The 57,671-nt window shown below is 67.5% G+C and carries 45 protein-coding genes, 1 tRNA gene and 1 pseudogene (1 of these 47 running past the window's edge); 14 read left to right on the forward strand and 33 right to left on the reverse strand.

Annotation, left to right across the window (positions count from 1 at the left end):
• Together ABD089_RS09290 and ABD089_RS09295 are read right to left on the reverse strand one after the other, a co-directional pair.
• Positions 1–349 (reverse strand): annotated as a pseudogene (locus ABD089_RS09290) (ISL3 family transposase); the annotation flags it as partial.
• An 85-nt stretch (positions 350–434) separates the two neighbouring features.
• Positions 435–1,109, reverse strand: coding sequence for a hypothetical protein (locus ABD089_RS09295; protein WP_343886074.1), 675 nt, complete (start codon positions 1,107–1,109; stop codon positions 435–437).
• Positions 1,110–1,537: 428 nt separating this feature from the next.
• Here ABD089_RS09295 and ABD089_RS09300 point away from each other — a divergent pair, with 428 nt between their 5' ends.
• Both ABD089_RS09300 and ABD089_RS09305 read left to right on the forward strand, forming a co-directional pair.
• Positions 1,538–5,500 carry a helix-turn-helix domain-containing protein gene (locus ABD089_RS09300; RefSeq protein WP_343886075.1) on the forward strand — a complete coding sequence of 1,321 codons (3,963 nt, stop codon included), beginning with the start codon at positions 1,538–1,540 and terminating at the stop codon, positions 5,498–5,500.
• A gap of 277 nt (positions 5,501–5,777) precedes the next feature.
• The gene (locus ABD089_RS09305) at positions 5,778–9,938 is read left to right on the forward strand and encodes an NACHT domain-containing protein (RefSeq protein WP_343886076.1); all 4,161 of its coding nucleotides are present in this window, start codon (positions 5,778–5,780) and stop codon (positions 9,936–9,938) included.
• Between the two features lie 174 nt (positions 9,939–10,112).
• Here ABD089_RS09305 and ABD089_RS09310 read toward each other — a convergent pair whose 3' ends face one another.
• From ABD089_RS09310 to ABD089_RS09320, 3 genes are all read right to left on the reverse strand, one after another.
• Positions 10,113–11,771 carry a UvrD-helicase domain-containing protein gene (locus ABD089_RS09310; RefSeq protein ID WP_343886078.1) on the reverse strand — a complete coding sequence of 553 codons (1,659 nt, stop codon included), beginning with the start codon at positions 11,769–11,771 and terminating at the stop codon, positions 10,113–10,115.
• Positions 11,768–13,708 carry an ATP-dependent nuclease gene (locus tag ABD089_RS09315; protein WP_343886079.1) on the reverse strand — a complete coding sequence of 647 codons (1,941 nt, stop codon included), beginning with the start codon at positions 13,706–13,708 and terminating at the stop codon, positions 11,768–11,770. Before ABD089_RS09315 ends, ABD089_RS09310 begins: the two co-directional genes overlap by 4 nt.
• 477 nt (positions 13,709–14,185) lie before the next feature.
• Positions 14,186–15,802, reverse strand: coding sequence for a hypothetical protein (locus tag ABD089_RS09320; protein ID WP_343886080.1), 1,617 nt, complete (start codon positions 15,800–15,802; stop codon positions 14,186–14,188).
• Between the two features lie 237 nt (positions 15,803–16,039).
• On the opposite strand from ABD089_RS09320, the gene ABD089_RS09325 reads away from it, so the two are divergent.
• Together ABD089_RS09325 and ABD089_RS09330 are read left to right on the forward strand one after the other, a co-directional pair.
• Complete coding sequence (locus ABD089_RS09325; RefSeq protein WP_343886081.1) at positions 16,040–16,528, forward strand: hypothetical protein; 489 nt, start codon at positions 16,040–16,042, stop codon at positions 16,526–16,528.
• A 65-nt stretch (positions 16,529–16,593) separates the two neighbouring features.
• On the forward strand, positions 16,594–18,357 hold the full coding sequence (locus tag ABD089_RS09330; protein WP_343886082.1) for a TraM recognition domain-containing protein: 1,764 nt from the start codon (positions 16,594–16,596) through the stop codon (positions 18,355–18,357).
• 16 nt (positions 18,358–18,373) lie between these two features.
• Here the strand turns inward: ABD089_RS09330 and dprA are convergent, their stop codons facing one another.
• Positions 18,374–19,369, reverse strand: a complete 996-nt coding sequence (dprA, locus tag ABD089_RS09335) for a DNA-processing protein DprA (RefSeq protein WP_343886083.1) — start codon at positions 19,367–19,369, stop codon at positions 18,374–18,376.
• Positions 19,370–19,500: 131 nt separating this feature from the next.
• Between dprA and ABD089_RS09340 the strand changes: the two genes are divergently transcribed.
• From ABD089_RS09340 to ABD089_RS09355, 4 genes are all read left to right on the forward strand, one after another.
• Complete coding sequence (locus ABD089_RS09340; RefSeq protein ID WP_343886084.1) at positions 19,501–20,001, forward strand: hypothetical protein; 501 nt, start codon at positions 19,501–19,503, stop codon at positions 19,999–20,001.
• Between the two features lie 88 nt (positions 20,002–20,089).
• Positions 20,090–20,701: a hypothetical protein gene (locus ABD089_RS09345; protein WP_343886085.1), complete on the forward strand. Its 612-nt coding sequence runs from the start codon at positions 20,090–20,092 to the stop codon at positions 20,699–20,701.
• A complete protein-coding gene (locus tag ABD089_RS09350) occupies positions 20,698–20,907 on the forward strand; it encodes a helix-turn-helix transcriptional regulator (protein WP_343886087.1) in 210 nt (69 codons plus the stop codon). Before ABD089_RS09345 ends, ABD089_RS09350 begins: the two co-directional genes overlap by 4 nt.
• Complete coding sequence (locus ABD089_RS09355; RefSeq protein WP_343886089.1) at positions 20,894–22,117, forward strand: tyrosine-type recombinase/integrase; 1,224 nt, start codon at positions 20,894–20,896, stop codon at positions 22,115–22,117. Before ABD089_RS09350 ends, ABD089_RS09355 begins: the two co-directional genes overlap by 14 nt.
• A 181-nt stretch (positions 22,118–22,298) precedes the next feature.
• On the opposite strand, the gene ABD089_RS09360 is transcribed toward ABD089_RS09355, so the two are convergent.
• From ABD089_RS09360 to dop, 7 genes are all read right to left on the reverse strand, one after another.
• A tRNA-Pro gene (locus ABD089_RS09360) sits at positions 22,299–22,372 on the reverse strand.
• A 164-nt stretch (positions 22,373–22,536) separates the two neighbouring features.
• Positions 22,537–23,868 (reverse strand): ribosome biogenesis GTPase Der, encoded by a 1,332-nt coding sequence (der, locus tag ABD089_RS09365; protein ID WP_343886286.1) that lies wholly within the window; start codon positions 23,866–23,868, stop codon positions 22,537–22,539.
• A 61-nt stretch (positions 23,869–23,929) separates the two neighbouring features.
• The gene (locus ABD089_RS09370; protein ID WP_343886091.1) at positions 23,930–24,613 is read right to left on the reverse strand and encodes a lysophospholipid acyltransferase family protein; all 684 of its coding nucleotides are present in this window, start codon (positions 24,611–24,613) and stop codon (positions 23,930–23,932) included.
• The gene (gene cmk / locus ABD089_RS09375) at positions 24,610–25,272 is read right to left on the reverse strand and encodes a (d)CMP kinase (protein WP_343886092.1); all 663 of its coding nucleotides are present in this window, start codon (positions 25,270–25,272) and stop codon (positions 24,610–24,612) included. The genes ABD089_RS09370 and cmk overlap by 4 nt, the downstream gene beginning before the upstream one ends.
• Before the next feature lie 21 nt (positions 25,273–25,293).
• Positions 25,294–26,388 carry a prephenate dehydrogenase gene (locus ABD089_RS09380; protein WP_343886093.1) on the reverse strand — a complete coding sequence of 365 codons (1,095 nt, stop codon included), beginning with the start codon at positions 26,386–26,388 and terminating at the stop codon, positions 25,294–25,296.
• Positions 26,385–26,564, reverse strand: a complete 180-nt coding sequence (locus ABD089_RS09385) for a ubiquitin-like protein Pup (protein WP_343886094.1) — start codon at positions 26,562–26,564, stop codon at positions 26,385–26,387. Before ABD089_RS09385 ends, ABD089_RS09380 begins: the two co-directional genes overlap by 4 nt.
• Complete coding sequence (gene dop / locus ABD089_RS09390) at positions 26,561–28,051, reverse strand: depupylase/deamidase Dop (protein WP_343886096.1); 1,491 nt, start codon at positions 28,049–28,051, stop codon at positions 26,561–26,563. Before dop ends, ABD089_RS09385 begins: the two co-directional genes overlap by 4 nt.
• A 22-nt stretch (positions 28,052–28,073) precedes the next feature.
• Here dop and ABD089_RS09395 point away from each other — a divergent pair, with 22 nt between their 5' ends.
• Positions 28,074–28,421, forward strand: a complete 348-nt coding sequence (locus ABD089_RS09395) for a DUF3054 domain-containing protein (RefSeq protein WP_343886097.1) — start codon at positions 28,074–28,076, stop codon at positions 28,419–28,421.
• Positions 28,422–28,545: 124 nt separating this feature from the next.
• Here ABD089_RS09395 and ABD089_RS09400 read toward each other — a convergent pair whose 3' ends face one another.
• From ABD089_RS09400 to metH, 4 genes are all read right to left on the reverse strand, one after another.
• On the reverse strand, positions 28,546–29,514 hold the full coding sequence (locus ABD089_RS09400; RefSeq protein WP_343886098.1) for a type IV toxin-antitoxin system AbiEi family antitoxin domain-containing protein: 969 nt from the start codon (positions 29,512–29,514) through the stop codon (positions 28,546–28,548).
• A 110-nt stretch (positions 29,515–29,624) separates the two neighbouring features.
• Positions 29,625–31,184, reverse strand: coding sequence for a proteasome ATPase (gene arc, locus ABD089_RS09405; protein ID WP_343886099.1), 1,560 nt, complete (start codon positions 31,182–31,184; stop codon positions 29,625–29,627).
• Positions 31,181–32,833: an HAD-IA family hydrolase gene (locus ABD089_RS09410; RefSeq protein ID WP_343886100.1), complete on the reverse strand. Its 1,653-nt coding sequence runs from the start codon at positions 32,831–32,833 to the stop codon at positions 31,181–31,183. The genes arc and ABD089_RS09410 overlap by 4 nt, the downstream gene beginning before the upstream one ends.
• 54 nt (positions 32,834–32,887) lie before the next feature.
• Positions 32,888–36,394 (reverse strand): methionine synthase, encoded by a 3,507-nt coding sequence (gene metH, locus ABD089_RS09415; RefSeq protein ID WP_343886101.1) that lies wholly within the window; start codon positions 36,392–36,394, stop codon positions 32,888–32,890.
• A gap of 102 nt (positions 36,395–36,496) precedes the next feature.
• On the opposite strand from metH, the gene ABD089_RS09420 reads away from it, so the two are divergent.
• The 3 genes from ABD089_RS09420 (at position 36,497) to ABD089_RS09430 (ending at position 39,474) form a co-directional block, all read left to right on the forward strand.
• Positions 36,497–37,330, forward strand: a complete 834-nt coding sequence (locus tag ABD089_RS09420) for a PAC2 family protein (RefSeq protein ID WP_343886102.1) — start codon at positions 36,497–36,499, stop codon at positions 37,328–37,330.
• Positions 37,331–37,432: 102 nt separating this feature from the next.
• Positions 37,433–38,299, forward strand: coding sequence for an oxidoreductase (locus ABD089_RS09425; RefSeq protein ID WP_343886103.1), 867 nt, complete (start codon positions 37,433–37,435; stop codon positions 38,297–38,299).
• A 41-nt stretch (positions 38,300–38,340) separates the two neighbouring features.
• A complete protein-coding gene (locus ABD089_RS09430) occupies positions 38,341–39,474 on the forward strand; it encodes a 6-phosphofructokinase (protein WP_343886104.1) in 1,134 nt (377 codons plus the stop codon).
• Positions 39,475–39,498: 24 nt separating this feature from the next.
• Here the strand turns inward: ABD089_RS09430 and rpe are convergent, their stop codons facing one another.
• Positions 39,499–40,164, reverse strand: coding sequence for a ribulose-phosphate 3-epimerase (gene rpe, locus ABD089_RS09435; protein WP_343886105.1), 666 nt, complete (start codon positions 40,162–40,164; stop codon positions 39,499–39,501).
• Between the two features lie 50 nt (positions 40,165–40,214).
• On the opposite strand from rpe, the gene ABD089_RS09440 reads away from it, so the two are divergent.
• Positions 40,215–40,895 carry a uridine kinase family protein gene (locus tag ABD089_RS09440; RefSeq protein WP_343886106.1) on the forward strand — a complete coding sequence of 227 codons (681 nt, stop codon included), beginning with the start codon at positions 40,215–40,217 and terminating at the stop codon, positions 40,893–40,895.
• Between the two features lie 135 nt (positions 40,896–41,030).
• On the opposite strand, the gene ABD089_RS09445 is transcribed toward ABD089_RS09440, so the two are convergent.
• The 4 genes from ABD089_RS09445 to ABD089_RS09460 form a co-directional block, all read right to left on the reverse strand.
• On the reverse strand, positions 41,031–41,180 hold the full coding sequence (locus ABD089_RS09445; RefSeq protein WP_343886107.1) for a hypothetical protein: 150 nt from the start codon (positions 41,178–41,180) through the stop codon (positions 41,031–41,033).
• Positions 41,181–41,326: 146 nt separating this feature from the next.
• Positions 41,327–42,679 (reverse strand): RsmB/NOP family class I SAM-dependent RNA methyltransferase, encoded by a 1,353-nt coding sequence (locus ABD089_RS09450; RefSeq protein ID WP_343886108.1) that lies wholly within the window; start codon positions 42,677–42,679, stop codon positions 41,327–41,329.
• Positions 42,676–43,611, reverse strand: a complete 936-nt coding sequence (gene fmt, locus ABD089_RS09455) for a methionyl-tRNA formyltransferase (RefSeq protein ID WP_343886109.1) — start codon at positions 43,609–43,611, stop codon at positions 42,676–42,678. Before fmt ends, ABD089_RS09450 begins: the two co-directional genes overlap by 4 nt.
• A gap of 47 nt (positions 43,612–43,658) precedes the next feature.
• Positions 43,659–45,662 carry a primosomal protein N' gene (locus ABD089_RS09460; RefSeq protein ID WP_343886110.1) on the reverse strand — a complete coding sequence of 668 codons (2,004 nt, stop codon included), beginning with the start codon at positions 45,660–45,662 and terminating at the stop codon, positions 43,659–43,661.
• A gap of 121 nt (positions 45,663–45,783) precedes the next feature.
• On the opposite strand from ABD089_RS09460, the gene ABD089_RS09465 reads away from it, so the two are divergent.
• Positions 45,784–47,082, forward strand: a complete 1,299-nt coding sequence (locus ABD089_RS09465; RefSeq protein ID WP_343886111.1) for a threonine/serine exporter family protein — start codon at positions 45,784–45,786, stop codon at positions 47,080–47,082.
• Here the strand turns inward: ABD089_RS09465 and metK are convergent.
• The 11 genes from metK to carA all read right to left on the reverse strand — a co-directional run.
• Positions 46,994–48,178: a methionine adenosyltransferase gene (metK, locus tag ABD089_RS09470; protein ID WP_343886113.1), complete on the reverse strand. Its 1,185-nt coding sequence runs from the start codon at positions 48,176–48,178 to the stop codon at positions 46,994–46,996. The two genes, ABD089_RS09465 and metK, sit on opposite strands and share 89 nt — an antisense overlap.
• A 113-nt stretch (positions 48,179–48,291) precedes the next feature.
• Positions 48,292–49,572, reverse strand: a complete 1,281-nt coding sequence (coaBC, locus tag ABD089_RS09475) for a bifunctional phosphopantothenoylcysteine decarboxylase/phosphopantothenate--cysteine ligase CoaBC (RefSeq protein ID WP_386769658.1) — start codon at positions 49,570–49,572, stop codon at positions 48,292–48,294.
• Between the two features lie 17 nt (positions 49,573–49,589).
• Complete coding sequence (gene rpoZ, locus ABD089_RS09480) at positions 49,590–49,931, reverse strand: DNA-directed RNA polymerase subunit omega (RefSeq protein WP_343886114.1); 342 nt, start codon at positions 49,929–49,931, stop codon at positions 49,590–49,592.
• A gap of 78 nt (positions 49,932–50,009) precedes the next feature.
• Positions 50,010–50,588: a guanylate kinase gene (gmk, locus tag ABD089_RS09485; protein WP_343886115.1), complete on the reverse strand. Its 579-nt coding sequence runs from the start codon at positions 50,586–50,588 to the stop codon at positions 50,010–50,012.
• The gene (gene mihF / locus ABD089_RS09490) at positions 50,585–50,908 is read right to left on the reverse strand and encodes an integration host factor, actinobacterial type (protein WP_343886288.1); all 324 of its coding nucleotides are present in this window, start codon (positions 50,906–50,908) and stop codon (positions 50,585–50,587) included. The genes gmk and mihF overlap by 4 nt, the downstream gene beginning before the upstream one ends.
• A 105-nt stretch (positions 50,909–51,013) precedes the next feature.
• Entirely contained in the window at positions 51,014–51,820 is an 807-nt protein-coding gene (gene pyrF / locus ABD089_RS09495; RefSeq protein WP_343886116.1) for an orotidine-5'-phosphate decarboxylase, read from the reverse strand.
• A 79-nt stretch (positions 51,821–51,899) separates the two neighbouring features.
• Positions 51,900–52,166, reverse strand: coding sequence for a Txe/YoeB family addiction module toxin (locus ABD089_RS09500; protein WP_343886117.1), 267 nt, complete (start codon positions 52,164–52,166; stop codon positions 51,900–51,902).
• Positions 52,163–52,405: a type II toxin-antitoxin system Phd/YefM family antitoxin gene (locus ABD089_RS09505; protein WP_343886118.1), complete on the reverse strand. Its 243-nt coding sequence runs from the start codon at positions 52,403–52,405 to the stop codon at positions 52,163–52,165. Before ABD089_RS09505 ends, ABD089_RS09500 begins: the two co-directional genes overlap by 4 nt.
• A 51-nt stretch (positions 52,406–52,456) precedes the next feature.
• The gene (locus ABD089_RS09510; RefSeq protein ID WP_343886119.1) at positions 52,457–53,548 is read right to left on the reverse strand and encodes a quinone-dependent dihydroorotate dehydrogenase; all 1,092 of its coding nucleotides are present in this window, start codon (positions 53,546–53,548) and stop codon (positions 52,457–52,459) included.
• Entirely contained in the window at positions 53,548–56,907 is a 3,360-nt protein-coding gene (carB, locus tag ABD089_RS09515; protein ID WP_343886120.1) for a carbamoyl-phosphate synthase large subunit, read from the reverse strand. The genes ABD089_RS09510 and carB overlap by 1 nt, the downstream gene beginning before the upstream one ends.
• Before the next feature lie 4 nt (positions 56,908–56,911).
• Positions 56,912–57,671, reverse strand: partial view of a glutamine-hydrolyzing carbamoyl-phosphate synthase small subunit gene (carA, locus tag ABD089_RS09520; protein ID WP_343886121.1) — the 3' portion only. 530 nt of this gene lie beyond the right edge of the window; 760 of the gene's 1,290 nt are visible here — the last part of the coding sequence; its start codon lies off the right edge, out of view; its stop codon occupies positions 56,912–56,914.

Raw genomic sequence — 57,671 nt, forward strand, 5'->3', positions numbered from 1 at the left:
CCTCCAGAGCCCAGCGCAGCGCCCCACGCGACAAGCAGGACCGTGGCTGCGCCGCGCGGGACAGTTTCTGGCGCCACACGTGCCCGCAGTCACGGCACTGGTAGCGGCGCAACCGGACCTGCAGGGTGGTGGGACGCCAGCCGAACGGCACGTGGGCGAGTTCGCGGACCACGCTGTCGCGTGGTGATCCGTGGCAGCCGCAGCGGTGGCACCAGTCGTCGGGTTCGACCGGACGACACAACAGGACGGCCCGCTCGGGACTCAGGTGCTGGCCGGTCACGGTCAGGCCGAGGTCGTCTAGGCGGCAGAACGTGGTCAGATCGGCAGGGGTGTAGCTACATTGGGGCACGTCGAGGTCTTTGGTGAGGCAGTGTGAGAACTTCCATCATCAAGGACCTCGACCCGTCTCCCGGGGTCGGGGGTCTCCTACGGACCTACACCCTCATCTGTGAAGAGCCGGTAATCTGCACAACATCCTCACGGTGCAGCATCAGCCGAGGCTCAAGAGTGATCGACCTTTCTTTGTCACCGATTCGGATAGTGTGCTGCGTCGTGCGCAGGAACAACCGCACATAAGCATCGAGGTCTTCTTGTTCGCTCCAGAAGAGATCATCATCTATCTCTTTCTCCATGAGCGTGACCTTCTGTGCGTCCACGAGGATCTTCTCGACCTCGACACGCACAGTTTCGAGCGACGAGTTTTCCTCGCCCTCGTCCGGAACGTCGTTGCGCTTTACATTGAGCAATCGGAGTACTCGGAACGCAGTCACCGGATGCGAGACAACGCCCCTCACCAAGGACGGCAGCCCGTTCAGGTTGTCGGTCCATGTCTTGAGCTGTCGAAGGCGGGTCAGGTCTCGTTCAATCCTCTCCAAGGACGGAGGCAGTCGCGCTGACCTGTCCGATGGCCACGCTGCGCTCAATGCGAGTTCAGTATCAAGGAGTTGCTTCGCCGCCTTACCGAGATCAATGGGTTTCGAAGTCGGAACAGTATGGGCGAAGTAGACAACCGCCTCTCCAAGCACCGCTTGGTGGAGGTTCTTGGACCTTGCGGGTACGGGCACGGCGTCTGTTGGGAGGTTCAGCGCTCGTCGGATCCAGTTCAGCACTCGTGCTCCCCTCTGCTTGCTCGCGTTCGCGTCGAGTCCATTCTGCCGTGGGGCGCAGACAGAACTTCTTCTCGCTCGCCCACACGCGCGGCATCCCACGGAGAGGCCCGATTGCGAGGACACACCGCCCGCCGTCGCACCGCGCTACGGCATTGGGAAGTCAACGGTCCTGCGCCTACTGAAAGACACGAACGTGCCCATGCGCCGACAGCCGCTCACGCCCAACCAAACTGCCCAGGCAGTCGTCCTCTACAGGGCGGGCAAATCCTTGACGACTTTCGCGCGGGAGCTCGGCCTCGCCAAGCAGAGTGTGCGCCTTGCGCTTCTACGGGCCGAATTGGCGATGAGACCCAGTGGCCGACACACAGGTCAACGGCCCGGTAATGCAATCCAAGTACACAAAGTCCACAATCTGCTATACTGATGGTATGGAGAGTGAAGATGAACTGAAGCCATTCCTGAACGTTCGTGAGACCGCGAAGCTCCTTGGGGTGCACGAAAACACCGTCAGGAACTGGGTCACAGCAGGCACCCTCGTGTCAGCTCGTGTTCCTGGCTCGACGCAGCATCGTTTTGCTCGAGAAGAGGTCCTGCGCCTTCAGAAGGAACGCGGCTCAAGCGCTTCGTCTGTCGCACCCGCGCTCCGCACGGACGGGCCTGAGCTCATCACCGCCAACGAACTGAACACCTGGGCTGCCCGCGATGATGCGAAGACCGCCTTTCCCGAGCTGATGCGTCGTCTTCTCGCGGTGACTCCCGGGATCAGCAATCTGCAAGTCCGCGCCCACGAGGGTGTGGCTGCCTCTGGTTGGGACGGCACCGCCACGTCTGCAGGTAGTGCGTACCTTCCAGTCGGCGAGCTGCGCTTCGAGTTCGGCACGGACGCCAACCCGAAGGGAAAGGCTCAGAGCGACTACGACAAGCGGGTGCTCGCCCTCCCCGCTGACGCGAGTTCAGTCTTTGTCTTCGCCACGCCGAGGAACTGGGCTGGCGGTAGCGCGTGGGCTTCCGATCGCGCCGCCGAGACGAAATTCTCTGACGTGAAGGCCATCGATGCGCACACTCTGGAGAGTTGGCTCCAAGCATCGCCGTCCGTACATCGTTGGATTTCGGAGCGACTAGGCTACCGACCGCGAGACGCACAGACCATCGAACGGTGGTGGCAGGCTTTTCAGGGTCGCACGACGGTGGCGCTCCCGGCTGACTTCTTCGCGGCTGGACGCACCGCTGAGGCCGACGCGTTGCGTGCAACCCTTACTGCTGCAGGATCCGGCGACGCGATCTTGGCCATTCAAGCGCCGTGGCGCGATGAGGCCCTCGCCTTCACGTTCGCCGCCTTGGCTGCGCAGAACGACCTTCTGTACCGGGCCATTGTTGTCACCGACAGCGCCGCCTGGCAGCGGCTGACCGAATCGCGGTCTCCTCTAATTCTCGTTCCGTTGTTTTCCGATGCGCCCGACCTCGCGGCCGCCGTCGACAACGGACATCGGGTGATCTTGATCGCCGAGCCCGGCGACATCATTCGAAACGCCAAGAAGATTGAGCTCCGCAAGGTAGACCGCGCAACCGCTCGCGAGGCGCTTAAGGCCGTCGTGTCCGACTCGAACAAGGCCGAGGCGATGGTGGCCCTCGCGCGTCGCAGTGTGCCCGCGCTCGTTCGTTCGATCGCGCGCGAGCCACGCTTCCGAGCCCCAGAGTGGGTCACCAATACCGAACAAGCCGCTATCCTCGCACCGCTCGTTCTGGTTGGTTCGTGGACGAACGCTGAAGGCGACCTCGCAGTGATCGAAAGACTGACCGGACGATCACGCGACGATATCGATCGCCTTCTGAAAAGTCTCGCCGGCCGTGCGGATGCACCGTTCGTTCGTTCGGGCGGCACCTGGCGTGTCACCTCGCCGGCAGAGGCTGCTCTTCTCCTCCTACCGACGCTCACTGATGGTGAACTAGCGAGGTGGGCCGAGGTTGTCGCAGATGTCCTGTTGACACCGGACCCGTACCAGGGCATGGATGCCGTCGCTCGTCTGACCACGAGCGCCCAAGGCACCAACCCGACCCATTCGGAGACGCTCAGGAAAGACATGGCGGACGGACTAGCGCTCGCCGCCGCGAGCGACGTCGAGCTTCCCGCTGACCTAGCCATGCAGGGGCGGGTCAGCCGGCTCGTTCACGATCTACTTCAAGCTGCAAACGCCGACGACACAGGAACGACCTGGGCTCGACTGGCCAGTGTCCTGCCCAGCTTGGCGGAAGCCGCCCCGGAGGTATTTCAGGATGCGGTTGAACTCGACTTGGACCGCACCGACCCGATTCTTCGCACGATGTTCCAAGACAGCGGCGCGGACACTCTTTTCGGACCATCGTCGCCACACCCCAACTTGCTGTGGGCACTCGAGACGCTGTGCTGGTCGCCGACCTATTTCGGTCGGGCGGCAGCGCTTCTTGGAAGGTTGTCCGCACTGGATCCCGGTGGTCGGCTAAGCAATCGTCCGATCGAGAGCCTGCAGAATGTCGCCGCGGGCTGGTTGCCTCAGAGCGGCGCGAACGTCGACGACAAACTCGCCGTCATCGCGCGTCTCATGCAGCGCGAACCCGACGTCGGCTGGAAGCTTGCCCTCGGCGTCTGGCCTGAGAGTCACGCAGTTGCTTTCCAGCCGCACGCTCCGACGTATCGCGACTGGTCGCCCACCCGGCAATCGGTCACCTATGCGGACTGGGGGCATTTCGTTCATGAGCTCGTAATCCTCGTCACCGCCGCTGCTGGGACCGACGCAGCACGCTGGAAAGAGCTTGTTCCGCAGATCGATGAACTGCCGCCCCAGGAACGGGTCGCAGTCCTAGCCAAGCTCCGCGAGGTCATCGGCGCTCAAGACTGGTCGCCCGAAGACGTGTATGCGGTTTGGGAAACGCTGAGCAGCGAGGCAGAACGGCACGAGGAGTACTCCGACGCCGAGTGGGCTATGCCCGCTGAGGACGTGGTCACGTTCCGCGAACTTGCCGACGCCCTCGCGCCCACCCAGGACGGGCGACGGTTCTCCAGTCTCTTCGACTGGCGGGCTCACATACCCAATCTCAAGCTGGGCGACGAAGGATACGACATCGAACTCGCGCGACTTCAACGCGAGGCGCTCGACCACGTACTTGTACTCGGCTCAGACGCACTGCGCTCGCTCACCATCGATGTCAAGACACCCCATGTCGTGGGACGGCTGCTCGCAGGCAAGGCCAACGCACCAGATCAAGAGATTCTCGGGTGGCTGAGTTCATCGGAGCCCAACTTGAATCAAGCAGCGTTGAACTACGTGAGCGTGAAGATCCACGAAGGGGGGATGGAGTGGCTGAAGAACGCCTTCGCAAGCCCGGCGCTTCAGGAGGCCGAAGCTCGAGAGATTCTGATGGCAGCAGTGCCTCTCTCGCGCCAGTACTGGGCTGAGGTGTCCTCGCTGGGCGAAGGACTCGAAGAGGCCTATTGGAAGCGAGCTCAGCCCTTCGCTGCGGCTTCTGACGATCGGGCGGAGGGCGTCCGGCTGTTCGTTCAACATGGTCGCCCCTGGGAGGCGATGGCACTTCTGAGCATCATGCTGCACGAGCATCAGGAACCGGAGATCAGTCTCGTCAAGGAGGTGTTCGACGCACTACGTCGAGGAACGGAGCCTCCCCAGGACACCACGATGAGCGGCTACTACGTCGGCAAACTTCTGGAATACATGGAACAACGGGTGCCTGACGACGACGAACTCCCAGGCTACGAGTTCATGTTCTTTGAGCTTGTCCACGACCATGAGCCTTCGGGCGCCCTTTATCGAGAGCTGAGTAAGGATCCCACTGACTTCGTCAACATGGTGAGCGCCATCTTCCGCGCGGAAGGGGTGCCCAAGCGAACGCCCTCACCACAGGAGCAGGCCTTCGCGCACCTATCCTTCTCAGTGCTCCGCAAATGGCGCACGCTCCCCGGACTTGCGGACGACGGCAGTATCGACGCCGACCACCTCACGGAATGGGTACGCGCCGCCCGCCTTGCCCTCGCGGACAGTGGGCGAGCATCGATCGGCGACGAGCAGATCGGGCAGGTACTTGCCTCGAGCCCCGTTGGGTCAGACGGGGTCTGGCCAGCCGAAGCCGTTCGGGAAGTCATCGAAAACGTTGGCAATGCACGGATCGACACGGGCTTGCACATCGGCAAGACCAATCAACGTGGTGTGACTTCGCGTGGCGTGTTCGATGGCGGCGATCAGGAACGTGCGCTCGAACAGCAGTACCGGGATATGGCTAGCAAGATCGCCACGCGGTGGCCACGCACGGCTCGCATCCTGCGGGGCATCGCGGACAGCTATCAGCATGAAGCCCGCCGTAACGACGCAGAAGCGGAACGAATGGGCGACGACGGATGATGCTCTTCCCCTCAACGACGATGGATCGCCGGATGGCATCGGCGATCCACTCCCGTAGCACTCGATCCGCGCCGGGAGGATCTCGCATGCTGACTGGCTCCGCTGGTCGATGGTGTCGCACAACCGCTTCGAGATCGTCAAGCGTCTCGATGAACAGCCCCCGCTTCTCGGCCGTTTCAATGCGAGTACCAGTGCCGGGTGATTGCTGCATCTCGCAACTATCCTCCCCTCGGAGTTCTTCGCTCGAGAGACATGTCCAGCCCAGCGAGGAGGCCGAGTGAACATTCCTGATATCGACTTTGCCCGCGTGCGGTCGTTGGGCGCCGGAGGCCAGCGCGACGGATACGAGCAATTCATCTGCGAGCTGGTCGCGCAAGAGCCCCCGGACGCCGATGCGAAGTTCGTATCCCTTCACGGAGCCGGAGGCGATGGAGGCGTCGAGTGCTACTGGACCCTTCCCGGCGGCGCCGAGCACGGCTGGCAAGCGAAGTACTGGACCAGCCATGCCGCCGTTGACAAGTCGCAGCTGGATGCATCCGTCAAAACTGCCCTCACCAACCGCCCGGATCTCACCAAGTACATCATCGCCATCCCCGCCGATCCGACCGGCCGCACGGGTGGCAGAGGGAAATCGCTGCTGGAGAAGATAAACGACCACGGTGGCTGGCTCGACGGCTGGCAGACGATGGCGGCCGCCCGCGGCATGACCGTCACCTTCGAGTTCGAATGGGCGACGAACATCGCCACACGCCTAACCCACTTGGACGCCTCCGGCGCCCAGCGGCGGTACTGGTTCGACGCCGACGTTCTCTCCCAACAGTGGTGGATCGACCGACTGCAGGACGCGACCGACGCTGCTAGACCTCGGTACACCCCAGAGTTGAACGTGGACGTCCCTGCCGCTCGAAGCATCGCCGCGCTCTGCTCGGACGATGAGTGGTGGCAGGTCGTCCTCGGCCAGGTCGACGAGCTCACGGAAGCGACACGACGCCTGCAGCACGCCGGAAGCGATGCCGATCTGGATTCTGCCCGTAGCGCCGCCACGACCGTCATTGAGGCCCTCAAGACCTGGGAGCGCGCCCGGACGGACGCTGAGTTCCAGCGCCTCGGCCAAACGCTGAAGGCGGCCGCCACTGTGGTCAGGGAGCAGGAGGCCCTCGAGGTCGACCAGATGAACGCGACGCACGAGAACTGGGACACCGCGGGGTGGCGACAGTACCAGAGCGAATACATGGTCCAGTTCCCGGCCGAAGCCGTCGATGCTCTCCGCGACTTGGGCGACAAACTCGAAACCGCGATCGAGCTCCTCATCAGCCCCCTCGGGACGCTCGCCAGCGCTCAAGTTGCGTTGATGACCGGACCCGCCGGTATCGGCAAGACCTACCTTGCCCTGGATGCCGCCGCCCGGCGCCTTCAGAGAGGGCGGCCCAGCATCGTGATGCACGGTCGCTGGTTCAATAACCACGACCCGCTCACCCACCTTCGCGACGTTCTCCAGATGCCGGCCGACCTGACCAGCGAGGAGACCATCGCGCTGCTGGACCAAAGCGCGCGCGCCGCAGGAGCACCCACCTTGCTCGTCATCGACGCGCTCAACGACACCCGCCCACGGTCGGTGTGGCGGGACAATCTCGATCGCCTCATCTCCATCGTCACCCGGCACTCGCACGTTCGGCTGCTGCTGACCGCACGCACCCACTACGTCAATCAGGTCCTCCCGCCCGGCATGTCCATTCCCCGGTTCGAGCACACGGGGTTCGAGGGTGTCGAGTTCGAGGCGGTCAGCGAGTATGCCGCGTTCTACGGTCTCGAACCTCCGACGTCACCGCCGATCCACGGCGAGTTCGATAACCCGCTCTACCTCCGGTTGGTCTGCGAAGCGCTGCAATCCGATGGCCGCCTCTCGCTCGACCAGGCCAACATGGGGCTGGGTGAGCTCACCAAAATGGTCCTCGACCACGCGAACGAGGCCGTCAGTAATCTCGTCGACGCATCGGTGTCCGACCAGATCGTTCACCGCGCGATGCACGCTTTGGCCGGCGCTATCGCAGACCAGGGCGGAGCCCCGCTCACCCGCTTCACCGCGCATGCCGTGCTGAACCCGATCTGGTCCGACAACAGTGTCGAGAAGTCGCTGCTCGATGGACTCATCGCACAGGGTCTTGTCGAAGAAGACGTCGTCCCGGGCAGCAGCCCTTATGGCACCGACATCATCACCATCACCTTCGAGCGCATCGGCCACCACCTGATCGTCTCCGATGCGCTCGCTCATGTGAACGATGCGGATGGCGTCCGCGCCCAGCTGTCCGGTCGCCTCGGGGAGCTCATCGGACTCGACGCGACCATCGACGTCGGTCTCCTCGAAGCGACCTCGGTCGTCGTCGCCGAACGCTTCGGGCTCGAGCTGACCGCCTTCACCGCCGAGATCCCCGACACCGCTGCGCGCGACGCTGCCGTCATCGCCGGCACGGCATGGCGATCCGTGTACTCCATCACCCTCGACACGGGCAGCATTATCACCAACGCTTTGCATCGCCGTGAGACCTTCGACGCAGGCCTTACGATGCTGTTCAGGCTCGCAGCTCGCCCCGGCCATCCACTCAACGCCGACTTCCTCCATGAGTTCTTCAGTGAACTCACCATGTCGACCCGAGATCAGTTCCTCACCGGGTGGCTGCACACAAGTCACGGCACCAGCGGAGCAGTCGACCGTCTGATCCGCTGGGGAGGCGAGAAACCGCTCGACCTGGTCGGCACGGAAACCACCCGACTGTGGGTCGCCGCACTGCTCTGGACGACTAGCGCCACTGATCGCCGCGTTCGCGAGCCAGCCACAATCGCCGCAGCCCGCCTGCTTGCGCGTCACCCTCACCAGGCCGCCGCCCTGCTCGAACGATTCTGCATCGTCGACGACGAGTGGGTCGTCGAACGCGTCCTTCAGGTCTCCTACTCGGCGCTGCTGGCTAGCGGTAGCGACGCGGACTGGGGCGCTGCCGCCGAGGTCGTCTCGGCCGCCTTCTTCACACCCTCCGCAGACCTCACCCCCAACGCCGCGGTTCGCGACGCCGCCCGTTGCATTCTCGAAGCGGCACTCGATCGCGGAGCGCTGCCCGCAGAGGTGACGCCCGACCGTTTCAGGCCCCCTTACAGCAGCACCTGGCCGCTGACCTGGCCCACCGAAGACGACATCGGCCCCTACGACAATCGTGACTACCCGAAGCTCGTGCACTCCACCACGGTCGACGACTTCTTCACCTACCAGCTCAAGCACGAACTCCATGACCGGCCAGGTGTCGACGCGGCAGCCGGCGCGCGGTGGGTGGTCGCAGAGGTCATCCGCCTCGGATACAGACCCCGGCTGCACTCAAACTTCGACGGCTACGTGCTGGGAAAGTACGGGCCCGGACGCGGGAAGCCAAAGTGGATCGAACGGATCGGCAAGAAGTACCAGTGGATTGCACTCAACCGGCTCATCGGTCACCTATCCGATCACGCACCCAAGACCAGGAGCTCCTGGGAAGCCCCACCGCCGGCTGTGCCCGGACCCGAATCCTCCATCGTCCGGCAGGTCGACCCCACAGTGACCGAGTTCGAACCCGCGAGCGATGCGCCCCGTCCCTGGGTGCCGACCTACAACTGGGACGCGAAGACCGGGAGAACTGACGCCCAATGGGTGGCCGATGAATCCGATCTCCCCACTATCGATGTCACCTCCGCCGAACGAGACGGACGCCCCTTCATCGTCGTTTCGGGCTCATACAGTTGGGACCTCACCGGCGACACCACGAAGCGCACCCACCAGGTCTGGACCAACCTCTACACCCATGTGGTGAGCACCGACGATCTTCCCGTGGCCCTTGGCGAACTCGAAGGAAGGGACGTGATCAACGACCTTGGGATGTCCCGGCTCCCCATGAGCTACAGCGGGTATGTGGGCGAGTACCCGTTCGGGCACCACCACGGCGAGACGCTGAGTGTCTTGAAGCACGAATGGACGGACCCGCTCAGCGTTCCGACACGACCAGCAGTGTGGGAGCTACTTGGCGAAAACGAGTACGCGCCAGGCAACCTCGCAACGATCTCGTTCGACGCCCCCGCTCCTGAGTTCTTTGGTCCCGCACCGGGCACCCTCCACTGGAACGGCCGCAACGGATGGACCGACACGAGCGGCCGACTCATCGCCGTTCTGCGGCACTCCGTCAACGTGGGCCAGAACGAGCTCCTGGTCGATGCCGATTTCCTGCGGGACTGGCTGACCGCCGAGCGGAAGTCGCTGATCTGGGTCGAGAACACGGGAAAGGACGTCTACCGGGAGGTGGGTTGGAGCACGTCCCATCCGGGAGCGCTCGTTCGTTCCCAGGTCCGAGCGTGGACGCCTGGGCAGGACCTGCGCACCGTTTCACCGGGCTGGCAGCGCATACCCGCCCGGGAGGACTGATATCGCGATCGGCTCGACTTATTTCCAACGAGGAGCATCGCTGCTTCCTTCAGCAGCTCGAAGCCTTCACGAACGAAGGGCTCCTCGTCCGAGGCTCACTTAAGCTCCTCGAGATCAACGACGTGAAGCTTCCGGAGCAATCCCGGATCGAACGGGCTGGTGCGGGACAACAGCTCAGGGTTCATCGGCATACCCAAGCAACTCCTCATGTGGCGGCGAATCCTCGCGCCAGTAGGCGTTCGCGCCGTCCGGCTTTGTTCGATGGCGCGCTGTCGTCAGGACGAGCTCATCCTTCGCCCGCGAGATAGCCACGAAGAACTCAGCCTTTACGTCGGCGTCCTTTTTGCCCCAGAAGAACTGGGGCTCAACGCCGAAGACGATGACCTTCTCGAACTCCATGCCCTTGCACTTGTGCACCGTCAGGATCCGGACGGCATCTTCTTCCGACAGCCGGTCGAGCGCCGCGACCGGCTCACCGTCGACCGCCAGCTCGCGCTTGAAGGCGCCGGCGGCTTCCTTGATCACGTCATTGAGCCGCGAACCCTGCTGATACGAAGGCGACAGCGCATTGAGCGCCGGACGCGTTACGAACTTGAGGAACGAGTTGATGAGCGGCTTCCACAAGGCGTAGTCCGACGTAACAAACCCGGTAGCGCGCACGGTCAGCCGTGCTTCACGGAGGATCGTTCGGAGCTTACTGTCCAGCACGCCGTCAGCCTCTTCGATGCCGCCGCGCGTCACCACGCGCACCAATTCCGAGTACGCCTCGGGACGGCCGTCGTCCGCAACGACCCGGAGGAAGTTGAAGATCAGGGCGGCAGCGGGCTCCGCGGTCAGATCCTGGGACTGCTGCTCGTTGCGGTACGGAATGCCAGCAGCGGTGAGGTTTCCCCCCAAGACGCTCGTGATGAGGTGCGGCTGCTGCCGAGCCAGCACTGTGATCTCTCGTGGCGGTACTCCTTCGTCTAGCCACTCGCCGATCATCTCCGTGACCGCAGCTGCTTCTTCCTCGTCGGTGTCGAAGCGGAGCACTTCCAGGATGCCTTCTTCGCCTTCGAGGTCTTCGTCCGGGCTCGCCGCGGACGGGTCCATCTCCAAGATCATGCGGTTCTGCACCCGGCGCAGCCGAGGCTTGGATCGGAAGTTCTGATAGAGCTGAAGCTCAGTCGCACCGAAGTCGTCGGCGAAGGTCGCCATGACACCTTCGAGTGCATCCGCGAACCCCATGATGCGTTGCTTGGTGTCACCGACGCCGATGAGCTGCACGCCGGTGCCGGCGAAGGCCTCCTTCAAGAATGCGTACTGCGCCGTCGTTGCATCCTGAAACTCATCCATGAAGACGTGGCTGTACGTCTGCCGCAACGCGCCCCGAGCGTAGTCGTTCTTCTCGAGGATCTCTAACGCGAGTGGCACGAGGTCATCGAAGGTGATCTGCTGGTTCAGGATGCGCGTCCGGGCATCGATCCGGTAGTCCGGGTTCAGCGCGTTCTGGCCCGTGAGAGCCGGACGGTAGTTGTCGATGACGCGCTTGGCAAACGCGTGGAAGGTGAAGCTGTCGAAGCGGGCGGCGTACTGAGACCCCGAGCGTAGGCGAACGCGGGACTGTAGGTTGCGGGCGGCGTCGACCTTAAACGAGATCGCCAGGATGCGCTTCGGGTACGGGCTCGCTCCCGTGCGAAAGAGGAAGTCGGCGCGCTGGGCGAGCAACTCGGTTTTCCCTGCGCCTGGACCAGCGGTAACGACGACGTTCGCGCTGGTCTCGCGGACAGCCTTCAGAGCGTTCGGCTCGAGCCCCAGCCCGCCGACCGGAGTCCAGTCCTCTGACCTAATCACTCGGGAAGCGCCTCGAGTTTGGCCCGCACGTCCGCGACCAGGCGTTGCAAGACCTCGGGGAGATCCGCCAGGAGTTCCTCGTTAGTCAGCGCCGCCATCGCTTTGAGGTGCGACGCGGGCTTGCTCTTGAGATCGAACAAGCGGTGGTAGTCATCGAAGAGCTCGAAGGCATCCTCGGGCAGGTGGTCCTCGTTCGCGTGAGACTTGCCGAGCACGGCGGCGATTGTCTTCTCGTCGGGCGTTCCAACCGACTCCACCCCGTATGCGTCGGGGAAGGCCTCGAGCATCATCAGGTCGAGGTCTACCGGGTGGGAGAAGTAGACGCCCTTCTGCTCCAGCGCATAGATCGGGCCGTGACCGTCCTTAAGGCTCACTTCGTTGTAGACGGGGAAATCGACGACGTCGTCCCACTTGGCGAGCCAGTCAACCTGGGCGTCTGTGAAGGTACCTGGGTTGAGTTTGTTGTACTGCTTAAGCGCGTTGCTAACGCGACCCCACCCTCCCTGGTACCGACCGGAATCCAGATCAAGCAGGGTGACGTGCGGGATCTCCAGTTCGTTCAATAGGCGCCAGAAGTGATTGACGTGACGACCACCCAGCGGGACAACAGAGACTGACGCGTCATCCTCCGCAACGCCAGCCGCAGCGAGTACGCGCGGCAACACGATTTGCTCGCTATCGCCCTCACCGAGAACGACCAAGCGCGAGAAGTAGAGCTCAGGGAAGGCCAACACCGCCTCACGAACATACTTCGCCGTTTCGTCGTTCTTGGCCGGAAGGACGATCCGACGCACCTGAGACTGACGATCACCGTCAAGACGTAGGAAGCAGATGGCCTCAGGATTGACGCGGCGCAGCAGGGCAGGCGAGTGGGTTGCAATCAGCGCTTGCAAGTCTCCATGCTCGGCAGCCTTGCGGAGCTGCCGGATGATGCGACCGAGGTACTGCGGAGCAAGGCTGTTCTCCGGTTCTTCCAGCGCGATGATGGTGTGCACCGGCGGTCGGAGTCGGTGCTGATCGAAGGCAGTCTCCGTGCCGTTCAACACCTCCCGTGCTAGCGACTGCCAGGCGAGCACGAGCGAAATGTAGAGCAAGGACTTCTGGCCATCGCTGAGCCGATCGAACGGCAGCGAGGAACCGGCCGGAGATGGCGCGAACGATACCGTTAGCTGACGCAGCACACTCTCCAGGTCGCCACTGCCGAACGCGATTGAAGGGTCGGTGAAGAAGGCGCCGGAGTGAAGCCCAGACCACTCCCCCGCGAGCTGCACGCCGATGCTTTTGACCGCTGCGTTCCCTGCAAGCGAGTCGGTGAGATCCTTCGACAGCGTGTCGAGCGTGGTGCGCTCCGCTGTCCAGTCGGCAGCACGCAGCGCCCGTCCGACAAGCGAAGCGGTGGTGTAGGCGATGTGCTCGGCGGGGTCGCGGCGCGCAGGCAGGTAGTGCACTTCGATGTTGGCGCGGTCGAATCGAGACATATCAGCTCGTTGCGTCGGCGCCCCATCGGCGTCAGCTTCGAGGATGTACTGGAGCTTCTCCTCGATGACATTGTCCGGAGCGATCGTGGCGGTGAGTCGGACGCGGATCCGAGGTACACCGTCTTCAGTCGCGATGCGCATGTGCGCGAAGTTCGGCGGGACAGACGGGTGGTCGCCGTCCTCGCCCGATTCCGGGACCTCGATGTCGACTTCGATCCAAAGTTCGGGCCCGTCTGCGTGCACCTCAACAGCGGTGAGACCGGCGGCGATATGGAAGTCGGAGTGTCGGATCTTGCGCTGTGTAGGTAGCGGGCTGAACAGCCGCGACAGCGCCTCGAGCACCGCCGTCTTGCCGGCGCCGTTCGGGCCAAGCACGTAGGTGACATCTCGCAGTGTGATCGTGGTCGGCGTCGGACCGAACGACTGGAAGCCGGAAATCCGGAGGTGGGTGATCTGCATCAGACGTCCTTGTCTCTCTGCACGCGCGTGGAGGCTCTTGAAGCCAAGCGGGCAGCGGGTTAGTGCGGAAGCGCCTCATCCTGTCGATCAATTCGAGCGCATAAATGGTGTTTCGCTCATTGTCCTTTGTGTCCTTCGTACAAGCCAACAAACACGCCGTAGCAAGAGCGCGGTGTCCAAGGCGCGGGCGTCTCACTATCCAATCGACCTCAGGCGTTTGGCCGTTGCACGAGCGTCAGCCGCTTGGTCGTCAATCCATGTCGCCGTCTCCCCGCGTTCGGCTGATCAACCAGGCTGGAGACGGACGCCACAGCAGGCGGGACCTTAGCCGAACTTCGGTCCGACGGATCGTCGATCAGGGCACCGACGCGTCAACGTCCACCCACATCGAGGCGACTGTAGCCACTTTTGAGACGCGCTCGACAGCCGCCGACACGGGTTGAGCCGATACCAAACATCCCGTTCTCCGGAAGTGGCCTAGCTATCGCCGCTGTCGGGCTCCTCGTCAGTGGCCAAATTGTCGGGGATCAGCTCCGAGTACTCCTCACGGATGAACGCCAATCCCTCGGCGAGCGAGGGGTCGAACTCGAGAGAGCTGGTCACGAAGTCCAAGCGTCTCTTGTTCTCGTCGATGATGTCTCGCCAGCGGCGCACGTACGCTCGCACGGTCGGACGGCCGGGCTTCTTGTCGGGCTCGAAGACCAGTCCAAGTTCGCGGTCGGATCCGATGATCGAGTTGTCCATGACACCGTCGTAGTCGGTGACCACGAGAATGACCTCCCACACCGAGCGATCGCTCGCGAACGCGGCGTTGTCGGCGACGACGTTGATGTAGTCCTCGATCTGGTTCCGCTCGGTGCGACCAGCAGTGATGCCCGGCGCCTTCAGCTCGATCACGAGATGACGGATTCGGTCGTGCTCCTTTGCCTTGACGGCGAGGTGGAGATCTATTCGTCCACTCTTGCCGTCCCATCGTTTGACCGGCTCGGCCTTGCCTGTCGGCAAACCTTCGAGCTTGAGGTGCGTACGCAGCATCTGTGTGAGCCCTCGCTCACTATTCATGAAGTGGTATTCCTCGCCGAAGATCCAGAGCTCGTGCTCGAGAATCTTGTGGAGGTGGTCGCGTTCGCCAACCTTCTTCGAGTCGTCTGGATCGAAGAGCAGGTGCTCGAGCCCGGCGAGAAACTTCGTGCGACTTGTCACGAGGTTGGCGGCTCGGATCACACCTGCGAGCGTTGTCTCGCTGAGCAGCTTGGTGAGTGCCTGTCGATCTTGCTCAGTGAGGGCGACGAACTCGCTGACCAGCAGGGCCAAGTTCTCCGGATCAGTCTTCAACGCATCGCGAAGAAGGTTCAGGGTCAGCTGTGCTCCGTCCTTTCGCTTCGGGATCTGCGGCACAAGGGCACTAGACACGATGTCGAAGACAGCTCGCTCGGCCTTGTCAGCTTCAGTCGTAGGCTCCGCCTCGTACGGGTAGATACCCTTCGACTTCCACTCGTCGATTTGATCGCGACGGCGCGAGCGACGTCGCGAGGCGAAGTGCTCGCGGACGGCAGTCTTGGTGGCTCGCCACACGGCGCCGGCCGGGTCTGGAGCCATCTCGCCGAGTCCGAGCTCCGACAGCGAGTCGACGTCGAAGCCGTTCCAGGTGACGTAGGCCGAGTAGGCCGTCTGGCTCTCGAGTTCGGCCCCCGACATTTCGACGACGAATCGCTCCGCGTCCTCACCGAAGTAGATCGCGCGATGCTTGCCCGTTCGCCATTCGATGATGCGGATTGAGAGCACAGCGTTGTGGTTGATGTCGAGGCCGACTTCGACAGTGGTGTCATCCAATATCTCGTCGCTCGGGTTGAGCTTTGAGCCGTCGAAGATCACCGTCAGCGAGTCGTCGTTGAGGAGCACTGGAGCGAAGTGGGACGTGAGGGTCGCGAGAGTCGTGTCGCTGAGAAGGGAGTTAAGGCTGCGGTCTTGTTCGTTCAGAGCCGTCACGACCGTGCCGGTCGTCGTCTCGGTCGAAGGTGAAGCTTCCCAGCTGAAGGGTTCTGCCCGCTCCTTGACGCCCTCGATGACGATACGTTCGCTCTCCCCGGTCATGTTGACGCTCTCGCTCGCCCACGTCACTCGTGAGCCGAGCGCGAAGGCGCGTAGGCGACCCTCGCCGAGCTTCCCGTGAAGGCCGCGCTTGTCGTTCTTGGAGCGGCTGGCGAGCGCCCAACGGGCGGGCGGTAACGCGCACCTACCACATGTGAAACGAGACAACGAACCCGTAGACTTCCGTAAGTTCACGGATCCGCACCCCTCGCGCCGACCTTTCGACGAGGGTACGGCGGCGTGAAGATGCGGCGCAAGAGCGAGCCGGAAGGGGTGCCGGCGGTGCTGCCGCTGATCATCGCGGAGGTCGTTTCCGAGGAGCACATCGTGCTGACTGTGAACGGGCGGCGCATCCCCGCCGCGCCGACGACCCGGAATGAGCTCGGCCGGGCGATCGGCGAGCTCGTCACGCGGCTGCACAGCCCGACTCGGGTAGAGGTGCACGAGGTGGACGGCAGTGTCTGGGCCGACATCATCACGCCAGCAGGGCCGCCGGCTGATGCGCTGACACCGCCACCTGCGCCGAGACCGCTGCTAGTCGAGCTCACGTCCGACGGTTTCGTCCCGGGCGAGGACGTCGCGATCGCGCTCATCCTGCGGCACACCTCCGCTGCCGGCAACGGGACCGCTCGCGCCCTCCTAGATCGGGCGGAGAAGGCGACGGTCACCGGCGAGGTGGTCCTGCTGGGTCGCATCTCGGGCACCATCTCGATCCAGCGCGCCGACTGACCTTCGCCGAGCCATACCTCCTTCCTGACCCTGCCGCACGGACGGGGTCAGGAAGGAGGCGCGTCATGCCCGCGCCCGGACAGGCCCGCCCCGCAAACGACGCCCTGGTGAACGTCGCCCTCGGTGCCCTGGTCGCCGCCATCGCCCTCGGTGGCGTGCTCCGAGTGGCCGGCAGTGCAGCCGCGTTCCTCACCGGCCATCCAGAGCCGACCGGGAGCCTCACCGACGGGCTCGGCGTCCTGGCATCCCCGAACGACCCGGGGGCGGCAATCGGGGCTGACGGCCTGAACTCGGTCGTCTACTGGCTTCTGGTCGTCGTCCTGCTCGGTGTGCTCAGCACAGCGGGAGTGTTCGTGTTCCGGGCCGTGCGACGCGCCCGATCGGGCACGAACCCGCACCAGCTGGCGGGCACCGCGACCGCCGGTGAAATCGTTCGCGCCGCCTCCAGCAAGACGCTCGTGAAGCGCGCGAGCACGCTGCGCCCATCACTGACCGCCAAGGCCGCTCCGGGCGACGTAGGCTACCTGCTCGGCTCGAGCAAGGGCGGACAGGTGTGGGCGACGGTGGAGGACAGCATCCTGCTGATCGGTCCGCCCCGTTCCGGCAAGGGCCTGCATGTCGTGATCAACGCGATCTTGGACGCCCCCGGCGCGGTCATCACGACCTCCACCCGGCCAGACAACCTCACCGCGACGCTCCGCGCCCGAGCTCGGAAGGGCCCTGTCGCCGTGTTCGATCCGCAGCAGCTGGCCCCGGGCCTGCCTTCCGGGCTGCGATGGTCGCCCGTGCGGGGCTGCCAGGATCCGCTGACCGCCATGATCCGAGCGAAGGGGTTGGCGACGGCGACCGGATTCGGCGGGGTGCAGGACGCCGGCTTCTGGGAAGGCAAGACGACCAGCGCCATCCAGGCGCTGCTGCACGCCGCCGCCCTCGACGGGCGCGACGCGAAGACCCTCTACCAGTGGGCGCTGAATCCCACTCTTGCTGCCGACGCTGTCCGGGTGCTCTCCGCACACCCGGGTGCGGCCGACGGGTGGGCCGAGAGCCTGGATGCCATGGTGCAGGCCGACCCCCGCACTCGCGACAGCATCTGGCAGGGCGTGTCCCTTGCTCTGGCAGCGCTCGCGGATCCCCGTGTCCTCGACGCCGTATCCCCGTCTGCCGGGGAGGAGTTCGACCCGGAGACTTTCCTCCGGTCCGATGGCACATTGTTCATGCTCGCCACCGGTGCTGGTGCGGGGGCCTCGGCGGCGTTGGTGGCCGCGTTCATCGAGGATCTCGTGGAGGCGGCCCGGAAGATCGCCGCCCGATCGGCCGGGGCTCGGATGGACCCTCCGCTGTTGCTCGCGCTTGACGAGATCGGCAACTTGTCGCCGCTGCCGAGCCTCCCGACCCTCATGGCTGAGGGCGGCGGGACGGGGATCACGACGCTCCCGGTACTCCAGTCGCTCGCCCAGGCGCGGGAGAAGTGGGGCGAGAACAATGCGAACGCGATCTGGGACGCCTCCATCGTCAAGGTCATCCTCGGCGGCGCATCCAACAGCCGGGACCTGCAGGACCTGTCGACGCTCATCGGCGAACGCGACGAGGGCACCGACTCCTACACGACCGATGCGTACGGCGCACACTCGAGCCAGCGCTCCATCCGGCGGGTGCCGATCCTCCCGCCGGACGTTCTGCGGACCCTGCCATTCGGTACCGGGGTCGTGATGCTGCGCACCGCCCGCCCGATCGTCACCGACCTGCGGGCCTGGCCCGCCCGTCGCGATGCGACCCAGCTGCGAGCCGACCGCACGGCGGTGGAGGCCGAGTTGCGGGCGGGCGCGTGAGGGGTGGCAAAGAGGGTCAGCGTCCGAGCGGGCTTGGCGGCGACGGAGTGCGCGGAGCCTGCTCCGCCGGGAGGGCGTGGTTGCGCTCGGCCGTGTATCCCTGGCCCCACAGGATCGTGGCGACCACGTCTGAGGCGCTGGTGATCATCTCAGCCTCACCACTCTGGAGGAGCCGGTTCGAGCCAGCGCTGGCCGAGCTCGTGATCGGACCGGGAACCGCGCCCACACGACGACCCAGCGAGGCGGCCTCACGGACGACGTGGAGCGCGGATGAGCGATAACCGGCTTCCACGACGACCACGCCCGCGGACAAGGCTGCCATAATGCGGCCGCGTTGCATCAGGCGCCACTTCGTCGGCGCCGAGCCGGAGGGTATCTCGCTGACCAGCAAACCGCTGGTAGCGATCCGGTCGAACAGGTCGGCGTTCCCGGTCGGGTACGGACGATCCAGACCGCCCGGCAGCACGGCGATCGTCGAGCCGCCGTGCAACAGTGTCGCCCGGTGCGAAGTAGCATCGATGCCGTATGCGCCACCGGAGATGATCGGAATGCGCTGTTCGGCGAGTTCTGCCGCGATTTCGGTCGCCGCATCCTGTCCGTACCGGGTTGCTGCTCTCGCCCCGACCATCGAGATCGCCGCCGGAGCAGGAGCGCGGAGCAGGTCCGTATTCCCCTTTGCCCAGATGACGGCGGGAGCGCGGTCGCCGAGCTGATCGAGCGCGACCGGCCAGTCGGGATCCCCCGGGATCAGGATCCTCAGACCGAGGCGGTCGGAATCGGCGAGCACCCGACCGGCGCGGTCGGGATTCACGCGCGCTTGCGCACGCCAGGCAGCAGCCCGCTCCTCGTCCAGCCCAGGAACAGGGCCGTCGGCGTCGGCCAAGTGGAGCGTAGCGGTCGGCCCGACCTCGCGCAGCAGCGCACCAGTGACACGGTCACCAGGCTCGAACGCCGTGGCGATCATCACCCGGGCGGCCCTGTCACCCTCCGGGAACTGGATGCTCGTGTCCATCGGTCGGCTCCTCTCTCGTTGATCAGCTACAGAACGAGGTAGGGGGCAGGATTTTCTGCGCGGGGTCGCACCTGACAAGTGACCCCGCAACCGCGGGCGAATCAGTCGACAGCGAAAGAAGGAGAGATGGCATGGCCATTCCTACTCGCCCCGGAGTCGTGGGCTTCTTCATGTCGGACCCCGAGCTGACCACCTCGGAGAACGGCCGCAACCGGCTGTTCGCGTGGGTCGGTCTGCAGGATCCGAACCCGAACGAGGACGGTATCTTCCCGCCGCCCGTCCGGTCCCAGCTAGTGATGTTCAACGCATCGGCCGCCCGCGCCGCGGAGACGTTCCGCAACGGCGACAACTTCGTCGCGACCGGCCGCGTGGATGCCTCGGAGCACAACGGCGAGCAACGCGAGCGGTTCGTCGCCTCCAGCATCGGCCCCGACAACAACCTCAGCACCATCCGCCTCCAACGAGGCCGCACCGAGCAGCGCACCCAGGAGCAGAGCGCACCCGACCGCGACGCGCAGGAGGCCGACCCCGCGGCGGCCGCCCTCGCCCGGCGCGAGCAGGAACTCGACACCGCACCGGCGGCCGGCGCCGCCGCCGCGGCCTCCGCCCAGCGCGAGCCGGTCGCCCGATAGCCGGGGCGTCGCCGGCGGCCCCGCAGCCCCCGCCGGCGGCGTCCCTCCCTCTTCTTCCTCTGTGCGCTGTGCCCAAAGGAGTCACGCTATGACCACGTCCGAAGACGACCAGCCTGACCTGGACGAGAACGCTGTCGCCGAGGTGCAGCGCGTCGTCGCCGAGCAGTACGCCCAACACATCACCGATGTCCTCGGCGACGTGCCGCGACCGATCAACTGGCGCACCCTGCCCCCAGACGACCTCGAGCACGAGCTGCTCGAGCTGAACTCGTGGGTCGACTGGCTCCGGCACGAATACGGGCTGCCCGCGCAGATCGTCCCGCCGATGTGGCACCGCCACCCTGAGCTGCTCTGGGAGTTGTCCGCCCTCCGGCAGCACTGGCTGTTCTGCTACGACCCGCAGGCAAAGGGCAACCAGGCCCTCGCCTGGCACCACGACTTCGCGGTCGCCCGCGAGCGGCTTCGCGACTGGGTCACCATCGCCGGCACACGCCTGGATCGCGACCGTCCCACCCGCATCACCCCGTGGGCCGGCGGTGAAGCGGAGGGCTGGACGGAACAGGACACCAGTGAACGGCCGGTGACTGGGCGGACCGAGGACTTTCTCGCCTTCGTGGAGGCGCAAGTGCAAGCGAGGCAGCGGGAGCAGGACGCGACGATCCGCGAGATTGTGAACACGGATTGGAGCGACCGGCCATGAGCGCCGGCGCGGAGCAGCTCCTGGTCTCACCGCTGCTGGACAGCCGCGAGGTCGCCGCGTACCTGAAGGTGTCGGAGTCGACGCTGTCGCGGTGGCGCGCGGACCGGAAGGGACCGCCGTTCCTGCGTGTGGGAGGGATAACCCGGTACAGGCTCGACGCGGTCGAGGCCTGGCTGGCAGCGCTCTCGAGCGATGAGCACCGCTGAGGCCGCTCCGCCCCCGATCCCGCCGATCGGTGTGAAGGTCGCCACCGACCTGGAGTATCGTCCCTCCGGCATCCGTGCCCGCGCGCGCTGGACCGACCCGCAGACCAAACAGCGGATGGTGCGCGCGCTCGTCGTTCCCGACGAGGAGGCAGCGGAGGCATTCTTCGCCGGCCTGCAGGCGTCCTCGGCGATCGGCATCGACCGACATATCACCCTCGCCGACTACCTGTCAGTTATCGGCGACCGCTGGACCCGCGGCCTGGATCTGACCTCCACCGGGGACAACTACAAGGTCGGCATGCGGCTGCGGGTCATACCCGCGCTCGGGCACCTGTCGATCTCCTCGATCACCGCGGGGATGATCGATCGGACCATCGATGAGTGGGAAACGAAGCATTCAGCGTCGACGATCAAGAACAGTATCGCCCCGCTGGTGCGAGTGCTGGATGAGGCCGTCCGCGACGACGTGCTCAGCAGCAATCCCGCCCGGCACCGGTCTCGCCGAAGCCTCGGCAAGACCGCAGTCACCTTGGACGCGAGGGACACCTCCCCCAGAGCGCATGCACTGCCTGACCTCGCGACCCTAACCGCGCTGGCCGACATCTGCGGGCAGGTGCATCAGAGCTACTCGGACTTCGTCATGCTCTGCGCGCTCTTGGCCTCTCGAGGCTCCGAGGTTGCCGGCCTCCAGGTAGGGGACGTGGATTGGGATACCAACATCGTCACGATCCGCCGGCAGACCTACCCTGGCTCCGGCGGTCTTGTGACCAAGCAGACCAAGGGACGGGAGGCTCGCCCCGTCCCGATCCTGCAGGCCCTCGCCCCGGTGCTCGAGCGGCTCACCGCCAACCGGGAACCGGAAGAACGCCTCTTGAAAGGGCCACGCGGCGGCGTGCTCACGACCGCGAGCGTGCGTGACGCGACGAAATGGGATGGCCTCGTCACCGACCTCGGGCTGCCATCTCTCACCCGGCACGGGCTACGGCACACCGGAGCGACCTGGATGGCCGATGCGGGGATCCCGCTCCACGTTCTGCAGCGCATCCTCGGGCATAAGTCAATCGACACGACCCGCGGCTATCTGCACCCAGACAATCGGCACCTCGCTTCCGCCGCCGAGCAGGCCAACGCGTACCTCGCCGCACAGCCACAGAACGCGTCGCAGGCGCCGCCGGCGCGGCGCTCGCAGCCGACCCATCTACGCCGGTGACTCGTTGGCAACACGGCCCCGAAAGAGGCGTTTGTGTCCCGGCGGTGTCCCGGCGCTTCACAACAGCGGCTCCGAGCAGCGCTCTCGACCTCGGTGCCAGCGAGAGACCGAGCCCGACGAAAACTCGTCGGACGAAATGACGAAGCCCTGATGAAAAGTGCTTCTCATCAGGGCTTTTCTGTCGGGATGACAGGATTTGAACCTGCGACCCCCTGACCCCCAGTCAGGTGCGCTACCAAGCTGCGCCACATCCCGTTGTTTACTTTTTAGGCTGAAACAGCCGCTACCGCACTTGACCCCCAGTCAAGTGCGCTACCAAGCTGCGCTACAGCCCGTCCAGGTCATTGCTGACCCGAGGAAGAACACTACCCGATCCGGCGCCTCGGGGGCCAATCGGAGCGGGCGTGTACTGCCCACACCTACTTGCCGCGCTTCTCCCGGGCCCGGACCTCCACGTGCACCGGGGAACCGACGAAACCGAAGTCCTCACGCAGGCGACGCTCCACGAAGCGGACGTAGCCCTGGTCGAGCTGGCCGGAAGTGAACAGCGCGAAGGTGGGCGGGCTGGTGTGCGCCTGGGTGCCGAACAGGATGCGCGGCTGCTTGCCGCCGCGCAGTGGGTGCGGGTGAGCCGCCGCCACGCGTCCGAGGAAGGCATTGAGCTTGCCGGTCGACACGCGGGTCTCCCAGCCCTCGAGCGTCTGCTCGATCGCTTTGGACAGCTTGTCCACATTGCGTCCGGTGAGCGCGGAGATGTTGACGCTCGGCGCCCAGGCGAAGGCCTGCACATCCCGCTCGACCTCGCGCTCGAGGTAGTGCCGGCGCTCCTCGTCGGTCAGGTCCCACTTGTTGTAGGCGACGACCAGACCACGTCCGGCCTCCTCGACCATGGTCAGGATCCGCAGGTCCTGCTCGGTGATGGGCTCGGACGCGTCGATCACGACCACGCACACCTCCGCGCGCTCGATCGCGCTCTGGGTGCGCAGGGACGCGTAGTACTCGTGCCCGGACGCCTCTTTCACGCGGCGGCGGATGCCGGCGGTGTCGATCAGGCGGTAGGTGGTGCCTGCGATCTCGACCAGCTCGTCGACGGGGTCGACGGTGGTGCCGGACAGGTCGGAGACCACGGACCGGTTCTGCCCCGACAACTTGTTCAGCAGGGACGACTTGCCGACATTCGGCTTGCCGACGATGGCGATGCGGCGCGGTCCGCCGAGGGTCTCATAGCGCTCGGCCGGAGCCTTGGGCATGGCGTCCAGCAGGGCATCCAGCAGGTCACCGGTCCCCCGGCCGTGCATAGCGGAGATGGCCCAGGGCTGCCCCAGGCCGAGGTTCCACATGCTCGCGGCCTCGGCCTCGGTGCGCTGGTCGTCGACCTTGTTGGCGGCCAGCACGACGGGCTTCTTGGAACGGCGCAGCACCTGCACCACGGCCTCGTCCTCGTCCGTGGTGCCGACGGTGGCGTCCACGACGAACAAGACGGCATCCGCGGCCATGATGGCCATCTCCGCCTGGTCGGCGATCTGTTGCGCCAGCCCGGTGGCGTCGCTCACCCAGCCGCCGGTGTCGACGAGCGTGAACTCACGTCCGTTCCAGTTGGCCTCATAGCTGACGCGGTCGCGGGTCACGCCGGGGACGTCCTGGACGACGGCCTCGCGGCGCCCCAGGATGCGGTTGACAAGGGTGGACTTGCCGACATTTGGGCGTCCAACGACGGCGACGACGGGCTTGGGCGCAGCCGGCTCACCCATCTCGTCGAGGATGGCGTCAAGGCCGGGGTCGTCAAAGTTCTCGCTCATGGCGGGGCTTCCTTCAGTGCAGTACCAGGCCCAACTCCTGCTGGGCCTGCTGGAGGTTCTGCTGGCACGCACGCTGCAGAACCGCGGTGAGGTCGGCGACCTCACCGGCCGTGCGGGGCCACCCTTTCGGCGCCACATCAACCTTGTCACCGTACACGACATCCACGTGCGACCGCGGTTTCGGCACCGAGCGGATGCCCGTCCCCGTGGTCGCCGCACCGATCAGGGCGACCGGCACGACCGGGGCGCCGGTCACCATCGCGAGGTAGGCGGTGCCGCGCTTGAACTGGGCGAAGTCACCGTTGCCGCGGTGCTGTTCCGGAAAGATCACCAGCCGGCGCTCTGCTTGCAGAACGGCGATGCAGCGGCGGATCGAGCCCGGGTCAGGGTTCCAGCGGTCAATGGGGACCTGCCCCACCGCGTCCAGGAAATGTCCCAAGGGCTTGACCTTCCAGAGCTCCTTCTTGGCCATCGCCTGGGCGTCCTGGTTCAGGGCGACGACCAGCGGCCCGTCGAGCAGCCCGACGTGGTTGACCGCGAGGATGCAACGTCCATCGGGGATCCGGTCGCGGTGGTGCTCGGTGGTCCGCCACAGGTTCCGGGCGATGACTCCGACGGTGGGGCGCAACAGGTCCAGCAGCGGGCTGCCGGCGGCGGGAAGGCTCGACAGGTCGGGGAGGTCCAGTTCGACGCTCATCGCTGGGGCACCAGCGCGACGACAGCATCGATGACCTCGTCCAGACTGAGGTGGGTCGAGTCGACCAGGGTGACACCCTCGGCGGGGGTCTCGAACTGGCTGACCGTCGAGTCGTCCCGGTCACGACGGACGATCTGGTCGACGACCGCATCGGAATCGGCCCGCGCCCCCAGCTCGGCCTGGCGACGGGCGATCCGGGCGGTGGGGTCGGCGACCAGCAGCACCCGGACGTCAGCGTCGGGTGCCACGACGGTGGTGATGTCGCGTCCCTCGACGACGATCCGGCGATCGTGCGCGTCGATGGTCTGCCGGAACTGCTCGGTGACGATGTCGCGGATCGCCTGGATCGTCGCGATCGTGGACACCTGGCTCGCCACCCCGGGGTCGCGGATCTCGTCGGTGACGTCACGGCCGTTCACCGCAATCGTCGGCGCGGTGGGGTCGGTGCCAACCTCGAAGACCGACTCGGCGACCAGCTCGGTGATCGCCTGCGTCTCACTGGCGGGCAGCCCCGATTCGAGCCAGGCGACGGCCGCGGCGCGGTACACCGAACCGGTGTCCAGGTAGGCCAGGTGCAGGCGCTCGGCGACCCCGCGGGAGGTGCTGGACTTGCCTGAACCAGATGGTCCGTCGATGGCGATCAGGAGGCTGTCGTTCACCCGCCCAAGGGTAGTGCCAGGTCAGGGACGAAGCGTCCAGCTCTTGGCCTGCATGGCCGACCGAAGCCGGACGGCATGGTCAGGAGCCACGTCGACCTGTAGCCAGCCCACCTCACGGCTGGCATCGTGCTCGATCGACAGGTCCTCGACGTTGACACCCTCGGCCTCGATGTCGGCGAACAACCGCGCCAGCGCACCGGGGGCGTCGGGGATCTCCACGACGACCGACTCCCAGTCGGCCGGACGGCTGCCGTGCTTGCCGGGCAGCGATCGCGCGCCAACCCGTCCACGGGCCATGAAGGCCTCCAGCGCGTCCGGGTCGTCCAGGGCCTCGACCAGTTCGTCCAGATCGGCCCGGACGGCGTGCAGCTCGGCCCGAACAGCGTCCGCATTTGCGGTGATGATCTGGCGCCACAGGCCCGGGTCGGAGCCGGCGATCCGTGTCACGTCACGGATACCCTGGCCAGCGAGCTGCAGGTGCCCGTCCGGGACGTGGCGCAGGTTGCCCGCCGTCAGCGTGCTCATCAGCTGCGGCAGGTGGCTGACCTGGGCGACGGCCTCGTCGTGCTCGTCGGGCGCCATCTCGACCACTCGCGATCCGCAGGAGCGGGCGAGTGCACGGACGACCTCGACGTGCTCGGGCGCGTTGCCGACGTGCGGGGTGACCACCCAGGTGCGGTCGACGAAGAGCTTCGCGGACGCCGTGAGCGGCCCGGTGTGCTGGGAGCCGGCCATCGGGTGGGAGCCGACGTAGCGGGAGATCTCCTCGTTGGTGGTCTCGAGGCGTGACAGCACCGACGACTTCACCGACGCGACGTCGGTGACCACCGCCTGTGGGTGCTTGACGAGCGCCGCGAGCACTGCCGCTGGGATGTGCTGGGGTGGGGTGGCGACGACCACCACGTCGACCTGCTCATCAGCGGCCGGGTCGAAAACCTCGCCAGCACCGAGTCCGGCCGCGACGACGGCGTGGCTGGTGGTCCTGTCGCTGAGCAGCACACGCACCCCGGCAGCAGTCAGGGCCTGCCCAATGGACGTCCCGACCAGTCCGGCGCCGACGACGAGCGTCGTCCCCAGCGGTGCCGGGCCGGTCGAGTGCTGGCCGAACTCGCTCACTGGCCACCCTTCTGCACGAAGGAGCGGACGTACTCAGACGCATCCTGCTCGAGCACGGAGTCAATCTCGTCCAACAGCTCATCCAACCCGGCATCGCGATCGGCCACCGTCGTCTCGATGACCTGGTGTTCTTCGCGGGTGGTCCGGCTGCGCTGGACGTGCTGCTGCTCGCTCACATCTCCTCCTTGGTCGTCCACCCTACTGAGTCGCCGAGGGCTGCCAGCTTCTCGATCGAGCTGATGGACCACAGCCGCGGTTCCCACTGTTCACGGGTGCCCTCGGTGGGGTTCAGCAGCCGCCAGGCACGCTGCCCACGGGCCGTGTCGAAGACCACCTGATCCCAGGACGCGGAGGCGATGTGGTCACCAAAGCGGTGCAACAAGGTTCCGCGGAGCCACGCGCGGGTGTCGGCCGGCGGCTCGGTGAGGGCTTGGGTCACCTCGTCGTCGGTGACCACGCGGACGGTCGATCCGCGCTCCGCAAGCTTGGACGCCGGGCTGCGGGTCGGGTCGAGGTCGCCCCATTGCAGATCGAGGGCCACCAATCGCGGATCGTCCCAGCCCAGGCCGTGACGGGTGCGCAGCGCGTCGAGGAGCCGGAGCTTGGCGACCCAGTCGATGCGGTCGGCGCAGCTCATCGGGTCGGCCTCCAGATCATCCAAGAGCCGTGACCACAGGCTGAGGACGGTCGGGGCATCGCCGATGGGGTCGCCCAGGGCGTGGTTGCGGGCTGCCTCCAACCACGCCCGTTGCAGCTGGACGGCGGTGCGGTCACGTCCGTCCGTGCAGGGAACGGTGATCGTGCAGGAGGTGTCATGGGAGAAGGCCTGGACGGCCGTCACGGGATCGACCGGACCGGGCACGCGTGCCCCCGCAGCAATGGCCTGGAGCACCAGCTGCGCGGCACCCACCTTCACGACCGCAGCCACGTCGAGGCGGTTCGCGTCCCCGGCGATGACGTGCAGCCGACGCCACCGCGTCTGGTCGGCGTGCGGTTCGTCGCGGGTGTTCACCAGTGGACGCCGGATCGTCGTGGCCAGCGCGGTCAGGCGTTCGATGAAGTCCGCTCGCTGGGAGACCTGGTAACCGCACCGATCGCCGCGCTGGCCCAGGCCTACGCGCCCGGCACCGCAGGTGACGACGCGGCTGGCGAGGTGTCCCGCGAACTGTTCGACGATGTCGGCGAAGGGCACCTCCCGCGGCACCAGGTAGTTCTCGTGGCAGCCATAGGAGTGCCCCTGGTTGTCGGTGGTGTTGCGCGCCAGCCGGATGTCAAGACCCAGACGTTCGGACGCTCGTCTCGCCGCGTCAACGTGGATCTGGTCCCCAGCCAGATCACGTACGAGTGCCGCCTGCGCGCTGGTGACCTCCGGACCGGACCATTCGGGGTGCGCGTGATCGACATAGGAGCGTCCGCCATTGGCCAGCAGACGGTTCGCCTGGCGTACCTCGTCAGTGAGCTGGTCGGGGTGGGCGATCCGGCGCGGGAGCACGCTGCCCCGGGCGTCGACGAGCGGTTGCTCGTCCGCGTAGTCCCATTGGGTGCCGGCGGCCTCGACGTGCCCGACGACGGCCTCGGACAGGGTGATCGCGTCGACGTGCTGTCCGGGCGCGAGACCCGCGGCCCACACTCCGTACTCGGTCTCGGTGCCGACGACTGCCATGGGCTCAAGATAGCCTCGTGCCATGCAGAAGCAGATCGTGATGTTGGTCGACCTCGTGCTCGTCGTGGTGTTCGCCGCCACCGGGCGAGCCTCCCATTCGGAGAACGTCCTGTCGGGGCTGGTTCACACCGCCTGGCCCTTCCTCGTCGCGTGCATGGTGGCCTGGGCGATCCTGCTGCTGCGTCGTCGCCCCGTGTCCACCGTGGGTGCGGGCGTGTTCGTCTGGCTGGTCACGGCGGTCGGTGGGCTGGTGCTGCGGATGAGTTCCGGCACGAGCGCGGCCTGGTCATTCTGGATCGTGGCCACCGCGGTCCTGGGGCTGCTGCTGGTGGGTTGGCGAGCCCTCTTTCGCAAGAAGCTGGCCGCCTGACACACCCAAGCGGCGAGACCTTCCGCGAGCTGGCCGGAGTGACCCCTCGACAGGTTCGGGGAACGTACCTGGGGTCTCGGGATCGTCCTCGGGCTCGGGGCAACGTTCGGGGATCGGGGAATGTTCAGGCAGCCAAGCGACAGCGGGTGCATGAGCAGGGCTCGCCCCGCCAGCCACGGAGCTGGAGAGTGGTGCCGACCTGGTTGGCGGCGGAGCAACAACCGCTCGTGCAGTCGGCCCAGCCGTAGCGCAGGGTGATCCAGCCGCTGGCGGTGTTGCCGTTGTCACGGGTCATGTCGCGGAAGGCTCCTGCTCCTTGATGACCGCGTCGGCCATCCAGCTCGACCAGCACACCGAACTCTTCATAGACCACGTCCCGTCGCTGGTTCCCGGCCCTCACCTGACGAGTCGATCTGGGCAGCCCGTGGGCGCGTTCCACATCCTTGAGGTAGCGCCGTTCGAGCGGCGACTCGACCCCTTCCTCGTCAGGGGCCAGCAGATCGGCCAGGTCCCGCCTGCTGCGAATGCGCAGCCTCGCCTGCAGCGCCGTCAGCAGTCGAGCTCGCGTCGTCAACCTCAGCCGGCAGGCTTCCATCACCCAGTGCTCGGCGCGGTCTGGCTGGCCGTCACACAGGTCGAGCACCGTCTCCTCGACGGTGGTGCGGGCCGGCTCGCCCCTGGTGAGCGGCATTTCCCGACGCCGCTCGAACTGCCAGCGGCCAACTGGGCGCACCCTCTTCTCGTGGGGTACGGCCACTGTGATGACCTCCGGCTCCGACGCGAAGCCCTGGAGGTGGGCAGCCATCTCCCCAGCAATGCAGGCCCGCGGGCCGCCCAGTAGAAGGCCCGCCCAGGCGGCCCCGTCAGCTTCGAGCGCGGCGGGATGCGCTTGATACAAGCCCGTGGCGAGCCTGATCCACTGGCCGCCGTCGATCATGCGCCGCAGCAAGCTGTGGCCGACACCCGCCGCGGCAGCCTGTTCAGCCGTGAGGACGCCACCTTGAACTCGCGCCAAGGACAACGCGGAGCTGAGCGATTGGTTCATGTGGGCAGTCTGCGGCGATTGCCCCTCCCACAGCACCTCGTGGATCACGGCTTGTGGATGATTCCTCCCTGACCTGCCGCTTGTGGATAACCGCTCGTCGCATCATTGGGGAAACTGGGCTACCACCGGTGGAACTCAACTTCCCCAATAACGCGCGATCAGGCTCGGGTGACCTCGCGGCTGCTCACCAGGGTGCGGATGAAGGTGATCCGTTCGCCCTTGCGGCCGCTGATGCGCGCCCAGTCGTCGGGGTTCGTGGTGTTCGGCAGGTCTTCGTTCTCGAGGTACTCGGCGCGGCAGGCCGCCCGGACCCCAGCCTCGGAGACCCCGCCGGGGCCACCGGCCAACTCGTCCTTGATCGCCGACTTCTTGGCCCGGTCGACGATGTTGCGCACCATGGCACCGGACGCGAAGTCGCTGAACCACAGCACCTCGCGGTCACCCGAGGCGTAGGTCACCTCGAGGAAGCGGTTCGCCTCACTGCGGGCCCAGATCTCGTCCACGCCGGCCTCGATCAGCTCCGCCACGCTGCCCGCAGAGGGGTGCAGCGGCGTCTGCTCGGTCAGGTACTTGGCGAAGATCTCGCGCGCACCATCCGCGTCGGGACGCTCCAGCTTGATCTTCACGTCCAGCCGGCCGGGTCGCAGGATCGCCGGGTCGATCATGTCCTCCCGGTTCGAGGCGCCGATGATGATGACGTTGTCGATGCCCTCGACGCCGTCGATCTCGCTCAACAACTGCGGCACGATCGTGTTCTCCACGTCCGAGCTGACACCCGAGCCACGGGTGCGGAACAGCGAGTCCATCTCGTCGAAGAAGACCACCACCGGCTTGCCCTCGCTGGCGTGCTCCCGGGCCCGCCCGAAGATCAGCCGGATCTGACGCTCGGTCTCCCCCACGTACTTGTTCAGCAGCTCGGGGCCCTTGATGTTCAAGAAGTAGGAGCCGTCGACACCGAGTGAGTTCGCGACGGCCTTGGCGATCATCGTCTTGCCGCAGCCGGGCGGTCCGTAGAGCAGCACCCCCTTGGGGGCAGTCAGCTGGTAACGGCGGAAGGCATCGCGGTGGGCAAAGGGCAGCTCAACAGCGTCCCGGATCTGCTGGATCTGGTCCCCCAGCCCGCCGATGTCGTCGTAGCTGACGTCCGGGACCTCCTCCAGCACCAGCTCCTCGACCTGCTCGCGGACCACCAGCGCCAGGGCCAGCCCACCGCGGCGGTCCACCAGCACCGAGTCACCGGCACCAGGTGTGCCCGCCACCAGCGAGTCCACGGCCCGCAGCCGCACTTCGTCACCGGCCGGGGTCCGGACGACGATGAAGCCGTCCGAGCACTCGACCACCGTCGCCAGCTCCCCCACCGGGGGCGCCGCACACCGTCCGACGGCCACCAGGGACGAGTTCAACCACACCCCATCTCCGACGGCCAGCTCACCGGCCTCGGCGGTCAGCGAGGGCAGCACCGACACGCGCAGCTGACGTCCCAGCGCCGAGACCTCCAGCTCCCCCTCGTCCAGCACCGCCGTGACCAGGCCGCGCTCCAGCGGCGGGGCCGCCAGCGCGTCCAGCTCGGCCTTCAGGTCGACCAGCTTCTGCCGCGCCTCGCGCAGCGTCTGGTTCAGCCGCTCGTTCTGGGAGGCGAGGTTGCGGGCGTCGGCCCGGGCATCGTTCGCCCGGCGTTCGGCCACCCGCAGGCGGTCGTCGAAGGGCTGGTTGGTCACTGGTTCAGCGCCTCCGTCGTCTCCGCTCCGGTCGCCTCATCGGCTGCCTCATCGACCTCGACGGGGACGTCCTGGTTGGTCATCGGGATGTTCTTCGGACGGGGCCCGTGGTAGTCGGGGCCATAGGCGCCGGGGGCGGGACGACGCTTGCGCATCGGCGCCTCGACGCCCGAGGCAAGCCGGCGGGTGATCACCAGGAAGCCGGTGTGCCCGCTCGACCCGTGCCCGGGACGAACCGACAGCCCCTCGGCGTGCCAGTCGCGGACGATGGTTTCGGTGGCCATCGGCTCGGTCCAGCCGCCGTGCACGCGCAGGGTGTCCATCACGCGTCCCATCTGGGTGGTGGTGGCGACATAGCAGCACAGCACGCCGCCCGGAACCATCCGCTCACCCACCGCATCCACGCACTCCCAAGGGGCGAGCATGTCCAGCACGGCACGGTCGATCGGCTCGTCCGAGATGGACTCGACCAGGTCTCCGACGGTCACCTCCCAGCTGGGGTGCTTTCCGCCGAGGAAGTTCTCCACATTGCGCTGGGCGACCTCGGCAAACTCCTCGCGACGCTCGTAGGAATGCAGTCGTCCCGTCTCGCCGATCGCCCGCAGCATCGCGATCGACAGCGCACCGGAACCAACCCCTGCCTCCAGCACCCGCGCGCCGGGGAAGATGTCGGCCCACATGATGATCTGTGCGGCGTCCTTGGGATAGATGACGGCCGCCTCGCGCGGCATCGCCACCATGTAGTCGCTCATCAGCGGGCGCATCACCAAGAAGGTCAGGCCCTGCTTGGTGGTGGCGGTGATGCCCTGCGGACGCCCGATCAGGTCGTCATGGCTGAAGCCGCCCTTGGTGGTCTGGAAGCCCTTTCCCGGCGTCAGCAGGATCGAGTGGCGCCGGCCCTTCGGGTCTGTCAGCGTGACCCGCTCCCCCGCCCGCAGCGGCCCGGTGCGCACGCCCGACAGCGTGTTCACGCGCTCCCGCTCGGTGCTGAAGATGCGCGACAGGTCGTCCACGCCGACGCCGGCCAGGGTTGGCAGCACCACCCGCCCGGGTTCTGCATGGATCTCGACGATGGCCGGGATGGTCAGCACCACGGCACCGGCGGCCTGACCGGAGTGCGAACCGGAGACCGAATCCTCGATCACCAGGCACTCGGTCGCATCGACGCCCAGAAGCCGCGCCGCGTGCTCGTAGGGGTAGGGGTGCGGCTTGTTGTGTTCCACCTCGTCACCGCCGACGATCGCGCCGAACCCCATGTCGGGCAGGGTTTCGAGGATCGCGTCGATGATGTGGCGGTAGCTGGAAGAGACCAGCGCGTGCGGGATCCCCGCCTCGCGAACCTGCTCGACCAGTTCACGCGCGCCGGGGCGGAACAGGTCACCGCCCTTGGCGACGCACTTGGCCACCTGGATCTCGACGAGTTCGTCGCTCAGCTGCTCCCAGGTGAGTTCGGGGTCGTCGCTGCGGGCCACCATCGCCGCGCACAGCGTCGGGATCGACTTGCCGACGTGGGCGTGCGAATCGGCCTCGCTCCAGGGAATGCCGTGGGCGGTGGCGAGGGCGAGTTCGGACTCGATCCACAGGGGTTCGGTGTCCACCAGCGTGGAGTCGAAGTCGAACAGGACGGCGGCGGGAGTCTGCAAGGTCATGGTGTGACCATTCTCGCAGACCCCCGCCGCCTCACCCGTGCGCCGCAACTGGCCTCACTTGGCGTTGAAGTACTTCGCCTCCGGGTGGTGGACCACGATCGCGTCGGTCGACTGCTCGGGGTGCAGCTGCAGCTCCTCCGAGAGGGTGACGCCGATGCGCTCCGGGTGCAGCAGGTCCACGAGCTTGGCGCGGTCTTCCAGATCCGGGCAGGCCGGGTAGCCGAAGGAGTAGCGAGAACCGCGGTAGTGCTGGTCGCGGATCGCCCCGTCGACGTCCGACTCAGTCGCCGCGTAGCCGAGCTCCTCGCGCGTCCGGGCGTGCCAGTACTCGGCCAGCGCCTCGGTCAGCTGGACGCTCAGGCCGTGCAGCTCCAGGTAGTCGCGGTAGGAGTTCTGCGCGAACAGTCGTCCGGTCTCCTGCGCCACCGCGGAACCCATGGTGACCAGCTGCATCGCCAACACGTCCGGCCCGAACTCGTCGAACTCGTCCTTGTCGCGGAAGAAGTCGGCCAGACACAGCCGGCGATCGCGACGCTGGCGCGGGAAGGTGAACCGGGTCACCTCGCGCTCCAGGTCGTCGGGGTCGTGGACGATGAGCGTCTCATCCTGCGAATGCACCGGGAAGTAGCCGTGCACGACCGCGAACTCGGCCAGCCGGTCGGTGTGGATGCGGTCCATCCACATCCGCAGGCGCGGACGTCCCTCGGTCTCCACCAATTCCTCGTAGGAGGCGCCGTCGCGGGCCGACTTCAGGCCCCACTGGCCCAGGAAGGTGGCGCGCTCATCCAGCCACGCGGCGACCTCGGCGGTCTTGATGCCCTTGACGACCCGCGTCCCCCAGAACGGCGGGGTCGGGACGTCCACGCCGCCGGCCGGGGTCGGACGGGCGACGTCGGAGCGCACGCCGAGTTCTGGTTCGGCGATCTCGATCGTCGGCCCCTTGGGCACCCGGCGGGGCTTGATCGCGGGCAGCGCTGCGCCCGGCACCCCCCGCTTGACTGCCATCACGGCGTCCATCAGGGCCAGACCCTCGAAGGCGTCCTTGGCGTAGCGGACGTCACCGGTGAAGGCGTCGTTCAGGTCGTGCTCGACGTAGGCCCTGGTCAGCGCGGCACCGCCGAGGAGGATCGGGTATTTGGTGCCCAGCCCTTGCGCATCCAGTTCGGCGAGGTTGTCCTTCATCACCATCGTCGACTTCACCAGCAGGCCGCTCATGCCGATGGCGTCGGCGGAGTTGGTCTCGGCGGCCTCCACGATGGCGGCGATCGGCTGCTTGATGCCCAGATTGACGACCTTGTAGCCGTTGTTGGAGACGATGATGTCGACAAGGTTCTTGCCGATGTCGTGCACATCACCCTTCACGGTCGCCAGCACGATCGTCCCCTTGCCAGAGGTGTCGTCGGCGACCTCCATGTGCGGTTCGAGGTAGGCGACGGCGTTCTTCATCACCTCTGCGCTCTGCAGGACGAAGGGCAGCTGCATCTGGCCCGAGCCGAACAGCTCACCGACGGTCTTCATGCCGGCCAGCAGGTCCTCGTTGATGATGTCGAGGGCGGGCTTGGACGCGAGCGCCTCGTCCAGGTCGGCTTCCAGGCCCTTGGCCTCGCCGTCGACGATGCGACGCTGCAGCCGTTCCCCCAGTGGCAGGGACGCGAGTTCGGCCGCCCGGGTGGCGCGGACGTCGGCAGCGGTGACGCCCTCGAAGAGCTCCAGGTAGCGGGTCAGCGGGTCGTAGGCCGGTTCGGTGTCGGTGGCCGGACGACGACGGTCGTGGACGAGGTCCAGGGCGACCTCGCGCTGCTCGTCGGGGATGCGGTCCATCGGGACGATCTTGGCGGTGTGCACGATCGCCGAGTCAAGGCCGGCGGCGACACACTCGTGCAGGAAGACCGAGTTCAACACCACCCGGGCGGCCGGGTTCAGGCCAAAGGAGATGTTGGAGACGCCGAGCGTGGTGTGCACATCGGGGTAGCGCTGCTTCAGCTCACGGATCGCGTTGATCGTCTCGAGCCCGTCGCGGCGGGTCTCCTCCTGGCCGGTGGCGATCGGGAACGTGAGGCAGTCGACGAGGATGTCGCCGACCTCGAGGCCCCAGTTCTGGGTGAGGTCGTCGATCAGGCGAGCCGCGACGCGCACCTTCCACTCGGCGGTGCGGGCCTGACCCTCCTCGTCGATGGTGAGCGCGACCACGCCGGCGCCGTGCTCGGCGATGATCGGCATCACGCGCTGGTAGCGGGAGTCGGGTCCGTCGCCGTCCTCGAAGTTCACCGAGTTGATGACGCAACGCCCTGCGAGGGACTCCAGGCCCGCCTCGATGACCTCGGGCTCGGTGGAGTCGAGGACGACCGGCAGCGTGACGGCGGTGGCGAAGCGTCCGGCCAGCTCGCGCATGTCGCGCGTCCCGTCGCGTCCGACGTAGTCGGTGCACAGGTCGAGCAGGTGGGCGCCGTCGCGCACCTGGGCGCGGGCGATGTCGATGCATTCGTCCCAGTTCTCGGCCAGCATCGCCTCGCGGAAAGCCTTTGAGCCGTTCGCATTCGTCCGCTCGCCGATGGACAGGTAGCTCGCGTCCTGGTCGAAGGGCACCTCGGAGTACAGCGAGGACGCTGCGTTGACGTGTTCGACGCTGCGTTCGACGACCGGACGCCCACCGACGCGTTCGGCGAGTTGTCGGATGTGCTCGGGCGTGGTGCCGCAGCAGCCGCCGACCACCGAGAGGCCGAAATCGGTGGCGAAGCGGTCGAGGGCGTCGGTGAGGCCCTCCGGTTCGAGCGGATACCTCGCGCCATTGGGCCCCAGCACGGGTAGCCCGGCATTGGGCATGCAGCCGACACCCGCGCGGGAGTGCTTGGCCAGATGGCGCAGGTGCTCGCCCATCTCGGCGGGACCGGTGGCGCAGTTGAGCCCGATGACGTCCACTCCAAGGGGTTCGAGGCTGGTCAGCGCCGCGCCGATCTCGGAGCCCAGCAGCATGGTGCCCGTGGTCTCCACAGTGATGTTGACCAGCACCGGCAGGTCGACGCCCAGCTCGGCGCGGACCCGCTTGGTGGCGATCACGGCCGCCTTGGCCTGCAGCAGGTCCTGGCTGGTCTCGATCTGGACGGCGTCGATCCCGCCGGCGACCATGGCGCGCACCTGGCGCATGTAGGCGTCGCGCAGTTCGGCGAAGGTGAGGTGTCCCAGGGTCGGCAGCTTGGTGCCGGGGCCGATGGAGCCCAGCACGAATCGGGGACGGTCCAGGGTGGAGAACTCGTCGGCGACCTCGCGGGCGATCCGCGCGCCGGCCTCTGCCAGCTCCTCGATGCGGTCGGCGATCTGGTACTCCCCCAGCGCCGACAGGTTGGCTCCGAAGGTGTTGGTCTCGACCATGTCCGCCCCAGCAGCGAAGTAGGCGCGGTGGATGTCGGCGATCACATCCGGACGGGTGCTGTTGAGCACCTCATTGCAGCCCTCGAGGTCCTCGAAGTCGGCCATGGTGAGGTCCGCGGCCTGCAGCATCGTGCCCATCGCCCCATCGGCGACGAGGACGCGGGTGTGAAGCAGGTCACGAAATGTGGTCATGGCGGAAGGATATGGGGTGCGGCAAGGGCTGCAGGACCCGTGTCAACGCGCTGGGACTGTCGTGCACGGGCGCGCAGGCGGCGCGGGGCTAGGCTGGCATGCATGTCTGAGTCGTTGTCGAACCTGCGCCGACCGGTAGCCATCCTCGCCTTCGACGGCTGGAACGACGCCGCGGACGCTGCGACGGCCGCCGTCGACCACCTCGCTTCGAGCTACGACGCCGAGATGGTCTTCGAGGTGGACGGTGAGGACTACTACGACTTCCAGGTGAACCGGCCGATGGTCGTCAAGGATGGTTCGCACAGCGAGATCATCTGGCCCGCATTGCGGTTGTCGATCGCGCACCTGCCCAGCCGCGACCTGGTGCTGGTGCAAGGGCCGGAGCCGAACTTCCGCTGGCGCGCCTTCAGCCAGTCGCTGGTGAGCGCGCTGCGCACCGTCCGTCCGGAGCTGGTGATCGTGATGGGCGCGATGCTGTCCGACTCGCCCCATTCGCGTCCGGTTGCCGTCTCCGGGACCACCGACGACGCCGAACTGGCCAGCAAGCTTGGGCTGGAGATGAGCGATTACGAGGGGCCAACCGGCATCACCGGGGTCGTCTCCGAGGCCTGCCGACGGGCCGGGCTGCCCGTGGTGAGCCTGTGGGCGGCGGTGCCGCACTACGTCAGCGAGCCCCCGAACCCGCCCGCAACACTGGCGCTGGTCACCCGGATCGAAGACCTGCTGGACGAGGCGCTCGACCTGGCCGACCTGCCCGAGCAGGCCCAGGCCTGGCACCGCGGCGTGGACGAACTCGCCGCCGAGGACCCCGACATCGCCGAGTACATCGCTCGGCTGGAGGCCCGGCAGGACGAGGAGGAACTCCCCGAGGCCACCGGTGACGCCATCGCGGCCGAGTTCCAGCGCTACCTGCGCCGCCGCGGCCAGGGCAAGTAGCACCACCGGACGATTCCCGATCCTGGCTCCCTGACCGTTCCTCGAGCCCAATGGGCTTCTTTGGGCAAGCCTGCGACTTCACGCAGGTGCTTTGATGGCGCCATGGACAAGTTCTTCACGATGGGCGGCCACCGGATCGGCCGCGTCGGTTTCGGAGCCATGCAGCTCCCCGGCCCCGGGGTCATGGGACCCCCGCGCGACCACGACCAGGCGATTGCGGTGCTGCGCCAGGCGGTCGAGCTCGGCATCAACCACATCGACACCTCCGAGTTCTACGGGCCGCACGTCGCCAACCAGCTGATCCGCGAGGCGCTGCACCCCTATTCGTCCGACCTGGTGCTGGTCAGCAAGGTCGGTAGCGTGCGCGGCGAGGACGGCAGCTGGAACCCCGACCAGACGCCCGAGGCGCTGATCCGCGGCACCCACGAGAACCTCGAGACCCTCGGCATCGACCGCCTGCACGTGATGAACCTGCGCGTCATGCCGAAGGACGACCACGCTCCGGCCGACTACCAGCCCGTTCCCTTCGTCGAGCAGCTGGACGCGATGCGCCAGCTCGTCGACGAGGGTGCGATCGAGAACTTCGGCGTCAGCACCGTCACCACCGAACAGGCGGCGCAGGCCATCGAGGCGGGTGCGGTGTGCGTCCAGAATGCCTACAACCTGCTCGCCCGCGACGACGAGCCGACGCTGGAACTGTGCCGTGACAAGGGCATCGCCTACGTTCCCTACTTCCCGCTCGGCTCGGCCTTCGGCTGGTTCCCGCGGGTGGACCAGGCGCCGCAGGTCGTCGCGGTCGCGGAACGTCTGGGCCACACCCCCGCGCAGATCGGCCTGGCCTGGCTGCTCCACCACGCGGAGAACCTCCTGTTGATCCCGGGGACGAGCTCAGTGGCGCACCTCCAGGAGAACACGGCGACCCGCGACGTCGTCCTGTCGGATGAGGACATCGCCGAGCTCGAAGCCTGAATCACGCCTAGGCTTGGCTGACACCGATCAGGAAGGCAGCCATGACCAGCAAGAAGGCCAAGCGCGTCGGAATCCTCACCGCCGGGGGCGACGCCCCGGGTCTCAACTCGGCGATCCGGGGTTTCGGCAAGACCGCTATCGGCGAGTACGGCATGGAGCTCGTCGGCTTCCGCGACGGCATGCGCGGCCTGGCCACGAACAACACGATCCCGCTGGACGGCTCGGCCCTGTCGGGCATCCTCACCATCGGCGGCACCATCCTGGGCACCAGCCGCGACAAGGTGCACCGGATGAGCATCGATGGTGAGGTGCGCGACATGATCCCGACCATCGTCGAGAACTACGAGAAGAACGAGTTGGACGCCCTCGTCTGCCTCGGTGGTGGTGGCACCGCGAAGAACGCGAACCGCCTGGCCAAGGCCGGGCTGAACGTGATCCACCTGCCCAAGACGATCGACAACGACATCGTCGAGACCGACGATTCCTTCGGCTTCTCCACGGCGCTGGAGATCGCGACCGAGGCCATCGACCGGCTGCACTCCACCGCGCACAGCCACCACCGGATCATCCTGGCCGAGATCATGGGCCACCGCGCCGGTTGGCTCGCCCTCGGTTCCGGCATCGCGGGCGGTGCGGACATCGTCCTGCTGCCCGAGATCCCGTACACGATCGAGTCGATCGCCGAGACGGTCCGGGCCCGTCAGCGGCGGGGCTCAAGCTTCAGCGTCGTCGCGGTAGCCGAGGGTGCGCGCAATGTCGAGGAGGCCGCGGAGATCGCGGCCGCGGAGGCGCTGTTGCGGGCCGCCAAGACGGATGAACAGGTCTCGGCCGCCAAGAAGCACAAGGCCACCATCGAGGACTCCCACCGCGACAGCACCTTCCGGATCGCGCGCGAGCTGGAAGCCGCGACCGGGCTGGAGTCGAGGGTATCGATCCTGGGCTATGTCCAGCGTGGTGGTACCCCGAACGCCCACGACCGGCTGCTCGGCACCCGGCTGGGCACCAAGGGTGCGGAGCTGGTCGCCCACGGGCAGTTCGGTGTCATGGTCGCCTCGCGCGGCGAAGGCACCGAGGCCGTTCCGCTCGACCGGGTCGCGGGCAAGGTCAAGTACGTCCCGCTGGACCACCCATGGATCGAGGCGGCGCGTCGCGTCGGCACCGGGCTGGGCGGCTGATCCTCTCGCCGTCCTCGGGTCAGCTCAGTGCGCGCAGGCGGAGATGGCCTTGTCCCGCAAGGAGTTGACCATTGCGTCCGGGTCGCTGGCAGCAAAGACGGCCGAGCCGGCGACGAAGGTGTCGGCGCCGGCCTCGGCGCAGCGCTCGATCGTCTCCAGCGAGACGCCGCCGTCCACCTGGATCCAGATCTCCTGACCGGTCCTGGCAACCAGTTCGCGCGTCCGACGGATCTTCGGGAGCACCAGGTCGAGGAACTTCTGGCCACCGAAACCAGGCTCGACGGTCATCAGCAGCACCATGTCCAGCTCACCCAACATGTCCGCGTAGGGCTCGATCGGGGTCGCGGGCTTGAGCGCCATCGACGCGCGGGCACCCTGCTTGCGGATCTCGCGAGCCAGCCGGATCGGGGCGTCGGCGGCCTCCACGTGGAAGGTGACGCTCTCCGCGCCGGCCTCGGCGAAGGCGGGCGCCCAGCGGTCGGCGTTGGCGATCATCAGGTGGACGTCCAAGAAGGCGTCCGTGTTCTTGCGGATGCACTCGACCACCGGCAGCCCGAAGGTCATGTTCGGGACGAAGTGGTTGTCCATCACGTCCAGGTGCACGCCGTCGGCGCTGGGGATCTTGCCCATCTCTCCCATCAGGTTCGACAGGTCGGCGTTCAGGATGCTGGGTGTGATGCGCGGGGCCATGGCGTCAGCCTAACCATGTTGACGACGGCCCGACCTGACAGGATCGGGCCATGACGATGCACCTGGTGGACGGCGAACCAGCCTTCGACGGTTGGCGGGCCGTGGACATCCCTGACCTGGCGGGACAGCTAATGCGACGAGCCGGCGACGTGGCCGGCCGCCCGGTGGTGCTGGCCGTGGACGGCCACGGGGCCAGCGGCAAGTCCACCTTCGCTGACCAGTTGCGCGACGTGGTCCCCGGCTCGGTCGTCGTCCCCACCGATGACCTCGCCTGGCACGAACCCTTCTTCGGGTGGGGCCACCTGCTCCGGCAGTTGCTCACCGAGCTCCACGAGGCCGGCGCTGCCCAGCTGGTCCCGCCGCAATGGCCGGCCCGTGGACGCAAGGGCGCCGTGGACATCCCGGCGGGCACCAGCATGGTCGTGGTCGAGGGAACCGGCGCGGCGCTGCGTGACGTGGCCGACCTGCTGGACGTCGTGGTCTGGGTGCAGTCCGACTTCGCAGAATCAGAGCGACGCGGCATCGCCCGGGACGACGAGTCGGGCGTCAACGGTGACCATGAGCAGACGGTCGCCTTCTGGCACGAGTGGATGGGTCACGAGCGGGCGCACTTCCGTCAGGACCGCCCGTGGGAGCGGGCCGACCTGATCGTGGCCGGCACCCCCGTGGTGGAGCTCGCCGACGGCCAGGTCGCGGTGAGCGTGCCAGAGGGCGGCACGGTGGCCTGGTGATCTTGGGCTCCGCGTTGCTGCGGCCGGTGGTGTCGGCGCTGCTGAAAATCGGACGAATCAACTCATTGGAACGATCCACGCGCCGATGTGGTCAGCTCACGTCCGATTCCCAGCAGCACTCGGCGACGCGACGACTCACTTGTCGTCGGCGGGGTGCTCCGGCTCCTCGGGCTCGAAGCTGGACGGCGCCTCAGGCGTGTCGCCCAGCCCGGCGCCCTCGTCGTTGAGCTCGTCCAGCGAGGTGCCCTCGGTCTCGTCGATCTCGATGTTCTGGTTCTCCGACATGTCGGCCTCCTCGGGTTCGGGTGTGCGGCCACACTAGGAGCGTCGGCGACGATCCCGGCACACCCCTTCGGGTCTCGCGACGGCTGGCCGCAGGGCCCCTGGACAGGCTCGGGGAACGTGGGCGGGCTCGGGGAACGAGAGGCCGGTCAGCTCACCCGGAGCAGCGCCAGGAACATCGCGTCCGTGCCGTGCCGATGGGGCCACAACTGGACGAAGCGCTCGTCGGTCAGCGCACGGCAGTCGGACACCTCGGGCAGGAAGGACGCGGCGTCCAACACCTCCACCTCGCGGTCGAGGTCGCCGTCCAGCACGGTGCGAACGATGTCGGAGGTCTCGGCCTTGTGCGGGGAACAGGTGACGTAGGCCACCACGCCACCGGGCTTGGCCGACGCGATCGCCGCACGCAGCAGCCCTACCTGGACCTCGCGCAGTTCCCGGACGTCCTGGGTCTCCCGGCGCCACCGTGACTCGGGACGACGACGCAGGGACCCCAACCCGGAGCAGGGGACGTCGGCCATCACCCGCGCAAACGAAGCCAGCTCCCAGGTGGGCTCGGTGCCGTCGCCCACGACGATCTCGACGGTGCCGTGTGGATAGGCCCGCACCGCCTTGCGCACCAGTTCCGCGCGGTGCTCGTGCACCTCGTTGGCCAGCAGGGTGGTCCCCGCCTGCCGGGCCAGCCCGGCGAGCAGGGCAGCCTTGCCGCCGGGGCCGGCGCACAGGTCGAGCCAGCGTCCGTCCGGGGCCTCGGCCCGTGACAGGGCGAGCGCGACCAGCTGCGAGCCCTCGTCCTGGACACCGGCCCGGCGTTGCCTGACGGCGGGGACATCAGCGGGGTTGCCCTCGCGGGTCGCGCCGAAGGGCGAGTACTGGGTTTCGGTGCCCCCGGCGGCGACGAGCTCCTCGAGCGTCGAGTACCCGGGACGGATGACGAGCGTCGGCACCGGCGGGACATTGTCCGCGGCCAGCGCGTCCGCCAGCTCCTTGGACGGCAGCACCGCGGCCCAGGCGTCCACGATCCAGCGCGGGTGGCCGGTGCGCAGCGCGAGCGCCCCCATCTCCCCCATGCCGTCGGTGATGATGTGGAGCCACTCGTCGAAGTCGTGCGCGGCGACCTTGCGGATGATCGCGTTGACCACACCCGTCGTCCGCTCCCCCAGCGCCACTCCGGCCAGGTCCACCGAGGTCGACACCGCCGCGTGCGTCGGGGTGCGCATGCCGAGCAGCTGGTGGGTGCCCAGGCGCAGCACGTCCACGATGGCGGGCTGCAGGCTGTCGAGCGTCCGGCCAGCGGCAGTCTCGATGATGCGGTCGTAGGTGCCCATCCAGCGGGAGGTGCCGTTGACCAACTCGGTCGCCAGCGCCGCCTCCTGCCGGTCAAGGTCGTGGGCGCGGGTCTGCTCGGCCAGCGCGAGGTTCGTGTAGGCGCCGGACGCGTGCACGTCGCGCAGGGTGTCGAAGGCCGCCATCCGGGCCAGGTCGATGAACCGATCGGTCATGCGAAACGCTCCGTCCGCTCGGGGTCGCTGCCGAGCCGCACGCCGCGGGCCCAGTCTGCGCCGGACATCTCCTTCTTGCCGTGCGCCTGGACGCGCAGCAACTCCAGCGAACCACCTCCGGTGCCGACGAACAGGGCCTTCTTGGTGGCGCGAAGTTCACCGGGGTCCAGCGGTTCGTCCAGTCGGGTCGGCTGGGCAAGCAGCACCTTGAAGCGCTCACCGTCGTAGGTGGTCCAGGCTCCGGGGTTCGGGTTCGCGCCATGGGCCAGGGCGGCAATCCGGGAGGCTCGGTTGGTCCAGTCGATGCGCACCTCGTCCACGGTCACCTTGGGTGCCAGCGAGAGACCATCGGGCGCCTGCGGGACGGGTCGACGTCCGGCCTCGATGTCGGCCAGCGTGGCGACCATCAGCTCGGCACCACGAACGGCCAGCCGGTCGAGCAGGTCACCAGCGGTGTCCAGGACGTCGATCTCCTCGGTGATCGCGCGGTACACGTCGCCGGCGTCGAGTTCATGGACGAGTTCGAAGGTGGTCGCGCCGGTGAGCATGTCGCCGGCCATCACCGCCCGCTGCACGGGTGCCGCGCCGCGGTAGGCGGGCAGCAGCGAGAAGTGCAGGTTGACCCAGCCGTGTGTGGGAATGGTGAGCACGTGGTCGGGAACCAGCGCACCGTAGGCCACCACCGGGCAGACCTCCGGGGCCTTCTCGGTGAGCCAGCCGACGAAGTCCTCGTCGCGGGGGTGCGCGGGCTTGACGACCTCGAGGCCCAGTTCCTCGGCCTTCAGCGCGACCGGCGATGCGGTCAGCTTCTTGCCGCGGCCGGCCGGTGCATCGGGACGGGTGACCACGCCGACCACCTCGTGCCCGGCCGCCACGAGGGCGACCAGGCAGGGGACGGCAGGTTCAGGGGTTCCAGCGAAGACGATGCGCACCGGCTGATCCTACCGGGCGGCTCGGGCGCGATTCGGGCGACGACGGGTCAGGCGAGCTGGGCGGGATCGACGCGGACGCGCACCGAGCCCTCCATCTTCTTCGCCGACCGCACAGCGCTGGCGGCTTTCACCGCACGGGTCAGTTCACGTCCGTGGGACAAGGGCGTACGCAGCACCAGCCGGTCGACGTCCGCCTCGGTGGTGGGCACCGGGCCGAGCACCTCGCTGACCTCTGGCAGGGCGGTCGCGGCCAGCATCTCGTCCAGCGCCGAGCGGCGCCCCTCCAGGGTCACGAACTTCACGGCCGGTGGGAACCGGGCCTCGAACCGCTCCGCCAGCTCGCGCCGCGCGAACCCGGCCGGGTCGAGCCGGACCAGGGCCTGCAGCGTCCGGTCGTTCGCGGGCCCCACGATGGCGACGGTTCCGCCCGCTGAGCCCGGACGCACCAGTGCCGCCGCGTTGAGCCAGCGTCGCAGCGCCTCCTCCCCCGCCCTCAGGTCCAGTCGTCCCAGCAGCTGCATGGCGTCCAGCAGGACGGCCGCCGCATAGCCGGTCGGGGCGTGTGGTTCACCGCCGGGGGTTGCGATCACCAGGGCGGGTTCGTCGGGAATCTCCGGGACGACCGTTCCGCCGGACGAGTCGACGACGCGCGTTCCGGCGAAGGCCCGCCCCAGCTCCTCGGCCGTCCGGTCGGCGCCGACGACGGGGGCGCGGAGGCGGTGGTCACCGCAGCTCGGGCAGCGCCAACCGGTGACGATCTTCCCGCACCAGCCGCAGGACAACTGCTGCCCGTCGGCCCTGCGTTTGGACGTCACCGGACCTTGGCAGTGGGGGCACCGGACGCCCGTGCGGCAGGTCTGGCAGGACAGGGCGACGAGGTAGCCAGCGCGCGGCACCTGCACCAGCACCGGACCTGCGGCGAGACCGGCCCGGATCGTCTCGAAGACCAGCTGCGGCAACCGGATGCTGCCCGCCAATGGGTCCCGCTCCAAGGCCTTGTCGGAATCGGCGGCGGCCCGGATCGCGGGCGCCTCCCGCCGCGCGAGGCCCGGTTCGAGGGCCACCGGCGTCACCCAGCCCCGCTCGATCCACGACTCCATCTCGCAACTGCGGGCGTGGCCCGCGAACAGCAGCGCGCAGCGCTCTTGGGTGGAACGGATCGCGGCGACATCGCGGGCGTGGAAGTAGGGGGCCCGGGGCTCGGACCACAGGTCGTCGCCGTCGTCCCACAAAACCGTCAGGCCGAGGTTCCGCATCGGGGCGAAGGCGGCAGCCCGGGTGCCGATGACGACGCGTGCCTCACCGCGGGACAGGGCCAGGAAGTTCCGATAACGAGCGGCCTGGCCGAGGTCGGCGTGCAGCACGGCGACCGACGATGCACCGATGGCGCTGCCGAGTCGTTCACGCAGGCCGTTGAGGTCCTTGATGTCGGGGACGAGCACCAGCACTCCTCGTCCAGACCGCAACGTCGCGACCGTCGCCTGCACCAGGCCCACCCACGGATCGTGCGCCGTCGAGGCCGCCACCTGCCAGAACCAACGACCGGTGCCGCCGGAGGCCAGGGAGTCGAGCATCTCCGTGCCGCACGGGTAGCCGCCCAGCGGCCCGGCCGGGGCACCTCCTGGCAGCGGACCCTCTGGCAGCGAGGGCTCCGGCCAGGGCTTGCGCTCGGCCTTCTCGGTGGCGGCGTGCCGCGGTGGCACCGCGAGCCGCATCACGTCCGCGAAGCTTCCGGCGCAGTGGTCAGCCACCGCGCGCACGAGCGCGATCTGGGTGGGTCCGAGGACCGATTCCGCGGAGACCACCTTGCCCAGCGGAGACAGGCGTCCGGCGACATCGGTGCTGGTCGGACGTTCGACGATGAAGCCGTCGCGCAGTTGCCCGGCGAAGCGCGTCCGCACCCGGGCGCCGACCACGGCGTCCGCCTCATCGGTTGGTGCGACCTCGTAGTCGAAGAAGCGGTCCAGGTGCGGCAATGGGACGTCGAGGGCCACCCGCGCGATGCCCCGCGCGGGTGGGGCCCCCGCCAGCAACGCGTCCTGTGACTCCATGGCCTCGATGCTAGGCGGTGGGCCAGACAACTCCTCCACAGGCTCGGGGGCGGTTGTTGCGCGCTCGGGGAACGTTCGGGGCACCAGGTTCGGGGAACGAAGTGGTCGCTATCGTGTCCGCGTGAATGACTTCTCCGACGACGACACCCGCCGGCTGCTGGGCTACCTGGGTGTCGCGCTGGTCGCCGGAGGCGCCACCGTCACCGACGCCGAGGCCGACGTGAAACTCGTCGGACGACACCTCGGCTACCCCAATGTCCAGGTCAGCGCGCTGCCGACCACCGTCATGCTCTCCCTCACCTCCGGCGGGCCCGCGTCGATCGAGCGCAATGAAGGCCCATTCCGGCTGGACCAGTCCTATGCCGCCGCCGAGGTGCGCCAGCAGTTGATGGCCGGACGCCTGACCGTCGCCCAGGCCGTCGCCAGGCTCGCGCAGATCCGCCGCAAGCCGCACACCTACGGCGTGTGGGCGAGCTACTGGGGCAACATGCTGGTGGCGCTGGGCATCTGCCTGGTCATGCAGCCCGGTTGGACGAATGTCGCGCTGGTCGCTGGCTGTTCCCTGCTCGTCACCCTGCTCACCCGCCTGTCAGCACGGCACGCGCTGCTGGCTGCCCTGCTGCCCGTCGTCGCCACCTTGGCCGTGTCGCTCATCATCTTGTGGTGCACCCAACAGGGCTGGATGGACGGACCCCTGCGCACGCTGATCTGCCCGGTGGCCATCCTGCTGCCAGGCGCCCTGTTGTCCACCGCGATGGCCGAACTGGCCACCGGAGCGATGGTCTCCGGCGGTGCCCGGGCGGCCTTCGGCCTGGTTCAGCTGCTGTTGGCAGCCCTGGGTACGGTCTCCGCGGCACTGCTGCTCGGCTTTCCCTCCTCCCAACTGACCAACCTGCGGATCGACGAGCTGGGTTGGTGGGCTCCCCCGCTGGGCGTCGCCGCAATCGCCTTCGGCATCTGCTGGTCGGAGGCACTCCCGATGCGGATGCTCGCCTATGTCGCGCCCGTCCTGGTGGCCACCTACGTCGCCCAGGCCAATGGTCAGCACCACTGGCCGACCGTTCCGGTGGGTGCCTTCGCCGGCGGCGCGATCGCCAGCTTCCTCGCCAGCTGGATCGAGACGCGGTTCGACGTCCCCCGCCTGATCGTCTTCCTGCCGTCCTTCTGGCTGCTCGTCCCCGGGACGCTCGGTCTGCTCGGCATCACGTCCGTCGGGCTGGGAACGGGACAGACCCAGAGCCTCGTCGCGGTCCTGGTGCTCGTCGCGGCGATTGCCCTGGGTCTGCTCGTGGGTACTGCCTTCTCGCTCCCGGTGAGGCGGCTGGCCAGCCTCAGATTGCGGCTCGCAGCGCCTCGACCCGGTCGGTCCGCTCCCAGTTCATCCCGGGCAGTTCACGGCCGAAGTGGCCGTAGGCAGTGAAGGTCGAGTAGCGGGTGTTGAGCAGATCCAGGTCGCGCACGATCGCGGCCGGGCGCAGGTCGAAGACGTCCAGCACGGCGGCCTTGATCTTCTCCTCGTCGAACTTCGCGGTACCGAAGGTGTCGATGTAGAAACCAACCGGGGCAGCCTTGCCGATGGCGTAGGCCACCTGCACCTCGCAGCGGTCGGCCAGCTCGGCCGCGACGACGTTCTTGGCCACCCACCGCATCGCATAGGCGGCGGAACGGTCAACCTTGGACGGGTCCTTGCCGGAGAAGGCACCGCCACCGTGGCGGGCCATGCCGCCGTAGGTGTCGACGATGATCTTGCGGCCGGTCACGCCCGCGTCACCCATCGGCCCGCCAATGACGAACTTGCCGGTGGGGTTGACGTAGGTCTTGATGCCCTCGGTGGTGAGCTCGTAGCGCGCCAACACCGGATCGATGACGTGCTTGATCAGGTCGGGGGTGATGGTGCGCTCGATCGAGGTGCCCTCAGCGTGCTGGGTGGAGACGACGATCGTGTCCACACCCACCGGGCGTCCGTCCTGGTCGTAGTCGATGGTCACCTGGGTCTTGCCGTCGGGACGCAGGTAGTCCAGCGTGCCATCCTTGCGGACCTGCGTGAGCTGCTCCGAGAGGCGATGCGCCAAGTCGATCGGCAGCGGCATCAGCGAGGAGGTCTCGCGGCACGCGTAACCGAACATCAGGCCCTGGTCGCCGGCACCCTGCAGGTCAAGCTCATCGCCAGAGCCCTCACGGTTCTCGTAGGCCTTGTCAACGCCCTGGGCGATGTCGGGCGACTGGGAGCCGATGGCGACGGTGACGCCGCATGAGCGCCCGTCGAAGCCCTTCTCGGACGAGTCGTAGCCGATGTCGAGGACGGTTTGACGGGCCAGGCCATTGATGTCGGCGTAGGCCTCGGTGGTCACCTCGCCGGCGACGACGACCAGGCCGGTGGTGACGAGGGTCTCGACGGCGACGCGCGAAGTGCGGTCCTGTTCGAGCATGGCGTCGAGGACGGCATCGCTGATGGCGTCGGCGACCTTGTCGGGATGTCCCTCGGTGACTGATTCCGAGGTGAACAGTCTGCTCACGGTGGTACTCCTTCTGCGGGGCGAAGAGCCCTGCGGTACGGCCCCCTCGGCGAGGGGGCCTGGTGTGTTTTCACATCGGGCGACAAGCCCGACCACTGGCCCCTGGCGGGGCGCTACCCCTGGCGGGGCGTTCTGGGGACGAGCCGCTGGGCGGCTGCGTCGATGATCGCGGCGGCGGCCGCGGACTTGGAACCGGTCACGGCGGACAGGGGTCCATCGGCCCCGAGCACGACCACGCTGGTGGTCGCCAGCCCGAAGACCTTCCCGCCGGAGACGTCGTTGAGCACCAACAGGTCGCAGCCCTTGTGGGCAAGCTTGGTGCGTCCCAACCCAATCAGCTCTTCCCGGTCGGGCGCGGTCTCGGCCGCGAAGCCGACCAGCACCTGCCCATCCGGCTTGGAGGCGGCCAGACCGGCCAGCACGTCGGGCGTCTGGACGAGGTCCAGGTCCAACCCGCCATCGCCGTTCTTCTTGATCTTGGTGTCGCTGGCCTGCGCAGGGGTGAAATCGGCAGGAGCGGCGGCCATGATCACGACCTCGGCGTCCCGCGCGAGACCGACCATGGCGTCACGCAGGTCTGTGGTGCTGGAGACCCGCTCGATCACCACCCCGCTCGGCAGTTCGGTCTCGACGTGGGCCGCAACCAGGGTCACCTCGGCACCCCGCAGCGCGGCCTCGCGTGCCAGGGCAACGCCCATCAGGCCAGAGGACGAGTTGCCGAGGAAGCGGACCGGGTCGAGATACTCGCGCGTCCCGCCTGCGGAGATGACGACGCGACGTCCGCTCAGGTCATGTTCGGCCGCCTTGCGGGCAGCGTCCGCGCCACCCTCCAGCAGCTGCAGGACGATGTCGACCACCTCGGCCGGCTCGGGCAGCCGTCCGGCCCCGATGTCGGCGCCAGTCAGCCGGCCGGACGCGGGGTCCTTCACGACCACTCCGCGCGAGCGCAGGGTGGCGACGTTCGCCGTGGTGGCGGCGTGCTGCCACATCTCGGTGTGCATCGCGGGGAACATCACCACCGGGCAGCGCGCGGTGAGCAGCACATTGGTGAGCAGGTCGTCCGCCCGACCCTGGGCGGCGCGCGCGAGCAGGTCGGCGGTGGCCGGGGCGACGACGATGAGGTCGGCCTGCTGGCCGAGACGGACGTGCGGAACCTCGGTGATGTCGCTCCACACGTCGGTGGCGACCGGACGCCCGGACAGGGCCTGCCAGGTGGCGAGGCCGACGAAGTTCAGCGAGCTGGGCGTGGGCACGACGTCGACGACGACGCCGTGGTCACGCAGCCGTCGTACAACCTCGCACGACTTGTAGGCAGCAATGCCACCGGCCACCCCGAGGACGACCCGGGGCACGGCGGCCTCGGGTTCGCCAGGCAGGTGGCCGGTGGCGTTCATGTCTGTGCGGCTTGGGCTCAGGCCGGGTCGAGGTCGCCGAAGGGATCGGCGAAGCTGAACTCGGGATCGGCCGCAGCCTGGGCCCGCGCGGCGGACTCGGCCTCGGGATCGATCTCGATGCACTCGAGCTGGTGCGCCTGGATCTCGCGCATGGCGATGCTCAGCGGCTTCTCCTGCACGCCGGTCTCGACCAGCGGGCCCACGTTCTCGAGCAGGCCCTCGCCCAGCTGGGAGTAGTAGGCGTTGATCTGACGGGCGCGCTTGGCCGCGAACAGCACCAGGCGGTACTTCGAGTCGACGGAGTCCAGCAGGTCGTCAATCGGCGGGTTGACGATGCCCTCAGGTGTCTGGTTGCTCAAGGTGAACCTTCGTTTCGAAAGATGTGGCGTTTCGGACGAGACGGGGAAACCCCCGTGACGGCGTGGCCGGACGCGCGGTCACAAGCCAAACAAGCCTACCAAATCGGCCACGGTTTGATCGACTTCGCGATTCGTGACGCGGTGGTCGAAGCCCTCGGCGAGCGCCAGCTCACGCCGGGCGGTCTCCAGCCGGCGGGCCTGCTGCTCGGGAGTCTCGGTTCCCCGGCCCACCAGTCGACGCACCAGCTCGTCCCAGTCGGGCGGGTCGATGAAGACCTGGCAGGCTTGTGGGTAGGTGCGACGCACCTGCTCGGCGCCCTGCAGGTCGATCTCGAGAACGACGACCCGTCCCTGCTCGACGGCGCGCTCGACCTCCGCGCGCGGGGTGCCATACCTGTGTCGCCCGTGGACGACCGCCCATTCCAGCAGGCCGTCGTGGGCGACTAGGTCGTCGAAGGCGACGTCGTCGACGAAGTGGTAGTGAACGCCCTCCACCTCACCGGGCCGCGGCGGCCGGGTGGTGGCCGAGACGCTGACGAAGACCTCCGGGTGGAGCCGCTTCAGGCATGCGACAACCGTCCCCTTGCCCACTGCAGTGGGCCCGGAGACGACGAAGACACGCGGGGCAGACCCAGCCGTGGTGGCTGGGTCGCTCACTCGAACTCGGCCTTGAGTCCCGCCACTTGGTGACGACCGAGGCCGCGAACGCGGCGGTTCGCCGCGATCTCGAGTCGCTCCATGATCTCCGCGGCGCGCTTGTCTCCGACGCGCGGCATCGCCTTGAGCAGGTCGACAACCTTGACGTGCGCGAGCACGTCGTCCTGTGCGGCCGCATCGAGCGCCTGGGTCAGGCTCAGCTGCCCCGAGCGCACCTGGACCTTCAGTTCGGCGCGTGCACGACGTGCCTGTGTTGCGGCCTCCCGAGCGGCCTGCAACTGCTCCGGGGAGAGTGTAGGAATCGCCACGACCTTCTCCATTTCATCCATGTGCCCGGGCGTCGATTCCCGGGTCAATGCACAAACTACAAGCACTTGCGCGTCAGTGCACCCCTTTGGCGGGGTCCGGGCACGGTGCGAGTGCTGTCAGCGTCCGAGCAATGTCTGGACGCGGTCCACCAGGCCCTCGACAGAGGGCCCACCATGGGCGACCTCGCGGCTCGCGGATGGCAGCAGCAGGTCGACGGCGTCACCGAAGATGCCGCGCAGGCCCTCGATGGTCCCGCCCTGGGCGCCGATGCCGGGCACCAGGATCGAGCCGTTGAAGTGCGAGACGTCGACACCGGCGTCGGCGTGGGTACCGCCGACGACCAGACCGAGGGCGTTCTGGCCCGAGCGGGCGTTCTCGGCCGCGGCATCGTCGATCACCTGCTGGGCCACGACCCGTCCGTCATCACCCTTGCTGAGCTGCACCTGGCCGCCCTCGGGGTTGGACGTGCGGGCCAACACGTAGATGCCACGGCCGGTCTCGTGCGCGAGGTCGATCGCCGGACGCAGGGACTCGAACCCCAGGTAGGGGCTCAGGGTGATCGCGTCGGCGCGCAGGGAGGCCTCGTCGGCAAGGTAGGCGCGGGCATAGCCGGCCATGGTGGAGCCGATGTCACCGCGCTTCACGTCCAGGACGCTGAGCGCCCCGGCCTGGCGGATGTCTTCCAGCAGTCGTTCCAGCACGGCGATGCCAGCCGATCCGTGGACCTCGTAGAAGGCGGACTGGGGCTTGAAGACCGCCACCCGCTCCCCCAGCACTTCGACGATGCCCCGAGCAAAGGCCTCGAGGCCGGCGACGTCGTCGTCCAGGCCCCAGTGGGCCAGGGACTGGGCGTGCGGGTCGATCCCGACGCACAGCGCGCCGCGCTCCTCGGTGAGTGCCTTGAGTCGTTCGGCGTAGGTCATGGGTGCGGCGCCTTTCGTGGGAGTGGGTCCATCATTCCATCCCTCAGGTGCCCGCTGCTCACAGCGGGAGTTTCATGCGTCACTCGTAGTGGGTCCACATGCGCAAGACGTGGATGGTGTGCTCGTCGGGCATGACTTCGTAGACCAGTCGGTGCTGGATGTTGATGCGGCGCGAATAGCAGCCCGCGAGATCCCCAACGAGCTTCTCGTAGCGTGGCGGATTGGCCAAGGGATCCCCGGCAATGACCTCAAGCAGGGCCTGCGCCTTCGGCTTTAGCCCTGACGTTGCGAGCTTCTTGGCGTCCTTCTGTGCTTGTCGCGAGTAGACGATCCGCCAGGTGCTCACCAGTCAAGCTCTTCGGAGCCCGCCTCGATGCCCTCGGCGCGGGCCTCGCGGATCGAAGCCGCCATGCCCGGCACCGACTCGAGGTAGATGGTCTCCTGGATGGCTCGCCAGTCGTCCTCGCCGACCAGCACGGCATTTCCACGCTGGCCGGTGATGGTCAGCGGCTCGGACTCCTCGTTGACCTGGTCGATCAGTCGGTAGAGATTGGCTCGCGCAGTGGTGGCGGGGACGGCAGGCATACCCCCCAGCGTACGCCATTGCGTACGGAAAGCACGAACGCCTTCGTGGGCTCAGAGCGAGTTGATGCCGCTCACCAGCGCCGGACCGTTGTAGATGAATCCTGTGTAGACCTGCACCAGCTTGGCGCCCGCATCGAACATCGCCTGTGCATGGCCAGGGGTCATGATGCCGCCCGCTCCCATCACGGGGAGCTCGGTGTGGGCGACGATCCTCTCGACCACACGCAGTGCCTTGTTGGTGAGCGGCGCACCGGACAGCCCCCCGGCCTCGTCCACGAGGGCCTTGTCGGCAGCCGCCAGGCCGTCGCGGGACAGCGTCGTGTTGGTCGCGATCAGGCCACTGACGCCCGCCAGCTCGCAGACCCCGATCGCCTCGTAGAGCGCGTCGGTCTCCAGGTCGGGGGCCAGCTTCACGAAGATCGGCACGGGGTTCGCAGCATCCAGTTCGGCAGCACGCGCCACCAGCGCACGGGTCAGGTCGCGCAACTGGTCACCGTCTTGGAGCTTGCGCAGCCCGGGCGTGTTGGGGCTGGAAACATTGAGTGCCACGTAATCGGCCAGGGGCGCCAGGGCGTCGAAGCTGGCCAGATAGTTCTCGATCGCACCGGGCAGCTCGACGACCTTGTTCTTGCCGATCGAGATGCCCAGCGGGATACCCAGTGCCTGGTTGCCGCGGCGCACTCCCCAACCGGTGAGCCGATCGGCGAGCGCCTGCGCACCGTCGTTGTTGAAGCCCATCCGGTTGACGACGCCCTCGGAGGCCCTGGCCCGGAACACGCGCGGTTTCTCGTTGCCCGGCTGGGGCATCGCGGTGACCGTCCCCAGCTCGGCGAAGCCGAAACCCATCCCGGCCCAGGCCCGAGCGGCAATGCCGTTCTTGTCCAGACCGGCAGCAACACCCACCCGCGACGGGAAGGTGATGCCGGCCATCTCCACCGGGGTCCCCCGCCGGACCACCTTCGCGGCCGCCTGCGCGGCGGGAGCCGGGATCCGTCCCAGCACGTCGATCATCTGCTCGTGGATCTTCTCCGCGTCCCCGCCATGGCTGGCGAACAGTGCCGGACGGACTGCACTGCGGTAGCCGAGCAGCAACGCTCGCTCGGCCGCCGCACGCGCCGCGGCACCGGCAACGGGCCGGTCCATCACTTGCCCGCCTGGGCGACCTGGGCCTGAACCTCGGCGCCCCACTCCTGCAGCGACTTCACGCCGATCTCGGCGCCCTGTTCCTGTGCACACAGGGCTTCGACGGCCTGGACCGTCGCGGCAAGGCCCTGCGCGGTGGTGATGCAGGGGGCATTGTGGACGACCGACGACGCGCGGATCTCGTAGCCGTCGGCGCGCTCGGAGCCGGTCGGCTTGCCGGGGGTGTTGAACACTGCGTCCACCAAGCCGTCGCGGATCAGGTCGACGATCGTCGGCTCACCGTTCGGCCCACGTCCGTCCGAAAACTTGCGGACGACCGTCGTGGACACGCCCTGACGTCCGAGGACGTTCGCGGTGCCCTGGGTGGCCAGGATGGTGAAGCCAAGGTCGAAGAGGCGCTTGACCGGGAAGATCGAGTGGCGCTTGTCCTTGTTGGCCATCGCGACGAAGAAGTTGCCCGAGGTGGGCAGGATCTGCCCGGCGGCGATCTGGCCCTTCGCGAAGGCCTCGCCGAAGGTGGTTGACAGGCCCATCACCTCGCCGGTGGAGCGCATCTCCGGGCCGAGGATGGTGTCGACATTGTGACCCTCGGGAGTGCGGAAACGGTTGAACGGGAGCACCGCCTCCTTCACCGCGATCGGGACACCGGGCCAGGTGTGGGTGCCATCGACCTCGGCGCGCAGCACACCCTGGTCGCGCAGTTCTTGGATGGTCGAGCCCATCATGATCAAGGTCGCTGCCTTGGCCAGCTCGGTCGCGGTCGCCTTCGAGACGAAAGGGACGGTGCGACTGGCGCGCGGGTTGGCCTCGAGGACGTAGAGGGTGTCCCCGGCCAGCGCGAACTGGATGTTGATCAGGCCGTGCACCCCGACGCCGCGGGCGATCGCCTCGGTGGAGACACGGATCTGGTCCACGACCTCCTCACCCAGGGTGATCGGCGGGAGCGCGCAGGCGGAGTCGCCGGAGTGCACACCGGCCTCCTCGATGTGCTCCATCACGCCGCCCATGTACAGCTCAACGCCGTCATAGAGCGCGTCCACGTCGATCTCGACCGCGTCCTGCAGGAAGCGGTCGACCAACACGGGGCTGGTGGGGCTGATCAGGGTGGAGCTGGCGATGTAGCGCTGCAGGCTGGCCTCGTCGTAGACGATCTCCATCCCACGTCCGCCCAGCACATAGCTGGGGCGCACCAGCACCGGGTAGCCGATCTGCTCGGCGACCACGCGCGCCTGGTCGAAGGAGACGGCCATGCCGTGCGCGGGGGCCCGTAGGCCGGCATCGGCGAGGACGGCCTCGAAGGCGCCGCGCTCCTCGGCCAGATGGATCGCCTCGGGGCTCGTGCCGACGATCGGGACGCCCGCATCCTTCAGCTGCTGGGCCAGCTTCAGCGGGGTCTGCCCGCCGAGCTGCACGACCACCCCGGCGACCGGACCGGCCTGGCACTCCGCGTGATAGATCTCCAGCACGTCCTCGAGCGTGAGGGGCTCGAAGTAGAGCCGGTCGGAGGTGTCGTAGTCGGTGGAGACCGTCTCGGGGTTGCAGTTGATCATGATCGACTCGTAGCCGGCCTCGGTCAACGCCATCGCCGCGTGCACGCAGGAGTAGTCGAACTCAATGCCCTGGCCGATGCGGTTCGGGCCCGAGCCGAGGATCAGCACGGCGGGTTTCGTGCGCGGCTGCACCTCCGACTCCTCGTCATAGGAGGAGTAGAAATACGGCGTCCGGGCCGCGAACTCGGCCGCACAGGTGTCGACCGTCTTGTAGACCGGACGGATGCCCAGCGCCCAGCGCACGCCGCGGACGACGTCGACGGACATGTGGTGGGCCGCGCCGATCTGCCCGTCCGAGAATCCGTGCCGCTTCGCGCGACGCAGCAGGTCGGGGGTGAGCTCCTTGGCATCGGCCACCTCGCGGGCCACCTCGACCAGGATGACGAGCTGGTCGATGAACCAGGGGTCGATCTTGGTGGCGTCGAAGATCTCCTGCTCGCTGGCACCGGCCATCAGGGCCTGGAAGACCTCGCCCAGACGCCCATCGTGTGGAATGCGGATGGCCTCCAGCAAGTCGTCCTTGGAGCGCTTGGGCGGGGTCAGCAGGAAGGGCGCCTTGGAGTCCTCCAGCGACCGCAGCGCCTTGCCCAGGGCCTCGGTGAAGTTGCGTCCGATGGCCATCGCCTCACCCACCGACTTCATGTGGGTGGTGAGCACGCCGTCGGCGGTCGGGAACTTCTCGAAGGCGAAGCGGGGCACCTTGACGACGACGTAGTCGAGCGTGGGCTCGAAGGAGGCCGGCGTCTGCTCGGTGATGTCGTTGTCGATCTCGTCCAGGGTGTAGCCGACGGCGACCTTGGCGGCGATCTTGGCGATCGGGAAGCCGGTGGCCTTGGAGGCCAGCGCAGACGAACGCGAGACGCGGGGGTTCATCTCGATGACGATCATGCGGCCGTCGTCGGGGTTGATGGCGAACTGGATGTTGCAGCCACCGGTGTCTACGCCGACGCGACGGATGATCTCGATGCCGACATCGCGCATGTGCTGGTATTCCCGGTCGGTCAGCGTCATCGCGGGGGCGACAGTGATGGAGTCACCGGTGTGGACGCCCATCGGGTCCAGGTTCTCGATGGAACAGATGATCACGACATTGTCGGCCTTGTCGCGCATCACCTCCAGCTCGTACTCCTTCCACCCGATGATCGACTCCTCGATCAGCACCTCGGTGGAGGGGCTGGCGTCCAGACCGGCGCCGGCGATGCGGCGCAGCTCGGCCTCGTCGTGCGCGAAGCCCGAGCCCAGGCCGCCCATGGTGAACGACGGACGGACGACGACCGGGTAGCCGAGCTGGTCGGCGGCGGCGACCACCTCGTCCATGGTGTGGCAGATGACCGAGCGGGCAACTCCCGCGCGGCCGCCGGGGGTGTTGCCGTCGGCGTCGCCCAGCACCTCGAGGGACTCGACGATCTCCTTGAACTTCTCCCGGTCCTCGCCGCGCTGGATGGCATCGAAGTTGGCGCCGATCATCTCGACGCCGTACGTGCCCAGCACGCCGTTCTCGTGCAGGGACACCGCCGCGTTCAGCGCGGTCTGCCCGCCCAGGGTGGGCAGGATCGCGTCGGGACGCTCCTTGGCGATCACCTTCTCGACGAACTCGGGGGTGATCGGCTCGATGTAGGTCGCGTCCGCGAACTGGGGGTCGGTCATGATCGTGGCGGGGTTGGAGTTCACCAGGATCACCCGGTAACCCTCCTCGCGCAGCACGCGGCAGGCCTGGGTGCCGGAGTAGTCGAACTCGGCCGCCTGGCCGATGACGATCGGACCCGACCCGATGACCAGGATCGAGTGGATGTCGGTGCGCTTCGGCATGTGCTCAGTTCTCCTGGGTGCTGGCGGTGATGCTGACCTCGTCCTCGTCCTCGCCGGAGCGCGGGCCGGACCCTGCGGAGGCCGGTTCGCGCGACGAAGCGGGGGGTTCGTGCTTGATGCTTCGCTCCAGAGTCGCTTCGCGGGCGGTCGTCCCCCCTTGCATCATCTGCACGAAACGGTCGAAGAGGTAGTCGGCGTCGTGGGGGCCGGCTGCTGCCTCCGGGTGGTACTGCACCGAGAAGCCGACGAGCTGGTCGTCGCGGTGCAGTTCCAGGCCCTCCACCACGTCGTCGTTGAGGCAGACGTGGCTGACGCTGGCGTTGCCGTAGGGGGTCTCGGTGGCGCGGTCGAGCGGGGCGTCGACGGCGAAGCCGTGGTTGTGGGCGGTGATCTCGACCTTGCGGGTGGTGCGGTCCATGACGGGCTGGTTGATGCCGCGGTGGCCGTACTTCAGCTTGTAGGTGCCGAACCCGAGCGCTCGGCCGAAGAGCTGGTTGCCGAAGCAAATGCCGAAGTAGGGCAGGCCCGCGTCGAGCACACTCTGCAGCAGTTCGACCTGTGCGTCAGCGGTGGCCGGGTCACCGGGGCCATTGGAGAAGAAGACGCCGTCGGGGTTGACGGCCTTGACGTCGTCCAGCGTGGCGGTGGCGGGCAGCACATGCACCTCGATGCCGCGGCGCGCCATCTGCGCGGGTGTCATCGCCTTGATGCCGAGGTCGATGGCGGCGACGGTGAACTTCTTCTCACCGATGGCAGCGACGACC

This window comes from Luteococcus sanguinis (genome assembly GCF_039527675.1).
Taxonomy (GTDB): Bacteria; Actinomycetota; Actinomycetes; order Propionibacteriales; family Propionibacteriaceae; genus Luteococcus; species Luteococcus sanguinis.

Bases quoted from the DNA above. Each gene is read 5' to 3' on its own strand.
- ABD089_RS09300 (WP_343886075.1), top strand. From the start codon at position 1,538: ATGGAGAGTGAAGATGAACTGAAGCCATTCCTGAACGTTCGTGAGACC.
- ABD089_RS09315 (WP_343886079.1), bottom strand. From the start codon at position 13,708: ATGCAGATCACCCACCTCCGGATTTCCGGCTTCCAGTCGTTCGGTCCG.
- ABD089_RS09320 (WP_343886080.1), bottom strand. From the start codon at position 15,802: ATGACCGGGGAGAGCGAACGTATCGTCATCGAGGGCGTCAAGGAGCGG.
- ABD089_RS09330 (WP_343886082.1), top strand. From the start codon at position 16,594: ATGCCCGCGCCCGGACAGGCCCGCCCCGCAAACGACGCCCTGGTGAAC.
- dprA (WP_343886083.1), bottom strand. From the start codon at position 19,369: ATGGACACGAGCATCCAGTTCCCGGAGGGTGACAGGGCCGCCCGGGTG.
- ABD089_RS09340 (WP_343886084.1), top strand. From the start codon at position 19,501: ATGGCCATTCCTACTCGCCCCGGAGTCGTGGGCTTCTTCATGTCGGAC.
- ABD089_RS09345 (WP_343886085.1), top strand. From the start codon at position 20,090: ATGACCACGTCCGAAGACGACCAGCCTGACCTGGACGAGAACGCTGTC.
- ABD089_RS09350 (WP_343886087.1), top strand. From the start codon at position 20,698: ATGAGCGCCGGCGCGGAGCAGCTCCTGGTCTCACCGCTGCTGGACAGC.
- ABD089_RS09355 (WP_343886089.1), top strand. From the start codon at position 20,894: ATGAGCACCGCTGAGGCCGCTCCGCCCCCGATCCCGCCGATCGGTGTG.
- der (WP_343886286.1), bottom strand. From the start codon at position 23,868: ATGGGTGAGCCGGCTGCGCCCAAGCCCGTCGTCGCCGTCGTTGGACGC.
- ABD089_RS09370 (WP_343886091.1), bottom strand. From the start codon at position 24,613: ATGAGCGTCGAACTGGACCTCCCCGACCTGTCGAGCCTTCCCGCCGCC.
- dop (WP_343886096.1), bottom strand. From the start codon at position 28,051: ATGGCAGTCGTCGGCACCGAGACCGAGTACGGAGTGTGGGCCGCGGGT.
- ABD089_RS09395 (WP_343886097.1), top strand. From the start codon at position 28,074: ATGCAGAAGCAGATCGTGATGTTGGTCGACCTCGTGCTCGTCGTGGTG.
- ABD089_RS09410 (WP_343886100.1), bottom strand. From the start codon at position 32,833: ATGACCTTGCAGACTCCCGCCGCCGTCCTGTTCGACTTCGACTCCACG.
- metH (WP_343886101.1), bottom strand. From the start codon at position 36,394: ATGACCACATTTCGTGACCTGCTTCACACCCGCGTCCTCGTCGCCGAT.
- ABD089_RS09420 (WP_343886102.1), top strand. From the start codon at position 36,497: ATGTCTGAGTCGTTGTCGAACCTGCGCCGACCGGTAGCCATCCTCGCC.
- ABD089_RS09425 (WP_343886103.1), top strand. From the start codon at position 37,433: ATGGACAAGTTCTTCACGATGGGCGGCCACCGGATCGGCCGCGTCGGT.
- ABD089_RS09430 (WP_343886104.1), top strand. From the start codon at position 38,341: ATGACCAGCAAGAAGGCCAAGCGCGTCGGAATCCTCACCGCCGGGGGC.
- rpe (WP_343886105.1), bottom strand. From the start codon at position 40,164: ATGGCCCCGCGCATCACACCCAGCATCCTGAACGCCGACCTGTCGAAC.
- ABD089_RS09440 (WP_343886106.1), top strand. From the start codon at position 40,215: ATGACGATGCACCTGGTGGACGGCGAACCAGCCTTCGACGGTTGGCGG.
- ABD089_RS09445 (WP_343886107.1), bottom strand. From the start codon at position 41,180: ATGTCGGAGAACCAGAACATCGAGATCGACGAGACCGAGGGCACCTCG.
- ABD089_RS09450 (WP_343886108.1), bottom strand. From the start codon at position 42,679: ATGACCGATCGGTTCATCGACCTGGCCCGGATGGCGGCCTTCGACACC.
- ABD089_RS09460 (WP_343886110.1), bottom strand. From the start codon at position 45,662: ATGGAGTCACAGGACGCGTTGCTGGCGGGGGCCCCACCCGCGCGGGGC.
- coaBC (WP_386769658.1), bottom strand. From the start codon at position 49,572: ATGAACGCCACCGGCCACCTGCCTGGCGAACCCGAGGCCGCCGTGCCC.
- mihF (WP_343886288.1), bottom strand. From the start codon at position 50,908: ATGGAGAAGGTCGTGGCGATTCCTACACTCTCCCCGGAGCAGTTGCAG.
- pyrF (WP_343886116.1), bottom strand. From the start codon at position 51,820: ATGACCTACGCCGAACGACTCAAGGCACTCACCGAGGAGCGCGGCGCG.
- ABD089_RS09505 (WP_343886118.1), bottom strand. From the start codon at position 52,405: ATGCCTGCCGTCCCCGCCACCACTGCGCGAGCCAATCTCTACCGACTG.
- ABD089_RS09510 (WP_343886119.1), bottom strand. From the start codon at position 53,548: ATGGACCGGCCCGTTGCCGGTGCCGCGGCGCGTGCGGCGGCCGAGCGA.
- carB (WP_343886120.1), bottom strand. From the start codon at position 56,907: ATGCCGAAGCGCACCGACATCCACTCGATCCTGGTCATCGGGTCGGGT.